This is a genomic window from Mesorhizobium sp. WSM3626 (genome assembly GCF_000513935.1).
GTDB classification, from domain to species: domain Bacteria; phylum Pseudomonadota; class Alphaproteobacteria; order Rhizobiales; family Rhizobiaceae; genus Mesorhizobium; species Mesorhizobium salmacidum.
The window spans coordinates 1-57671 of the sequence record NZ_AZUY01000028.1; the positions used below are offsets into that span (position 1 = coordinate 1).

The window sequence follows — 57671 nt, forward strand, 5'->3', positions numbered from 1 at the left end:
ATAGTAGCGCCGCTTCACGGATCGATAGTCGCCGAGCCGCTCGGGTAGATCACGCCAGCGCCCACCCGAGCGGGCCATCCACAGCAGGGCATCAAGGAACTTCCGGTTGTCGGTGCGCGGGCCGCGCTTGCCCTTCGTACCGCCAGGCACAAANCNCTTGATCCGTTCCCACTGATCCTCTCGAAGCGCATCGCAGTCCATCGCTAACCTCCAAAAATCAGCGTTGAATCTGATTTGCCCTTCCTTGGGAATCCCAACCCGTTAAATCGTCACTACGTCCTAGTGACATACTTCGCCACCGGCCTATGCTCCACCTTTTGCTGCTTCCTTCGTTCGTATTGATGTGTTCCGCATATATTAGCAGGAGTGTATATTTCTAAATCAGCCGGCGTGCCGCCCGCTCCTCAAAGCCTCGCCGGTTAGGCCCAGCGGCCTGACGCTGCCAGTCCCCCTAGCACCCACGCCGCTGGGCCGCCCGTTCACGCCCGCTGATCTGATGTCTGCGGATGGCTGGTTAAGCCATGCTGCGATCGGGGACCCGGCGTCGCGGCGCGGCTGGCGGCACCTAGACGACGTCCCAGCGCATCCAGCCGCTTCGCCGAGGCGGTCGACGCGCCGGCCCCAACAAGAACCCCAAGCCGGTCAGGCCCGACGGTCGGTCGAACACACCTCGACAGCCTGTCGGGCCGCTGCCGCTGTCAATGGCACGGCCGATATGGGTAGAACTCGCCGGGCGGAGACCCCGCCATCAGGCCCGGCGAGCCTACAACCTGATCAGATTATGCGACCAGGGCCGGGATCAACCGGCAATCTGTCCGATGCAAGAACGATACCAGCACCTTAGTGCTGAAATGGGACAGGAGAGGACCAGCGTTCAAATGGCGCTGCTCGAAAGCCGGCTTCCAGTCGCGATTGCGTTCCCCGCTGCTGTCCCTCGAGGTGCCAGGAATGTCCACGCATCGTTGAGGTTGTTACTTGCCCCGGCCGAGAATCCGGTCGGCAACGTGGTCTAACGAGAAGGCGCCCTTGCGGCGCTGCTCGAAACCACCCGTCACGCTGGCATTTCAGGTCTGTCCATACCAATCGGCAGCCGCCAGCTACGGTCCGATGGCATCTGCCGTTGGCGCGTTCAGCCGGAAGACAACGTGGCTTCCCCAAAGGCGGGCCTTCGGCAATCTCCAGTCGAAACGCATGCTCGGCATGACACGATTCATTAACCAAGATGCTGTTCTTCGACATGACGTGTTGTGGGATGGCTGCCTGTTCGCCTGGTCAAGCCATCGCCGGGGAGGGTGCTGAAAAGAAGGCTCCGCATCCGGCGAAGACCTCAAATCGCCCGAAACAGGAACGATGTGCAAGGCATGAGCGTGATTGAAAGCCAACAGAACGCGTCCGGCGGTTTCCGCTGGTGGACACGGTTGCCGGCCTTCATGGTCGCTTTCTTCTGCATGTGCATCACCGATGCGTTCGCCGAAACGCGCTCTCTGCGAATTCAGCATCTCCATACGAGCGAAAAGGCCGAGATCGTCTTCAAGCGCAACGGGCGTTACGATCAGGCGGGACTGAAGAAGATCAATTTCATGCTGCGCGACTGGCGCCGCAACGAACCGACCAGGATGGATCCGCGTCTGCTCGATCTGGTCTGGCAGGCTTACCGCGCCAGCGGCTCTACAGCCTACATCCATGTGGTCAGCGCTTATCGCTCGCCGGCGACCAACGCCATGCTGCGCGGCCGCTCGAAAGGGGTGGCCCGGGAAAGCCAGCATATGGTTGGCCGCGCCATGGACTTCTTCCTGCCGGATGTGCCGCTGAAAAAGCTGCGCGACATCGGCCTGAAGATGCAGGGCGGCGGCGTCGGCTATTACCCGACTTCCGGTTCGCCGTTCATACACATGGATGTCGGCAATGTGCGGCATTGGCCCGGTATCAGCCGCCAGGAACTGGCCAGGGTCTTCCCGAACGGCAATACGCTGCATGTGCCGACCGACGGCCGACCGCTGCCTGGCTACGACCAGGCGTTTGCCGCCTACAAATCCCGCAAGGCCGCCGGCACGCCCAGCATCGAGCTGGCAAGCGCCGACAACGGCCAGCGCAAGCCGGCGCGTGGTCTGCTGGCAACGCTTTTGGGTGGGCCCGGCGCGAACGAAGCGGACGATGCCGCGCAAGTGGCGCCTGCGCCACGCAACTCGGCCAAGTCCGTTGAACCCAAGATGGCCGGTGAACCCAAGACGGCTGGTGAACCCAAGACGGCCGGAGAACCCAAGACGGCCGGCCAGGGCATCGCTGTCGTGGCGCCGGAGGCGGCCCAGCGGGCGGACATCCGGATGGCTTCCGCCGATCCGGCTGAAGAAACGCCCGCGAAGACGCCGGAAGCGATCGTCATGGCGATGGCGCCCGGCACGGTGCCGGTACCCGCCTTCGCACCGCGCGCCGGGCTCGCTGCCAGCATTCCAACCCCGCAAACCGTGCCGTTCGGCGTAGCCAGCGCATCCACGGCGGCTGAACCGGCGGCGACCGGAGCCGAAACTCCCTTGGCCAAGATGAATGCCGCTCCCGCTGTTACTGGTGCCGACATGCTGGCGCTCGACATCCCTGTCCCGACATGGCGACCCGAAGGCCAGACTGGCCCCGCGCGTCAGCCGGCGGCGGCCAAACCTGTCGATGCAATCGGTGCCTTGCTGGCCATGCATCACGCCGACGACGGTCTCGATCCGCTGGCCGGCCAGCGGGTTGCACTCCCCGCATCGAAACCCGAAGATCGTATCAGGACCAGCCCCAAGGCCAACCGCATCCAGCCAGGTCTCGATCCCGAAGCCACCGCCGTCATTGTGCCGCTTGAGACAAGTCGGCGCATCACCGGCCGAACCGGCTCGACAACGGCGACCATCATCGCCGCCAATTTCATCCGCACGGCGCCGGAGCAGGTCTATCTCGATGGATTCCAGCCACGACGACGGACGTCCGACCACCGCCGCTTCACCGGTTCGGCGGTAAAATTCCTGCCTATCGCCAGCTTCAAATAACAAAGCTTGAGCGCATCCGTTCACTGGCAAGCGAGAAGCCGCCGTCCTGACCGGTGTCGTTGGCAAACGGGTACCAGTCCGGCTATGAACGGTAAAAGATGTGGAGGCTAGTCAGCTTTTCCGTTGGAGCGCATCATGATCACACGCCGCGCACTTCTCAAAACCGCCGCCATCGCTGGCGCGAGCGGTTTTGGGCTTGCCGCGATCGGCAGGATTGGCGGCTGGGCCGCGACCACGCCTGAACCGGTGGTGCTGCGGACCGCGAAAATCCAGGCCAATCTGATGGATGTCGGCCAGACCAGGGATGTGCTGACCTACGGCAACGCCGGCATGCCTCCGGTGATCAGGATGAAAAAGGGCGAGCCTTTTGCCGCGCGCCTGGTCAACGCCATCGATGATCCGACAACCATCCACTGGCACGGCATTCGCCTGCCGAACAAGATGGATGGCGTGCCCTTCCTGGTGCAGCCTTACGTCTACACCGGCGACCATTTCGACTATGCCTTCACGCCGCCCGACGCCGGCACCTTCTGGTATCATCCGCATTGCAACACTCTGGAGCAGATGGGGCACGGCCTGACCGGTGTGATCGTGGTCGAAAACCCGAACGATCCGAAATTCGACGCCGAATTTGTCCTCAACCTGCGCGACTGGCGCCTTGGCGACGACGCTCAGTTCATCGACCAGTTCCGACCGCGCGATGCGGCCAGGACCGGCACCTACGGCACGGTGCGCACGGCGAACTGGCTCGACCAGCCACAATATGAAGCGCCGGCCGGCGGGTTGGTGCGGCTGCGCGTTGCAATCACCGATGTCACCCGAATCTACGCCTTTCGCGTCGACGGCGCCCAAGCTGATGTCATCGCGCTGGACGGCAACCCGGTGCCGCGGCGTTTTGCACCAGACGCCCTATTGATCGGACCCGGTCAGCGTCTGGAACTCGCTGTCCGCATGCCCGACGACGAGGGCGCGCTTGTGACCTTGCGGGACGTCAGGGGCACCAAGCCGAAAGCCTTGGCGACGCTGCGCGCGGTTGGAGCTTCCCTCAAACTCGACAGCCGCGATCTCGCACCGCTGGAGGCCAATCCGGTGGCCGAGGTCGATCTCACTACCGCCCAGCATATTTCGCTGGCGCTTAGCGCCACGGCGGAGAACGTCCCGAGCGACGGCATCTGCGGCTCGCTCGGCTACAGTTTCTGGGCCATCAACAAGGTGCCGTGGCCGGGCGATACGCCCGATCCGACCGCGCCTTTGGCCGAACTGAAGCTCGGCAAAAGCTACATCATCGACATGGAGAACCTGACGCCGCAATCGCATCCGATGCATTTGCATGGCATGAGCTTCAAGGTGCTGTCATCCTCGACGCGTCCGGTGCAGCCGCTGATTTCGGACACTTATCTCATCCAACCCAATGAGAAGGTGAGCCTGGGCTTCGTCGCCGACAATCCCGGCGACTGGCTGCTGCACTGCCACATCATCGAGCATCAGAAATCAGGCATGACGAGCTACGTCAGGGTGGTTTGAAGCGGTCACGACAATGTCAATTCGCAACCCTGGGCCAATAATTCGCGGCGAATGCGGATTTTCCCGGCGATTCCCTTGGAAATCGCCGGTTGCGAGTGGTTTCGTTGGCACAGGGGACCAGTCCCTGCTAATTCGGCCCCAAATCAAGAAGCTGTGGACATTCCCTGCATGACCAATGTCGCTTTGACGGGACTTGCCCGCGATCTCGCCAGACGCGCCGCCGAGGGCCGCCCCGTGCGCATCGGCGTCATCGGCTCGGGCGAAATGGGCACCGACCTAGTCACGCAAGGCATGCTGATGCCGGGCATCGCGGTCTGCGCCGTCTCGACCCGGCGCCCGCACACCGCGCGTGACGCCATCCGCATCGCCTATGGCGATGAGGCGATGGCGGTCGAAGCCGACACTGCATCGAAAGTCACGGGCGCCATCGAAAGCGGCAGGATCGCCATCACCTCGAACCAGATGCTGGTCACCAATCCACTGATCGACGTGGTCATCGACGCCACGGGAAAACCCGGCGTTGCCGCCGATTTCGACCTGATGGCGATGGAGCACGGCAAGCATCTGGTGATGATGAATGTCGAGGCCGACGTCACCATCGGCTGCTATCTCAAGCAGCAGGCCGACCGGCTTGGCGTCGTCTATTCGGTCGGCGCCGGCGACGAGCCGTCAAGCTGTATGGAACTGATCGAGTTCGCGTCCGCACTCGGACTGACGATCGTCTCGGCCGGCAAGGGCAAGAACAACCCGCTCAACCATGATGCCGTGCCCGACGACTATCGCGACGAGGCGGCCCGCCGCAACATGAACCCGCGCATGCTGGTCGAGTTCGTCGACGGCTCCAAGACCATGGTCGAGATGTGCGCCATCGCCAATGCGACCGGACTGGTGCCCGATGTGCCTGGCATGCATGGCCCCAAGGCCGACCGCGACGATCTCGTCAAGGTGCTGATCCCGCGCGAGGACGGTGGCCTCCTGCTGAAAAAGGGCGTCGTCGATTACACGATCGGCAAGGGTGTGGCGCCCGGTGTCTTCGTCATCGTCGAGGCGACGCATCCGCGCATCATCGAGCGCATGGATGACCTGCATATCGGCCATGGCCCCTATTACAGCCTGTTTCGACCATATCACCTGACCTCGTTGGAAGTGCCGCTGACAGCGGCCCGCATCGTGCTGTTCGGCAAGCCCGACATGGTGCCGCTGCCGAGGCCGGTCGCCGAGGTCTGCGCCGTCGCCAAGCGCGATCTCGCCGTCGGCGAGACCTTCGATGCGATCGGCGAAACCTGCTATCGCTCCTGGACCATGACCGTCGGCGAAGCCCGCGCCCAGCACGCCGTCCCGGTCGGCCTGCTCGAGGGCGGCAAGGTGCTGAAACCGGTCAGGAAAGGCGAGTTGCTGACCGCCGACAATGCAGCGCCCGACCAGACGACAGGACTGTTCGCCTTGCGCCGGCTACAGGATGAGATGCTGTACGGAGCTTGACGTTAGAGGTTGGTCCCATGAACCTTCGGATCAGCAACCCACGTGCGCGTGAGTTAGCTTTTCAGCTTGCCGCAAGACGCAAGGTTTCTATGACCAGAGCGGTTATCGATGCGCTTGAAAATGAATTGGTGAGAGAACAAGAACAAACATCCCTTGCAGGACGCCTAGCTGCCATTGCCGATGATCTCGGGTCCAAAGCGGGCCTTGGCCGGGCTGTGAGCAAGGACGAAATCGACGAGATGTGGAGCAATCCATAACGTCGTCGCATCGGTACCCGCAGTCGCCCTGATGACGCCGGACCCACAGCCTACTTGCCCAGTTCGATCGACCTTAGTCGCGCCGCTTCCACCGCTTGCGTGAGCAGGTTTGTCAGCCGGTCCTCGCCCATCAGCACGGCAAGCGCGGCCGCCGTCGTGCCGTTGGGGCTGGTCACCTGCTGGCGCAGCACACCCGGATCCTCGCGGCTTTCGGCGGCGAGCGATGCGGCGCCGTAGACGGTCTGCATGGCAAGCAGCTTGGCGGTTGCCGTCGGGAGCCCGGCCTTCTCGGCGGCAACGGTCAGCGCCTCGATGAAATGGAAGATGTAGGCCGGACCCGATCCGGACACGGCGGTCACCGCATCCATCAGGCCCTCGTCCTCGATGGTGGTCACTTCGCCGCTGGCCGACAAGAGGTCGGCGACGAAACGCTTGGTGTCTCCGGAAACCAGGGGATTGGAAAACACCACCATCATGCCCTTGCCGATGGCAGCCGGCGTGTTGGGCATGCAGCGCGCGATCGGCGCACGGTTGCCCAGGACCTGCTCGAAGGTAGCGACGGGCGTGCCGGCGGCGATGCTTACAAAAGTGGAGCGGCCGTCGCCGAAGCGCTTGTAGGCGGCGGTGACGTCACGGATCACCTGCGGCTTCACGGCGATGACGACGAGTTCAGGCACGGCATCCGCCGGAATACCTCCGGCTTCCGCCGCCGTGCCGCAGCCCAGAGTCGCCGCGCGCTGGCGCAGGTCTCCATTGGGCTCGACCACGAGAACCGCCGAGGGTGCAAGCTTGCCGGACTTCAGCCAGCCCGAGAGCATGGCGTAACCCATATTGCCGCAGCCGGCGAGAACAAGCCTGATCGTCATCGAGAGCCCTCCTAGGAAAGGCCATGACATAGACGCTCGCGGATCGGTGGGGAAGCCCTCTCAGGACCGCTGGACGGGCATGCGCACCGCGATCGGCGTTAAGTGCGGTGAACAGCACAACCATGATGAAGCAATCGCCGAGATAGATGTTCTCCTTGCGCAGCGGAATGCGCATGTAGTCGCACAACTGTGCGATGAGATAAGTCGCCACGCAAAGGGCAGGGATGCCCATCAGCACGGTTCTGAAGCTTTCAGATGTGTTGAAAGTTGCCGCAACCATGGCGTGAATTCCTGCCATCATCCTCCGCAAATTAACCTTTTGTTTCCCATGCCTGTTTAGCGTGGCTTAATGAATGGCCGACCGCCGCCGCCAAGCGACTAAAGAGTAAAGCTCCACGACAATGGTCGACAGGAAAAACCGTGAGGACTGGAAGCGCGAGCGCTCCTTGCTGGCGCTTGGCGAGGCCTTGCGTGGCGAGGACGACGCGTCGCTGGCGTCGATAGGAGACCGCGCGGACCCCTCATGGCGCGAGGATGCCGCCACCCGACATCGTCTGGCCCGTTCCCGGCGCGAGACGAAGGCGAGCCCGCCGCAGTCTGTCGCCGGTGAGGCTTTGCGGTTCCCCCCTGACGAGGAGCAGCCGTTTGAAGCCGACGACGCCTGGCGTTCGCGGGGACAGATCGGCACCAGCGATCTGCCGCCCGATATGCCGCGCGCAAGGTTGGCGCCGGAAGAACCTCCAGCGGCGGGTCGCGCTCATGATGCAACCGGATCCCGCGCAACGGGCAGAGCCGGCCCGTCTTCCAATGGCGGTACGGACGAAAGCCCCGGAAGGATCGGCGCACTCATATCGAGATTGCGCAAGGCCATGTCCCGCAAGCCGTCGGCCGAAGCCGACGACCTGTCCAGCGAGTTCGGCCTACCCGCCTTCGCCGACCACGGACGGCCGGCCAACGTTCCGATATTCCCTACGTATCCGAAGCCTGGTTTCGGACCTCGGCAGGCGGCCGGCCTGGATTATTCGCAGTTACCTTTCCAGCCAGGCCCCGAGGCCGGGTATGGGCGGCAAATGGCGTCGCCCTCGCGCTCGCCCCTGATGCCGCAATGGGGACTGCATCCAGCTCCGCCCTTGCCATCCTCCCCCTATGCGCAGCCGATGGGCTATCCTCCGGCGCAGCCCTGGTCGCAGGCGGGTCATACGCAAGCCACGGCGGGACCCTATGCGGCGCAAATGCCGTACCCGCCGCCGCCCGCTCCGACGCAGCCACCAGCCGTCCCGCATGCGAGGCCGATCCCGGTCAAGGAGGGTGGCGAACAACCATCGGTCGAAGAGATTCGCGCCAGCCTGCGCGAATTCCACGAAGCGGTCCGCCAACTCACGGAAAGCCGCACCCGTCGCCGCTACTTCTGAGCCACCAGATAGGTTGCGGAGGCCGAACAAAACCGTGCCGGTTTCGCGTAAACGGCATGGGAAGGCGCTTTGACGGGATTGCGAGCTTGTATTTTCGTGACAATGCCGCGCTGCAGATTGCCTGCGCCGCCGCATTGTGTTCTCGAAAGCGGCGTTGGGCGGAACGACATTGAGGGTGGTCCCATGGCCGAAGTGATTGACGGAAAGAGCGTTGCCGAAGACGTGGTGCGATCGGTCAAGGCGCTGACCGCCGAGCTGGTTGCCAAGGGCAAGGCCAAGCCAGGTCTGGCCGTGGTCATCGTCGGCGAGGATCCGGCGAGCCAGGTCTATGTCGCCTCCAAATCCCGCACCGCCAAGGAATGCGGCTTTCACTCGCTTCAGCACACGCTGCCGGTCGAGACGTCGGAGGCGGCACTGCTCAAGCTCATCGCCGAGCTCAACGCCGACCCGGCCATCAACGGTATCCTGGTCCAGCTTCCGCTGCCCGCCCATGTCGATGCCGGCAAGATCATCCAGGCCATCGCGCCGCAGAAAGATGTCGACGGCTTCCATTTCATCAATGTAGGCAAGCTCGGCACCGGCGAACTCGACACGGCGTTCGTTCCCTGCACGCCCGCCGGCTCTATGCTCCTGATCGAGCGCGTGCGCGGCAAGGACCTGTCCGGCCTCAACGCGGTCGTCGTCGGCCGCTCCAACATCGTTGGCAAGCCGATGGCCAATCTGCTGCTTGCCGCCAACTGCACCGTCACCATCGCCCACAGCCGCACCAAGGACCTGCCGGCGCTTGCCCGCACGGCCGACATTCTTGTCGCCGCCGTTGGCCGGCCGGAAATGATCAGGGGTGATTGGGTCAAGCCTGGCGCCACCGTCATCGATGTCGGCATCAACCGCATTCCCGCGCCCGAGAAGGGCGAAGGCAAGTCGCGTCTCGTCGGCGATGTCGCCTATGCCGACGCGGCCAAGGCGGCGGGCGCGATTACCCCGGTGCCCGGCGGTGTCGGGCCGATGACCATTGCCATGCTGATGGCCAATACGTTAGCTTCGGCCTACCTTGCGGCCGGATTGAAGCGGCCTTCCTTCTGAGCCCGGGTTGACCCTGAAAGCCGCAGCTTTGCCGAATCCCACTATTTCCCCGGAACGGCCGGTCACGAATGATCCCGTTCAAGGAGGCCGGCAGTTCGCTTTCCTGCTGGTCGACAAGTTCTCCATGTTCTCGCTGGCCGCCGCGATCGACACGTTCCGGTCGGCAAACCGCCTGCTCGGTCGCGATTTCTACGGTTGGACTACGGTGTCCGCCGATGGCGATCCGGTGATGGCCTCCAACGGCCTGCCGCTCAAGATCGACTACGCCGTCGCCGATCTGCCGCCGGTCGACATACTCTTCGTCTCGGTCGGCCTGACGACGGAATTTCCGGGCAAGAGCAAGGTTCTGGCGGCCTTGCGCAGCTGGGGCCGGCGCGGCAACGCGCTGGGTGCCTTGTCGGTCGGATCCTACCTGCTGGCCGAGGCCGGCCAGCTCGAAGGCTATCGCTGCACCATCCATTGGGAAAACCGCGCCGGCTTCGTCGAGCGCTTTCCCGACATCAACTGCACGGGCAATGTCTTCGAGATCGACCGCAAGCGCTACACCTGCGCCGGCGGCACCACCTCTATCGACCTGATGCTGGAGATCGTGCGCGGCGATTTCGGCTCCAACCTCGCCAATGGCGTCGCCAACCAATTTCAGCACGAGCGCATCCGCTCCGCCGGAGACCGCCAGCGCGTCGGGCCGGAGCGTGACCTGACGGGCAAGTCGGAGAAGCTCAGGCGCATCGTCGAACTGATGGCCGACCATCTCGACGAGCCGCTGTCGGCGGTACAGCTCGCCAAGTCGGCGGGCCTTTCGGTGCGCCAGGTGGAGCGGCTGTTCCTGCGCCATCTCAACGTCACGCCCGGGCGCTACTATATGCGGCTTCGGCTGGAGCGGGCTCGCGAATTGCTGCGTCAGACCAACATGCCGATCCTCGACGTGGCGATCGCGACCGGCTTCACCTCGCATTCCTATTTTGCCCAGAGTTATCGGCTGCAATTTGGCCGCCCGCCCTCGGAAGAGCGCCGCACCACATACTGAATTAAGTACGCAGGGCCTATGCGAGCTTCGTTGACAGCAGTGGCTTGTGTCCCGGCACGCGCTCAAATAGCTTCAGCCGGCGGACGGGGTGGCTATTCAGGAGATTTCGATGGCGATACTTGCGCGGAGCTTCGCTGCGGCGATCCTCCTTTTGTCGACGACGACATTCGGCTTTGCCGCCAACAAGGTCATCATCATCCTCGACGCGTCGGGATCGATGTGGGCGCAGATCGATGGCAAGCCCAAGCTCGAAATCGCCCGCGAATCGCTGAGGACCGTGCTTCAATCGGTTCCCGCCGCCGACGAGATCGGCTTCATGGCCTATGGTCATCGCGAGAAAGGCAGCTGCGACGACATCCAGCTTATCGTGCCGCCTCAGGCGGGCTCGGCAAGCGCCATCTCGGCGGCCGCCGACAGTATGAAGTTCCTCGGCAAGACGCCGCTGACGGCAGCCGTCAAGCAGGCGGCCGAAGCGCTGAGATACACCGAGGACAAGGCGACCGTCGTCCTCATCACCGATGGGCTCGAAACCTGCGGCGGCGATCCTTGTGCGCTCGGCAAGGAACTCGAAGCCTCCGGCGTCGATTTCACCGCCGATGTCGTCGGCTTCGGCCTGACCGCCGACGAAGGCAAGCAGATCGCCTGCCTCGCCGACAACACCGGCGGCAAATACATCCAGGCATCCGACGAGAAGGCGCTGCAGGAAGCGCTGGTCGAGACTGTGGCGGCCCCGGCACCAGCGCCCGGGCCAGCACCGGCACCAGCGCCTGAGCCGGCGAAGTCCGAGTTCAATTTCATGCCGACCGTGGTGCTGGCCGAGGGCGGCGATCCCGTCACCGACGGCAATGCCTGGGAAATCTATAAGGCCAAATCGGACGGCACGCGCGGCGACAACATCACCACCGAATACGGCGACTACAAAGCCAATCTGGAACCGGGCGACTACATCATCGTCGCGCGCGACGGCGAGGCCAAGGTCGAACAGAAGATCAAGATCGAGGCAGGCCAGGTCTACAAGCCGCTGTTCACCTTGAATGCCGGCACGCTTATCCTGCATCCGCGTCCCAGCCAAGGTGCGGATGTCGTGAGCGGGGCGGCTGTCGTGATCGCCTATCCGGGCGTCGGCAACCCCCCGACCTATTATGGAGACGCGAAAGTCGTGTTGCCGGCCGGCGACGAGAAAGTGACCGTCACGATCGGACAGGGCGTGGTCACCGAAACGATTCCGCTCGCTGCCGGCAGGGTGATCGACAAGGACATTATCGTCGGCGTCGGCCATGTCCTTGCCAACGCATATTATGCGGCCGGAGGCGACAAGGCCGATGGTTCAGGCATCGGCTTCAAGGTGCTCAAGGCCAAGAAGAAGATCGATGGCACCCGCGACGAGGTCACGTATGCCTATGGCCCCGACAGCAAGTTCGACCTGCCGCCGGATGACTATGTGTTGATCGCGACGGTTGACCTCGCGGTCGTGGAACAGCCTTTCAGCGTCAAGGTCGGCGAGTTCCAGGACCTCAAGGTCGCCATGGATGCCGGCGTGCTGGCTGTCACGGCGCCCGGCACCTCCAAGATCGAGATTTTCGAGACGAAGAAGGACATCAATGGCAATCGCAAGTCGATCGGCTACGCCTATGACGAGAAGTATCAGGCCGCGATAGCGGCGGGCGACTACGCGGTAGTCTCGGAGAAGTCGGACAACAGCAAGAAGGAAGGCACCGTGACCGTGAAGGCTGGCGAGCGGGTTGAATTGACGGTGCCATAAGGATCGCGATTTCGACCAGCAAAAAGGGCGGCCACGAGCCGCCCTTTTTCATGCCGTACAGAATGCGTCAGGCGGTTCCGAACGCACCGGCGCCGTGGTCGGCACGCCCTACCAATTGGCGGAAACCGGCGAACAGCTCGCGGCCGAAGCCAAACTCGTTGCCGATCAGGTCGGCTTCGGCTGTGCGGCGCAGCGCGAGCTCGGTCCCTGGCACCAGCACCTCCAGCGTGCCGGCATCGGCGTCGAGGCGGATGACGTCGCCGTCATGGATCCGCGCGATCGGTCCTTCTTCGACCGCTTCCGGCGTCACATGGATCGCCGCCGGCACCTTGCCGGAGGCGCCCGACATGCGTCCGTCCGTGACCAGCGCGACACGCTGGCCGCGGTCCTGCAGGATGCCAAGCACGGTGGTCAGCTTGTGCAGTTCCGGCATGCCGTTCGCCTTCGGCCCCTGGAAGCGGATGACGGCGATGAAATCACCGGTGAGCGTGCCGGCCTTGAAGGCGTCGTTCAGCCCCCGCTGGCTATCGAACACCTTGGCCGGCGCCTCGATGACGCGCCGCTCCGGCTTGACGGCGGAGGTCTTGATGACAGCGTGGCCGAGATTGCCCACCAGCACTTTCAGCCCGCCCGTCGGCTGGAACGCCTTGTTGAACGGCGCCAGCACCTTTTCGTCGCCGCTTATGCGCGGCGAAGCCTCGCGCAGCACGCCGCCGTCGGCGCCGAGCTTTGCCTCGACCGCATAGGGCCGCAGGCCTTCGCCCCACACCGTCTGCACATCCTCGTGCAGGACACCTTCGTCGAGCAGTTCGCGGATCAGGAAGCCGAGCCCGCCCGCCGCGTGGAAATGGTTCACGTCGGCAAGGCCGTTCGGATAGACGCGCGCGAGCAGCGGCACCGCTTCCGAGAGATCGGAAATGTCCTGCCAGGTCAGCGCGATGCCGGCGGCCGCCGCCATGGCGATCAGGTGGATGGTGTGGTTGGTCGAGCCGCCGGTGGCGTGCAGGCCGACGACGCCGTTGACGAACGAGCGTTCGTCGATCATCCGGCCGACAGGCGTATAGGCGTTGCCGAGTGCGGTGATCGCCAGCGCCCGCTTCGTCGCTTCGCGGGTCAAGGCATCACGCAGCGGCGTGCCTGGATTGACGAAGGACGCGCCCGGCGTGTGCAGGCCCATGATCTCCATCAGCATCTGGTTGGAGTTCGCCGTGCCGTAGAAGGTGCAGGTGCCCGGCCCATGGTAAGACTTGGACTCGGCTTCCAAGAGTTCGGCGCGACCTGCCTTGCCTTCTGCATAGAGCTGGCGAACCTTGGCCTTCTCGTCGTTGGGCAGACCTGTCGTCATCGGCCCGGCCGGGATGAACACCGCCGGCAGATGGCCGAAGGTGAGTGCGGCGATCACCAGTCCCGGCACGATCTTGTCGCAGACGCCCAGATAGACGGCGGCGTCGAACATGTTGTGCGACAGGCCGATCGCAGCTGCCATGGCGATCACGTCGCGCGAAAACAGTGACAGCTCCATGCCGGGCTGGCCTTGTGTCACGCCATCGCACATCGCCGGCACGCCGCCTGCGACCTGGGCGATGCCTCCGGCCTCGTGCGCGGCCTGCTTGATCAGGGCGGGGAAGGTCTCGAAGGGCTGATGCGCCGACAGCATGTCGTTGTAGGAGGTGATGATGCCGAGATTGGGCACCTTGTCGGCGCCGAGCGCCAGCTTTTCCGAGGGGCTGCACACCGCGAAGCCATGGGCAAGATTGCCGCAGGACAGCACCGACCGGTTGGCGGTCTGGTTCGACGCTTCGGCGATACGGCTCAGGTAGCGCTCTCGGCCCGGTTTGGAGCGCTGGCGTATCCGCTCGGTGATGGCTTCGATATCGCGTCTTGCGGTCATGGCATCAGGTCCTTTCAGCCGAGGTCCCGGAAACATCCTCCCGCCGTTGCCGGGACCATTTGTAAACTTGAAATCAGGGCGCCCAGAAAACCTCCACGGGTTTGGGCGATGCGTCGAGCACGGCGCGGATCGGCTTGCGCGGTCCGGGCGCGACAGCGTTGTCGAAGGCGACGCGCTTGTCCTCGCCCTCTATGTGCAAGGCGAGGAAATCCGCATCGATGATGCGGGCGAGCGTCAGGGTCAGCCGCGGCTCGCCGGCGCTTTTGGCATGAACGGGCAGGATCATCTTGTCGGAGACCGGGTCGAGCAGCTTCGGCAGATCGTCGGCGTCAGGAAAGAACGAGGCGGTGTGGCCGTCTGGTCCCATGCCGAGCACCACGACATCGAGCGGCCAGGGCAGGGATCGCAGTGCCGCATCGTCGGATGTCGCGGCATCCTCGATGCCGGCCGCCTCGTGGTAGAGCGGAACGAAACGGGCGGCCTTGGCCGCGTTCTGCAGCAGGTTCGCGGCCACCAGCCCGGCATTCGATCGCGGCGAGGAGGCCGGCACGAAGCGTTCGTCGACCAGCGTCACGATCACCTTGTCCCAGGCGATCGGCGCCGCGGAGAGAGCGGCAAAGAACTTTGCCGGCGTCGTGCCGCCGGAGACAGCCAGAAACGCCTTGCCGCGCTGATCGATCGCCCTCGTTAGGCGATCGGCCACCTTTGCAGCCAGCGCCGAGGCCAGTTGCGGACGGTCGGCAAAGGCATTCCAACTATAGCTGGTGCTGTTCAATTGCTCTCGTGCCATGTCCGCCCGTCGCGTTCGATCAGCGCTATCGAGGCCGACGGCCCCCATGTGCCTGCCGTATAGCCCTGTGCTTCCTGCTTGGCGCCTTCCCAGGCATTCTGGATCGGGTCGATCCACTTCCAGGCGGCCTCCACCTCGTCGCGACGCATGAACAGGGTCTGGTTGCCACGGATCACATCCATGATCAGCCGTTCATAGGCGTCGGGCGCGCGGCCGTCGAAAGACTGCGCGAAACTCATGTCGAGCGAGATCTGGCGCAGCCGCATGCCGCCCGGACCTGGATCCTTGATCATGATGAACTGCTTGACGCCTTCGTCCGGCTGCAGCCGGATGACCAGCTGATTGGCGAAGATCGGCCCAGCGCCGCTGTCGCCGAATATCGAATGCGGGATCGGCTTGAACTCGATGACGATTTCCGAAACCCGGGTCGCCAGCCGCTTTCCGGTCCTGAGATAGAACGGAACACCTGCCCAGCGCCAGGTACCGATCTCGGCCTTGATGGCGACGAAGGTCTCGGTGTCGCTGTCCTTGCCGAGTTCCTCGACATAACCTTTCACCGGTCCGCCCGCCGACGCACCGGCACGATACTGGCCGCGCACGGTGTGCTTCGGCGCTTCATTGCCGTTGATGCGCTTCAGCGCCCGCAACACCTTCAGCTTCTCGTCGCGCACGGCGTCGGCGTCCATCGACGACGGCGCTTCCATGGCGACCAGGCAAAGCAGCTGCAGCATGTGGTTCTGCACCATGTCGCGCAGCGCGCCGGCCTTATCGTAATAGGTGACGCGATCTTCCAGGCCGACGGTCTCGGCGACGGTGATCTGCACGTGGTCGATATGGGCGGAATTCCACAGCGGCTCGTAGAGCGCATTGGCAAAGCGCAGCGCCATCAGGTTCTGCACCGTCTCCTTGCCGAGATAATGGTCGATGCGGAAGATCTGGCTTTCATGGAAGTCGTCGCCGACCAGGTCGTTGAGCGCCTGCGCCGAGGCGAGGTCGCGGCCGATCGGCTTCTCCAGCACGATACGCGAATTCGGCGTGATCAGATTGTGCTCTTTGAGCTTGTGCGAGATATCGCCGAACAGCGCCGGCGCCACGGCCAGGTAGAAGGCGCGGATGTGATCGCTTTCGCCAATCGCCTTTTTCAGCTTGTCGAAGCCGGCGCCGCTCGTCGCATCGGCCGGGACGTAGGAAAGCCGCGCCAGGAAGGTCTTCAACTCCTTGGCATCGATATCGGCCGGCTTGACGTGATCCGAAATCGCCTGCCTGGCGAAGGCCTGGAACTCCTCGTCGCTCATTTTCGAGCGCGACGTGCCGATGATGCGCGTCGGCTCGGAGAATTGATGGTCGCGCTGGCGATAGTAGAGCGACGGCAGCAGCTTGCGCTCCGACAGGTCGCCGGTGCCGCCGAAGATGATGAAGTCGAAAGGGTCGACGGGGATGATCTGGCTGGTCATGGTCTGTCCGCTGTGACGCCGGTCGCGAGTACGCGGCTGATATATTCTAATCGATTTAAATTTTCCAGTGCCATGCTGTCACATCGAGGACCAATCGCTGGATATTGATTGGGTCCACCTGTGCGCTTGACACTGGCGCCACCGGGAGGCTTGTCGGTGAACGAAGACTCCGGAAGCTTTCGCAGTTGCAGCATAGAACGTGAATGTGACGAAAGCTAATGCATGTCGCCCGGAACTGTCCTCGGTTCCGGGATAACGACATGCATAAAATCAGAAGCTTGCAGCAGGTCGGGCGAATCCTATTCGCCGCGACATGCTGTAAGGGAGAAATCGTACCTATCGTGGCACCGGCCGGACTGTCAGCCCTTTCGCGTAAGCTGCGCGATGAACCTAAGGAGCGGTAACGCATGCGTCTGGAAAACAAGGTCGCCATTATCACCGGTGCGGCATCAGGCTTCGGCGAAGGCATGGCCAAGCGCTTCGCGCAAGAGGGCGCCAGGGTTGTTGTCGCCGATCTCAACGCCAAGGGGGCGGAACGCGTCGCAGGCGAGATCGGCGACGCGGCGATCTGGACGCAGACCGATGTTTCGCTGCGCTCCGAGTTCGACGAGATGGTCTATGCGGCCAAAAGCGCCTTCGGCCGCATCGACATCATGGTCAACAACGCCGGGTTCACCCACCGCAATGGCGACATGCTCAAGGTCGACGAGGAAACTTTCGACCTGATCACATCAGTCAACATGAAGGCGATCTATCACGCCGCCCGTGCCGTCGTGCCGATTATGGAGCGGCAGGGCGGTGGCGTCATCCTGACCACGGCGTCCACCGCTGGCCTGCGGCCTCGGCCCGGCCTCACCTGGTACAATGCCTCGAAGGGCTGGGCGATCACCGCCACCAAGTCGATGGCGGTGGAACTCGCGCCCAGGAACATCCGCGTCAACTGCCTCTGCCCGGTCGCCGGCGAGACCGGCATGCTGGAGAAATTCATGGGCGCCGACACGCCCGAGATCCGCGAGACATTCCGCGCCTCGATCCCGCTCGGGCGGCTGTCGACCCCACTCGACATCGCCAATGCGGCGCTATGGCTGGCTTCGGACGAAGCCGCATTCGTCACCGGCGTGGCGTTGGAAGTCGACGGCGGGCGCTGCATCTGAATGCGGCGATGTTCGGATATTACGCGCCGGGCTTGACGTAGCTCTTGTACACCCAGCCGTGCTTGCCGTTGTAGACGATCTCGCACCACTTCTTGCAGCCTATCAGTTGCACTGAAGTCCGGGCAGGAACCGAGCCGATGGGGGTAGCGCCCTTCTTTGGGGCACTGCGCATGGTGACAGTCCTGAGAATACGGCCGCTGCCTGCTGCCGCCACCTTGCGCGGCTTCGCTTTGGCTGCGGTATCCTCGTCGTCTTGTGCATTCGCGGGTTTTTGGTCCGCCACTTGCGGCTGCGTCTCCGGAATGGCGGCGGTCTGCGCGCCATCGGGATTGCTGCTGTTCGCAGGTGGGCTCGGCACGGCAACCTTGGCAAGCTCGTCGGTGGCATCGGTATCGGTAGACGATTGGGCGAATGCGGCCGCCGTTTTGTCAGGCGTCGGCTCAGGCTGCTTGGCTACCTGGCTGGGGGCAGCCGTTTGATCGGGATCTGCTGCCGCGGCAGCAGCCTTCTGCCGTGCCCCGGTCCAGCGAGGATCGTTGGCCGCAAGCGCTTGTATGTTGCCCGCCGCCGCTACCATGGTCGGTGGGACCTGGCTGGACTTGCGCTCTACCCGCGGTGTCACGGCAGCCGCTGTCACCGTAGTTCCCGAAGGGGAAACTTTCGTCGTCTTCACCGGAATGCTCGGAATGCTCTGCTCGGGGCTGGCGACCGCTTGCCTCTCGCTGGTCGGCAATGCCAGCCAGAGTGCCACCGCGGCAACGCCAAGCAGAGCGGCGGTACCGACCGCGGCAATGACCAGATGCGAGTTCGAGCGGACTCCCTGCCAGAATGACGGGCGCATGTCATAGCCGAACTGCATGGCAAAGCGCCGACGTTCCGGAGCACCGAAACTGAAGGGCTCTCTCACTCTCTTGCCACCTCCATAAGCGGGCCGGTGTTCTTTCGATCAGATATCGCAAATCATGCGTTCGATCAGCATCGGTCCCAAAACGCGGACAGGCCCGCAACAATCCCCGAACAATCGCCCAGACGCGGACCTTTCGCCCGCGATTGTGGCATCAGTACGCCATTATCAAGGATTCTGCACCTTCGCCGGCAATTCCGCAATGTGTCGCCAGGGCAACAAATGTTACATGGATATTACAATATTACATGAGATCGTGATCGTATGGGATAACGGCCATCCAATCCCTGCCTAAAGCACGTCGCGTGGAAACGGACTTATACAACGCGCTTTTAGATCTTGTTTTGATGCGCGTCGTTCTTCCCAGGCACATCACTTTTGCACGACGCATTAGATCCTGTCCCGCAGCGCAAACCAGTTGAGCGCGAGGAAAAGCAGCGGCGCCCGGAACCGGCGGCCGCCAGGAAATGACGGAATTTTCAATTCCTCGATCAGCTTCAGCCGGTCGCGGTTGCCGGTGACGGTTTCGGCATAGAGTTTGCCGAAGAAGTTGGACAGCATGACGCCGTGACCCGAATAGCCGCCGGCCGAGATCACATTCGGCATCACTTCACGCACGAACGGCTTTCTTGGCACCGTGATCCCGACATAACCGCCCCAGCCGTGGGTGATCTCGACATCGCTCAGCGCCGGATAGAGTTCCGCGATCTGGCGGCGAATATGGATGTGAATATCCTTCGGATCGTTGACGCCATAGATCTCGCGTCCGCCGAACAACAGCCGGCCATCTCTGGATTTGCGGAAATAGCGCACGACGAAACGGGAATCATCGACCGATTCGCCCCCCGGCAACACTTTCGATTCCGACCCCAGCGGCTTGGTCGCGCCGATGAAGGATCCGATCGGCATGATGTGCGCGGCACTAACCGGCTCGAGCGTTCCGCCATAGGCATTGACCGCGATCAGGCATTTCTGCGCCGAGATCGTCCCTCTCGGCGTGGAAACCCTGACCTTGCCCCCCGCGGATATGATGCCGGTCGATGGCGTTCCTTCGAACAGGTGCGCGCCGGCTTGTGCCGCCACCCGCGCGGTGCCGATCACCAGCTTCATCGGATGGATATGGCCGGTGCCGGTGTCGCGCGTGCCGCCGAAATAGGCGCTCGAGCCCAGCCGCTCCGCCGTCTCCTTCGCATCCATGAAGGAGATATGCGGGTAGGAGAAACGGCCGGCCATGATCTCGGCATGGGCCTTGTAGTCGTCGACATAGCGCGGCTTGTGCGCAACCGAAAGCTGGCCCGGCATGTAGTCGATATCGATCTGGTTGATGGCCGCGAAATCAAGCAGGTGGGCTTTGGCCTCCTCGGCAAGATCGAACAGCGCCTTGGCGCGGGAAAGGCCGTATTCGGCCTCCAGATCCTCGGCCCAGGCGCGCTGGCCGGTGCCGAGCTGGCCGCCATTGCGCCCTGAGGCGCCATCGCCGAAGCGGTAGGACTCGATCAAAACGACATTGGTCCCTGCCTTTGCCAGATGCGTTGCCGCCGACAAACCGGTAAAGCCGCCGCCGATGATAACCACATCGCAGGTCCGGTCGCCATCGAGCGCCGGATATTCAGGCCGTGGGCCGGCCGTGTCCTCATACCAGGATCGGCCAGGGGAGATCGGGGATTGATAAGGCATGATGCTCTGTTAGGCGAGTAGGGGAGTAGGGGAGTAGGGGAGTAGGGGAGTAGGGGAGTAGGGGAGTAGGGGAAGCTAGTCGAGTGCAAGTTTACGGATTAGCAGCCGAAGGAGTTTTCCTACACTTTCGGTACTTGCCAACAACGAGGATGTCGTCGTTTGCGGCGCGATACCGATACGCTCGGCGATGAGAAGCTGAGTTTCCAGCTCCTTCAATGAGCCTTGAGCGATACGGAGAAATTGCTGGTAGGAACCTCGGACTTCTCTGCCATAGCCCTCGGCTATGTTCGCTGGCACCGAGGTTGCGGCTCGCCGCACTTGGCTGGTCAGTCCGTAAAGTTCCTCCTTGGGCCAGGATTTCGTCGCGCCGTAAACCGCCACCGCAAGATCCATTGCTTGTTGCCAGACTACCAGATCCTTGTAGGAGCCCGTTTTCTCCGTCATTTTCCCCTACTCCCCTACTCCCCTACTCCCCTACTCCCCTACTCCCCTACTCCCTTAAACGTTGAGCAGCAGATATTCCCGCTCCCACGGACTGATCACTTCCATGAACGTCTCGAATTCCGCACGCTTGATCGCCGCATAGGTGGCGGCGAAAGACTTGCCCAGCAACGCGCAGAGTTCCTCGTCGCCTTCGAACAAGTCCACGGCTTCGAGCAGGCTGCGCGGCAGGTCTATCTCGTCCGCATTGGCGGTTGTAAGCACGGGCGGTTCGGCCTTGATCTTCCTGGTGATGCCGATCAGCCCGCAGGCGAGCGAGGCTGCAAGTGCCAGGTAGGGATTGGCGTCGGAGGACGGAATGCGGTTCTCGACGCGCCGCGCCGCGGGGTCGGAACGCGGCACCCGGAACGCCGTGGTGCGGTTGTCGTAGCCCCATTTGTTGTTGACGGGAGCCGATGCCGCCTGCGTCAGCCGCCGGTAGGAGTTGACGTAGGGCGCGAACATCACCAACGCGTTCGGCACGTGCTTTTGCATGCCGCCGATGAAATGGAAGAAATCCTCGGTTTCGGAACCATCCTCGGCCGAAAAGATGTTCCTGCCCGTCTTCTTGTCGACGATCGACTGGTGGATATGCATGGCGGAGCCCGGTTGGCCCTGGATCGGCTTGGCCATGAAGGTCGCGTAGATCTCGTGCTTGAGTGCCGCCTCACGGATGGTGCGCTTGAACATGAACACCTGGTCGGCAAGTTCGATCGGGTCGCCATGGCGCAGATTGATCTCGAGCTGGCCGGCGCCCTCTTCGTGGATGAGCGTGTCGATCTCCAGCCCCTGGCTTTCGGAGAAATGGTAGATGTCGTCGATCAGTTCGTCGAACTCGTTGACGCCGGCGATCGAATAGCCGGCGCCGCCGCCGATCGCGCGCCCCGAGCGACCGACGGGCGGGGTCAACGGATAGTCCGGGTCCGGGTTCTTGCGCACGAGGTAGAACTCGATCTCAGGCGCCACGACCGGCTTCAGCCCAAGCCTGTCATAGGCTGCAAGGACGCGCTTCAGCACATTGCGCGGCGTGAACTCGACCGAGCGGCCGTCCTGGTGGACGAGGTCGCAGATCACGGCCGCCGTCGGGTCTTCTTCCCAAGGTACCACCGTCAGCGTCGACAGGTCCGGCATCAGCTTGAGGTCGCCGTCGTCTTCAGGGTAGTGGAAGCCGTTGCCGTCCTCTGGATAGCCGCCGGAAATCGTCGTCATAAAGACGGCCGAAGGCAGCGCCAGCGAAGTGTTGGAGGTGAATTTCTTCGACGGCATCATCTTGCCGCGCGCCACGCCGGCCTGATCGGGTGTGATGCATTCGATATCTTCGATGCCGCGCCATTCCAGCCAATCGCTGACTTCCTTCCAGTTCTTCACACCACGCAGGTTTTTCACAAAGGCAGGCGTGCGCGCCCGTCCTCCGCGGCTCGACGGACGGACTTCCTTTTTTGCAGGCGGCATCATTCACCAGATTGGGTTGCGGATTTCGGAGTATAGCCGTGCCGCGCGATGGAAGGGAAGGGAGCCACCGCCGGCATTTTCCGTTGCAGGTTGAAAACCGCCCGCCGCTCGGCTTAGGTTTGGTGTCTTCCCGCATTCGAGAAGCCGGTGATGCGAACCAGCAGCGAACTGACCACGATCGGCTTCGATGCCGACGACACGCTTTGGCAAAACGAACAATTCTTCCGCATGACGGAGAAGCGCTTTGCCGCCATGCTGGCCGATCATGGCGAGGAGAAGCAGATCTCGGCGCGACTGCTGGAGGCCGAGAGGCGCAACCTTGCGATCTATGGTTTCGGCATCAAGGGATTTACGCTCTCGATGATCGAAACGGCGATCGAGGTCACCGACGGGCGCGTGCCGGCCTCGGTCATATCGGAGATTCTCGACGCCGGTCGCGAGATGCTGGGCCATCCGATCGAGCCGTTGCCGTATGCGCGCGAGACGGTCGAGAAACTCGCCGGCACCTTCCGCCTGGTGCTGATCACCAAGGGCGATTTGTTCGATCAGGAGCGCAAGCTGGCCGGCTCCGGGCTGGGCGATCTGTTCGATGCCGTCGAGATCGTCAGCGACAAGACGGCCGCGACCTATGCGCGCCTCTTCAACCGCCATGGCGACGGCCCGGCAAGGAGCATGATGGTCGGCAATTCGCTGAAGTCGGACGTGGTGCCCGCCATCGAGGCCGGCGGCTGGGGTGTCCATGTGCCGCACGAACTGACCTGGGTGCTCGAACATGTCGAGGCGCCAGTCGCAGAGCCGCGTTTCCGCCAGATATCGGATCTCGGTCAATTGCCGGACCTGATAGAAAGCATCGCGAAGCCAAGCTGATCGCGACTGCGATTATTTGCTTTTTGAATAAATCCGGGCGGAAAACCGCGGCACCACTTTCCCGGAATTGCCTCAGCGGTTGATCAGGCGATCGATCACCGGTTGCAGCCGTTCGGGCGTGATCGGCTTTGCCACCACCACGTCGACGACTTTCGCCAGGCCAAGGCTCTCCGGCGTGCCATTCTTGGTTGAAAGCAGGATCACGGGAGGAAGCGATTTGCCCGAAGTCCGGCGCAACATTTCGATGCCGGGCATCAGATTGTCGCAGTCCTTGTTGTCGGGGCCACCATCGAGGACGATCGCTCCCGGCACCAGCGTTCGCAAGGTTTTCGCTGCGATATCAGGCGGTTCCGAGATTGGTCTGAGCCCGGACCGTTCGACGATCTTCGATACGACGACCCGGTTGATCGGCGATTTCCCGACAACAAGCACCCGCGAGAGATCGCGGATCCTGTTGGTGCTTGAATCCCGGGTCCCCAGATTCACATGTTTTGCGGTCTCGCTCTCGCGGTTCACTGGGCACCCAAGTCGGCCAAGAAGTTCGCCCCCATTTCAATGCAGAGTTGAAATCTGGGCGACAATTGGCGTGAGATCGCACCCTTGTCAAGTTGAAATAAAAGAACCTGGAGGCGTCCTCCACAACAGTGGATTCAAAGCAACAGTACTGTACTGCTCTGTCCATGGCTTGGTTGCATAAAAATAAAATTCACCTGCGCATTCATTGCGCAGGTGAAAGGCCGCCTGGACGATTTCGGATCAGCCATGGCTCTGTTGCGTGACGATGACCGGGATCAAAAGGTCACCCCAATTGCCGTCACCGCCATGATGCCTTGCGGAGCGCACGAGCTCCACCGAGACGCCCGCCTCCACCGCCTTCATCACCGACTGGTTGAGCCTGTGCAGATCGTTGGCCAGCATGCGGATCGTCGCCTGCTGGTCGACGCTCATCGTGGTCGATTGCTCTTCTGCCCGTTCCTTGACGCGGCTTATCGATGCCATTGGTCGTCTCCTATGTCCTTGCCCTCTCGGGCGTTTCCTCTGTTGGTCGTCTTTTTTGGCGAACTCACTCCGCCGCCGGCTTGAACTGCGCGTGCTCGGTCGACTCATGCATAGCGGTGGTCGATGACCGGCCCCCGGTGATCGCCATCGAGACGGCATCGAAATAGCCGGTGCCGACCTCACGCTGGTGCTTGGTCGCGGTATAGCCATTGGCCTCCGCCGCGAATTCCGCTTCCTGCAACTCGGAATAGGCCGACATCTGCCGCGCCTTGTAGCCGCGGGCGAGTTCGAACATGCCGTAGTTGAGCTGGTGGAAGCCCGCCAGCGTAATGAACTGGAACTTGTAACCCATGGCGCCCAATTCCCGCTGGAACTTGGCGATCGTCGCGTCATCGAGGTTCTTCTTCCAGTTGAACGACGGCGAGCAATTATAGGCGAGCAGCTTGCCTGGATGGTGCCTGCGCACCCCCTCCGCGAATTTCTTGGCCTGCGCCAGGTCGGGCTTCGAGGTCTCGCACCAGATCAGGTCGGCGTGGGGCGCATAGGCAACGGCCCGTGCGATACAAGGCTCGATGCCGTTCCTGACCTGGTAGAAGCCTTCCACCGTACGGCCGGCATCATAGTCGACAAAGGGCTGGTCGCGCTCATCGATATCGGAGGTGAGCAGCTTTGCCGCTTCCGCGTCGGTGCGGGCCACGACCAGGGTGGGCGTGGCCATCACGTCGGCCGCGAGTCGCGCGGCGTTGAGGTTGCGGATATGCGCCGCGGTCGGGATCAGCACCTTGCCGCCGAGATGGCCGCACTTCTTCTCCGACGCCAGCTGGTCCTCATAGTGGACGCCGGCGGCACCCGCCTCGATGAACGCCTTCATGATCTCGAAGGCGTTGAGCGGGCCGCCGAAACCGGCTTCCGCATCGGCGACGATCGGCGCGAACCAGGTCTCGACCGAAAGCCCGTTGCCTTCGGAGGTCTCGATCTGGTCGGCGCGCTGCAGCGTGCGGTTGATGCGCTTGACCAGTTCGGGCGCCGCATTGGCCGGATAGAGCGACTGGTCCGGATACATCGCCGAGGCGGTGTTCGCGTCGGCGGCAACCTGCCAGCCCGACAGATAGATCGCCTTCAGCCCGGCGCGCACCTGCTGCATCGCCTGGTTGCCGGACATGGCGCCCAATGCGTTGACGAAGTCCTCTTCGTGGATGAGCTTCCACAGCCGGTTGGCGCCCATTTCGGCAAGGCTCTGCCTGATCTGCACCGAACCGCGCAGCCGCTTCACATCCTCCGGCGAATAGGGACGTTCAATGCCGTCGAAGCGGCCTTCAGGCGCCGAGGGGACGAGGTTGTAAAAATCAGTCATTGGTCACTCCGAAGGTTTCTGCACGACGTCCACGCGCCAGTTGTCGGGAATATTCCTATGTGACTCAATTTACATTGCGATGCAAAATGAGCCAGAAAAATCAGTAAATCCCGTCGGACATAAGGGAAAATCTGTGTTGTGTTTGACAGGGAGGCGCTGTAAATTTGTCAATCCTGTAAAGACAAGCAGGCTGGGATCGCGCCTGATGTCGTGTAAAGTCCTGTCAAGGATGGTCGATGGCTGATCAGAAGATTTTCGCCGGGCCGCGCATTCGCCGCATCCGCAACGCCAAGGGCCTGACCCAGACGGCAATGGCCGAGGGGCTCGGCATCTCGCCGTCCTATCTCAACCTGATCGAGCGTAACCAGCGGCCGCTGACCGTGCAGCTGATCCTGAAGCTGGCCTCCGTCTACAAGGTCGATCCGCACGAGCTTCAGGGCGAGGCCAGGGGATCGGTCGCTGCCCTGAAGGAGGTGTTCACCGATCCGCTGCTGGTTGGCGAACTGCCGGGAGATCAGGAACTGATCGAGCTTGCCGAGGCGGCGCCCAATGCCTCCGCCGGGGTGATAAAACTGTTCCGCGCCTATCGCGAGCAGGCCGAGCGGCTGTCCGACATCAACGAGCTTCTGGCACGCGAGGGTCGGACGACAGCGCTCTCCGGCGCCCGCTTGCCGATCGACGAGGTGCGCGAGATTTTCGAGCGGCGGCCGAACCATTTTTCCTCGCTCGAGGAAGAGGCCGAGGCGTTCACGTCGGTGCTTGACCCCGGCGACGACTTGTTTGGGGCATTGAAGGCATGGCTGAAGCGCGAATACGGCATCGTGGTCAAGGTTCTGCCGGTCGCCACCATGCCGAACTGGCGCCGCCGCTACGACCGCCACTCGCAGCGCCTGTTCCTGTCCGAGCGCCTGTCACCATTCGACCAGTTGCGTGAAGTCGCGATGGAGGCCTGCCTGATCCGCATGACGGTCGCGATCGCCGGCGAGATCCAGGCCCTGAGGCTGGCCACGGACGAGGCGCGCCGCCTTGCCCGCTTCGAACTCGGCCGCTATGCCGCCCACGCGCTGATGATGCCTTATCAGCCTTTTCACGCGGCGGCCGTTCGCTCACGCTACGACATCGAAGTCCTGCGCTCGCGCTTTGGCGTCTCCTTCGAGCAGGCGGCAAACCGGCTGACCATGCTGCAGCGGCCAGGTGCTTCTGGCGTGCCTTTCTTCATGCTCGAGGTCGACAATGCCGGAAACCGCTTTCGCAAGGCCGGCAGCCAGGGCTTTCCACAAAGCCGCTTTGGCGGCGGCTGTCCCAAGCTTCCCGTGCATGTCGCCTTCACCCAGCCCGGTCAGGTCTTCGTCGAGGCGGTGGAAATGCCTGATGGCGCCGAGTTCCTGTGCATCGCCCGCACGCTGGAGGGGCCGCAAGGCGCATTCTCCGAACGCCCGCGCCGCACGGCACTGCTACTCGGCTGCGACATCGGCTTTCGCGACGACATCGTCTATGGCGCGGTGCTGCCTGGCGCGGCAGTCGGCGCGAAGGTGGGGGCAGGCACCATCGCGGCGACGCCTGTCGGCCCGGCCTGCCGGCTTTGCGAGCGCGTCGGCTGCCTGGCGCGCGCCGAGCCGCCGGTGACGCGACCCCTCGGCCTCGACGAGATGGTGACCGGCCTGAGCGCATTCGATTTTCAGTAGCGTTGCGGCAAAGGTGCCACAATCGTCGCCGGTCTCTGGATCACCCGCGGCTTAAGTCTTTGCGTTACGTGAACAGAGTAGTTTTTTGTCGTCCCCTGCGCATCGTCCCGTCCATAAAAGCTCGACAGTCGCGCCCATGACAGACACAGCATCATCTCCGACCCTTGTTGCATCGACGACCGGCCTTGCTACCTCGACAGTCTCGCCGCGCGAGGAACGCGTCGGCATGCTTCTGGTCTTCCTGTCGGCGCTGATGTGGAGTTTCGGCGGCACCATCGCTCGTTTCATCAGCGCCGGTGACAGCTGGACGGTTATTTTCTGGCGTTCCGTTTGGGCCGCCGCCTTCCTGCTCTGCTTCATGGTCTGGCGTGACGGCTGGCGCGGCATGGTGAAGTCATTCCAGGACATGGGCTTGCCAGGCATTGCCGTGGGATTCTGCTTTGCCATTGCCTCGACCTCGTTCGTCGTGGCGCTTGCCTATACCACCGTCGCCAACATCCTCTTGATGCAGGCCGGCGTGCCGCTCCTGGCGGCCTTGTTTGCCTGGGCACTGTTTCGCGAAAGAGTAACCGTCGCGACCTGGATGGCCATTGCCGCCGTCATCGCCGGCGTAGCCATCATGGTGTCGGAATCACTGGATGGTGCCGTCTCGCCCATAGGCGATGGACTTGCGTTGCTGATCGCGTTCATGTTCTCGATCGCCACCGTCATCACCCGGCGCTTCTCCAGCGTGCGCATGACGCCGGCGACCTGTCTCGGCACGATCCTGGCGGCGGGCTTGGCTGCCTCGCAAGCCTCGACCTTCATGGTGTCGGCCGGCGACATGGGCTTTCTCTTCGTCTTCGGCGTGGTCAATCTCGGCCTTGGCCTTGCTTTCTTCGCCACCGGCGCGCGCCTAATCCCGGCGGCGATCGCGGCACTGCTCGGCACGTTCGAGCCGATCCTGGGGCCGATATGGGTCTGGCTCATTCATTCCGAGGTGCCGTCCGGGCGCACCATGGTCGGCGGCGCGGTGGTGGTCACGGCGCTGCTTGTCCATATTGGGCTCGAATTCAAGCGCCAGGCGCGGCCGCAGCGGGCTGGGGTCACCGGAGTGCCTTCGCCTAATTGATGCCGGCGCCGAAGCTTTGCCCATTGACAATGTCGCTGCCGCCCGGGCAGGCTGGGACTACGGCAACAACAAGACAGGCTTATCTTGCCAAGTCTCCCCGGCGGCTCGATCGAGACCGGACCACATTCTTGTATCTCTCTCCGCGCGGCGGCGAAAGCTTCTGACGGCACCGCAATTCCTTCCCGCCCCGAACGACCGGGTTGCCGCAGGCGGCGTGCCGGATGGCGCTTGTCGGCCCCTGGAAAGCTCAACAGTCTGAAGCAAAATGCCCGGCAGCGCGAGCATGTCGCGACGCGCCGGCAATGGAACACTCACCAAAGGAGAATAGCATGATCCGCAAAGCGCTCTGGCTTTCGGCAACCTCGGTATTTCTGGCGCTTTTGACGCCCGCCGGTCACGCCGCCGACCGCGTCGTCAACGTCTTCAACTGGTCGGATTATATCGACAGTTCGATCATCGACGATTTCACCAAGAAGACCGGCATCAAAGTCGTCTACGACACCTTCGATTCCAACGAAATCCTCGAAACCAAACTGCTCGCCGGCGGCAGCGGCTACGACGTCGTCGTGCCGAGCGGCAATTTCCTGGCTCGCCAGATCCAGGCCGGTGTGTTCCAGAAGCTCGACAAGTCGAAGCTGCCGAACCTCTCCAACATGTGGGATACGGTTACGGAACGCACGGCCAAATACGACCCCGGCAACGAATACTCGGTCAATTACATGTGGGGCACGGTCGGCATCGGTTACAACACCAAGAAAGTGCAGGCAGCGCTCGGCACCGACAAGATCGACAGCTGGGATGCTTTCTTCAATCCGGACAGCCTGGCCAAATTGAAGGATTGCGGCGTCTATGTGCTGGATTCTCCCTCCGACATCCTGCCGGCGGCGCTGAAATATCTCGGTCTGGACCCCAACAGCACCTCGCCTGACGACATTGCCAAGGCCGAGGAAGCTCTTCTCAAGATCCGTCCCTATATCAGGAAATTCCACTCGTCCGAATACATCAACGCACTTGCCAATGGCGACATCTGCCTGGCGGTCGGCTGGTCGGGTGACGTGTTCCAGGCTCGCAACCGCGCGGTCGAAGCCAAGCAAGGCGTGGAAATCGGCTATTCCGTGCCGAAGGAAGGCGCCCAGATGTGGTTCGATCAGATGGCGATCCCCGCCGATGCGCCGCATGTCGCCGAGGCGCTTGAATTCATCAACTACATGATGACGCCGGAAGTGATCGCCAAATCGTCGAACTATGTCCTTTATGCCAACGGCAACAAGGCATCGCAGCAGTTCGTCGACAAGGCGCTGCTCGAGGATCCGGCGGTCTATCCGGACGCTGCGACCTTGCAGAAGCTCTATACCGTCCAGCCTTACGATCCCAAGACGCAGCGCATCATCACGCGCAGCTGGACCAAGATCGTCACCGGCCAGTAGGCAATCCGACGCGACCCCGGCAGCCAACTGCCGGGGTCGATTTCTTTTGGGGAATAAAAAGTACGGAGTGGGGATATGAAATCGCTTGGCAGCATCCGCAGGGACTTCGCGCCATGGAACGACCCGAAGGCCAAGCCATATATTCAATTCGACGGCGTCACCAAGAGGTTCGGCGACTTCACCGCCGTCAACAATCTGTCGCTGACCATTTTCGAGCGTGAATTCTTCGCGTTGCTCGGCGCCTCGGGTTGCGGAAAGTCGACGCTGCTCAGGATGCTTGCCGGCTTCGAGGAACCGACAGCCGGTCGCATCCTGCTCGATGGTCAGGATCTGCGCGGCATTCCGCCCTATCGCCGGCCGGTCAACATGATGTTCCAGTCCTATGCCCTGTTCCCGCATATGACGGTCGAGAACAACATCGCCTTCGGGCTCAAGCAGGAAGGCATGCCGAAGCCCGATATTGAAAAGCGCGTCGCCGACATGCTGAAGCTGGTCAAGCTCGAGCAGTTCGCCAAGCGCAAGCCGCACCAGCTCTCCGGCGGCCAACGCCAGCGCGTCGCGCTTGCCCGCTCGGTCGCCAAGCGACCGAAGGTGCTGCTGCTCGACGAGCCGCTCGGCGCGCTCGACAAGAAACTGCGCGAGGAAACCCAATTCGAACTGATGGATCTGCAGCAGGAGCTTGGTCTCACCTTCGTCGTCGTCACCCATGACCAGGAAGAGGCGATGACGATGGCCGATCGCATCGCCATCATGGACAAGGGCGAGGTGATGCAGGTTGCGACACCGGCGGAGGTTTACGAGGCTCCGACGTCGCGCTTCGTCGCTCATTTCGTCGGCAACGTGAATATGTTCGAGGGCAAGGTTGCCGAGCGCACCGACAAGGCAACACGCATCACCGGCGCGACCGGAGCCCAGATCGTCGTCGAGAATGGCGCCGCCGCAACAGGCGCCGACATCATCTTCGCCATCAGGCCGGAAAAGATCAGGGTTTCGTCGAAGAAGCCGGCCGATGCGGTCAACGCGCTGGAGGGCGAGGTTTACGACATCGCCTATCTCGGCGACATGACCGTCTATCACGTCAGGCTGGACGACGGGCAGATCGTGCGGGCAAGCGCCCTGAACGCGGCTCGTGTGACCGAGGATCCGCTGACCTGGAACGACCGTGCCTGGGTGTCCTTCCGGCCCGACGCCGGCGTCGTGCTGGCACGGTAGGGGGCGGGCATGTCCAATACCGCCGTCGCCGATGCCGCCGCGCCATCGACTGCCGCCAATCCGTTCCTGACGCGTTTGGGTGCCGGCTTCGTCAGCCGGCTCGTCATCATCGTTCCCTATCTCTGGCTGCTGTTCTTTTTCCTCGTCCCCTTCGTCATCGTCTTCAAGATCTCGCTGTCGCAGACGGCTATCGCCATGCCGCCCTATACGCCGGTGCTCGATTTCAGGGACGGCGTTTCCGGTTTCTTCGCCGGCTTTCGCGACCTCAACTTCGACAATTATGTCTGGCTGACGCAGGACGCACTATATTTCAAAGCCTACCTCACCAGCGTCGTCATCGCTGCCATCTCCACGGGGCTGACCTTGCTGGTTGGCTATCCCATCGCCTATGGCATGGCGCGCGCTCCGGCCACGATCCGCCCGACATTGCTGATGCTGGTCATCCTGCCGTTCTGGACGTCGTTCCTGATCCGCGTCTATGCCTGGATCGGTATCCTGAAGCCAGAGGGCCTGCTCAACCAGTTGCTCTTGTCGCTGCACATCATCAATCAGCCGCTGGTGATCCTCAACACCTACACGGCCATCTTCATCGGCATCGTCTATTCCTACCTGCCGTTCATGGTGCTACCGCTTTATTCGTCGTTGGAAAAGATGGACTACTCCCTGATCGAGGCGGCCAAGGATCTCGGCTGTCCGCCGACCGCTGCCTTCTGGAAGATCACCTTTCCGCTGTCGCTGCCCGGCGTCATTGCCGGCTGCCTGCTGGTGTTCATCCCGGCCGTCGGCGAATTCGTCATCCCCGACCTGCTCGGCGGCTCGCAGACGCTGATGATCGGCAAGACGCTGTGGAACGAGTTCTTCGCCAATCGTGACTGGCCGGTGTCGTCGGCCGTTGCCGTCATCCTGCTGTTGCTGCTGATCGTACCGATCGTCTTGTTCCAGCATGCCCAGGCCCGCGCGCAAGAGCAGGACAAATGAACGCCACCTGGAGCCGCTTCAACATCACGTCGATCACGCTCGGTTTTGCCTTTCTCTATCTGCCGATCGTGCTGCTCGTCGTCTTCTCCTTCAACGAGTCCAAGCTCGTCACCGTCTGGGGCGGCTTTTCCACCAAATGGTACGTATCGCTGTTCCACAATCAGGGCCTGATGGACGCCGCGTGGGTGACCATCCGCGTCGGTCTGATTTCGGCGACGGTGGCCACGGTTCTCGGCACCATGGGGGCCCTGGCGCTGACCCGCTACACACGCTTCCGGGGCAGGGTCCTGTTCTCTGGCATGATCTTCGCACCATTGGTCATGCCTGATGTCATTACCGGCCTGTCGCTGCTCCTGCTGTTTGTCGCCATCGGCATGGATCGCGGCATGACGACCGTGATCCTCGCGCATATCACCTTCACAATGTGCTTTGTCGCGGTCGTCGTGCAGTCGCGGCTTGTCAGCTTCGATCGCTCGCTGGAAGAAGCCGCCATGGATCTTGGCGCACCGCCTGTGAAGACCTTCTTCCAGATCACGCTGCCAGTCATTTTGCCGGCGATCGTGTCCGGCTGGATGCTGGCCTTTACGCTGTCACTGGACGACCTGGTCATCGCCAGCTTTGCTTCGGGCCCTGGCGCCACCACGCTGCCGATGAAGATCTACAGCCAGGTCCGCCTCGGCGTGACGCCGGAGATCAATGCCGCCTGCACCCTTCTGATCGCGATCGTCACGGTTGGCGTCATCATCGCTTCGGTCGCCAACAAGCGGCGCGAGGTGCAGCGGCAGCTTGATGAGCGGGCCGCGCAACGCGGTTAGGGGCGGCGCTTCGGGCGCAAGGCGTTATTCGCCCGAAACGCCACGGCTGATGGGCGAAATGAACGGCGTGCTCCACGTTCCGCCGACGAAAAACGACGACTGGTTGGGCCCCTGCTGGCCGTTCTTTTGCGTTGCTGGCTGATCCGGCTGGATGACGCCGCCCGACAGCGCCAGCCCGCGTCCTGCGTAGGATGCGATGCCGGAAAGCCAGATCTTGTATTTCGCCGAATTTGCCTCGGCCTTGTCGAGTCTCGCCACGCCTCTTGAAATGGTTGCCTTCACTTCGGCGCCATCGATGGGCAGCGTCCCGTCCGAGACATCGTCGAGCGCGAAGAAGCCGCCCTGTTCGGTATGCTTGAGAAAGGCCGGCAGGTTGAACTTGCTGAGCGCGCCGGGGCCGAAGGTCGCCGAGACCGAGCCGTCGGCGTTTTCAAAGATCGAATCCCAGGTCCTTCCCGGTCCCTTGAGGATGACCGAAACGGTGCCGGTGCCGACCGGCACCAGCCGGGTCATCCCGGCCGCGGTACCGAACGCGCCGCCATCGACGTCGGAGGCCAGCAGCCGGATTTCGACCTGGGTGCCCTCGGGTTTACGGTCGAAACGAAGGCTGGTCTGGATGTTGCCGCCAAAAGCCGAGGCATCGGAGATGTCGAAGACGGAAAGACCGTCCTTGACCTGGGCGGTGGCCGCGACATCGGCAAGCTGGATACTCCCCGCCGTGGCACGGGCCGCCGACAGCCTGAGATCGAGATTGACCCGATCGGCGAAACTCGTGTCGACCTGACCTGGCTCGCCGCTGCTCGCCGGTCCCAGCGACGTGAAGGCGGACAGAAACGACCTGAGGTCGAGCGTGTCGAAGGCAAGTGTGCCCGAGATCACCGGTTGCGTCTCGCCAAGCGACAGGTCCAGCGCGCCCATGCCCGGGTTGTTGTCCAGCGCCAGCGCCGTGTTTTCAAATTTGACCCGGCCGGCCGACGCCGTGACCTTGCTCGAAATGCTGACCGAGCCGATCGCCGCGCTCGGCGCGATGCCGGCCTGCGACCATTCCAGCACGCGGCGCAGCGAGGGCGCCGCGAATTTCACCTGGCCATCGAAATAGGCTTTTTCGGACATGTTGGCCGTGCCGTCGAAGGAGAAGGTGGCGGGCGCTGCCTTGAAGGACAGAGTGAGGGGTGCCATGCCCCCGGCGAACAGCACCAGAGGTCTCGGCGAGGCGGCATCCACGGTCACGCTTTCGCCGCGCCAGATCCCGGTCGCGGACAATGTCGCATTGCTGTTCATCGCCGCCCAAGTAGCCTGGCCGCTAAGACTGCTCAGGATCTCCACATCCTTGCCTTTGACGGACGCCACCATGCGGCCATCCCTGAACTCCACGGTTCCGAAAGTGTCGTCCGGCAGCTTGTCCAGGTCGGGCTTGGCGGGGTCCGCGTTGACCAGGCCACGGGCCGCGTCGATGGAGCGCGCGATGCGCCCGCCGGTCGGCGCCGTGGGCAGGAATAGCCCGCCCGCCGTGCGCTGCACCCGGATCGTCGGCCGCACCAGCCGTGCCGTGGAAAACACCACATCGCCCTGCAATGCCGCCATGGCCGAGAGGTCGATCTCGACCCGTTCGGCTTCGACGACCGGAGGCGCGTCGGCATCCGTCCACTTCGACAGCGTCACATCGGTCAGGATCGCGCGGAATTTTGGCCAGACCTCGATGCGCGGCGACCCCTCGATGGCAACCCGAAAGCCGCTCCAGGCGCTCAATTCCCAGGCGATGCGGTCACGCACGATCCGCGTCGAGGCAATCAGCGGCAGGGCCGCGACCACCAGAGCGATGACGATCGCGGCAGCGCCGATCGCCCATACTCCGCGGCGGATCAAGGATGATGGCATATAGCCCCGTATGCTTCCATTCCGACAACAACGATCGTCCGACGGGTGTAACCCTGTCGTCACTACGACTTAGGGCTGACGCATTTCAAGTCTTTATGGCCCGGCGATGGCATTTGCGCACACCTGACCGCGTCAGCCCAACAAAATCTTGCTCTGCTGCGCTGCGATATGCATAAGCGATGACGACCTTGGGAGGATCGATCATGGCTGGCGAAGTACCGCTCTGGACCCCGACGCAAGACCAGATTGATGCCTCGCCCTTGACCGCCTTCATGAAGGTTGCGGCAGCGAATACCGGCAGTCCATTTTCATCCTACGCCGATCTTCACCGCTGGTCGGTCGAGAACCGGGAATCTTTCTGGGATCTTGTCTGGGATTTCTGCGGTCTTGAAGGCGACAAAGGCGAACGACTGCTGCTCGATGGCGAGAGGATGCCCGGCGCTTCTTTCTTCCCCGACGCTTCGCTGAATTTCGCCGAGAACCTTCTGAAAAAAACCGGTGCCGGCGAGGCAATCGTCTTCCGCGGCGAGGACAAGGTCGAGAGGCGGCTGTCGTGGAACGAACTGCATGGCCTGGTCTCGCGCCTGCAGCAGCTCTTCCTGTCGCTCAAGGTGAAGAAGGGGGACCGTATCGCTGCGATGATACCCAACATGCCCGAAGCCGTCGCCGCCATGCTGGCCGCCGCCTCGATCGGTGCGGTGTGGTCATCCTGTTCTCCCGATTTCGGCGAGCAGGGCGTGCTCGACCGGTTCGGCCAGATCGAACCTGTCATCTTCATCGCGCCGGACGGCTATTGGTACAATGGCAAGGCGATCGAGGTCGCCGACAAGGTCAAGGCGGTCGCGGCCAGGCTCGGCAGCGTCCGCAAGGTCCTGCTCGTCGACTATCTCGGCACCTCCGCCGATGTTGCCGATACCATCGACAAGGCGGTGGCGATTGAGGAGGCGCTGTCGCCCTTCGCCGTCAAATCCGTCATCTTCGAGCGGCTGCCATTTTCGCATCCGCTCTACATCCTGTTTTCGTCCGGCACCACCGGCATTCCCAAATGCATCGTCCACTCGGCCGGCGGCACGCTGATCCAGCATGTCAAGGAACACCGGCTGCATGCCGGCCTCGGCGACGGCGACCGCTTCTTCTATTTCACCACCTGCGGCTGGATGATGTGGAACTGGCTGGCATCGGGTCTGGCCTCCGGCGCCACGCTGCTGCTTTATGACGGCTCTCCCTTCCACCCCGACGGCAACGTGCTGTTCGATTTCGCCGATGCCGAGAAGATGACCTTCTTCGGCACCTCGGCCAAGTTCATCGATTCCGTTCGCAAGGCCGGCCTCAAGCCGATCCGCAGCCATGATCTGTCGACGGTGCGCGCCATCTCCTCCACCGGGTCGCCGCTTTCGCCCGAGGATTTCCGCTTCGTCTATGACGGCATCAAGAAGGACGTGCATCTGGCCTCGGTTTCCGGAGGCACGGACATCGTCTCCTGCTTCGTCCTCGGCGTGCCGATAGAGCCGGTCTGGACCGGGGAGATCCAGGGGCCGGGCCTCGGCCTCGCCGTCGATGTCTGGGACGATGACGGCAAGCCGGTCAGGCAGGAGAAGGGAGAACTGGTTTGCACCAGGGCTTTCCCGTCCATGCCGATCGGCTTCTGGAACGATCCCGACGGCAAGAAATACCAGGCGGCCTATTTCGAGCGTTTCGACAATGTTTGGTGTCATGGCGATTTCGCCGAATGGACCGATCATGGTGGCATGGTCATCCACGGCCGCTCGGACGCGACGCTCAATCCAGGTGGCGTGCGCATCGGCACGGCGGAGATCTACAACCAGGTCGAGCAGATGCCGGAAATCCTGGAGGCGCTGTGCATCGGCCAGGATTTCGACAATGACGTGCGCGTCGTGCTGTTCGTGCGGCTGGCCGCGGGTGTCCAATTGGACGAGGACCTGAAAAAACGCATCCGCGCCAAGATACGCAGCGGCGCCAGCCCTCGCCACGTTCCGGCCAGGATCGTCGCCGTATCGGATATCCCCCGCACCAAGTCGGGCAAGATCACCGAACTCGCCGTGCGCGACGTCGTGCACGGCCGTGCCATCAAAAATAGGGAAGCGCTCGCCAACCCCGAAGCGCTGGAACTGTTCAGGAACCTGCCGCAGCTCGCCGAGTGACCGGCATGGTTAATGAAATATGTCGCGCGAATTTACCTAGATTTCACGAGTGGTACACATTCGTAAATTTTTTGGCGACCCGGTAAGGACTTGTTAAGGCCCGGCGTCGATAGTCGCATGTAACTTGAGGGAGAAATCCCGTTCCTCAGCCCCCGAGGATCTGAATTCAGCTCAAGCCCCCGTTGTGACAGCAATCTCATCTCTCAAGGCGTCCTTTGGACGCCTTTTTCTTTTGGACTTTCTACTCCGCCAGCACCCGGGTCGAGGGGAACACAACCTCCACCAGCGTGCCTTCGCCGGGCGTCGAATTGATGGTGAAGCGGGCGCGGTTGGCTTCCACCATCGCCTTGGTCAGCGGCAGGCCAAGGCCGGTGCCGTCGCCGCGTCCGCGCTTCAGGGCGTTGATTTGCTTGAATGGCTTCAGCGCCTGCTCGATCTCGGACTGGCTCATGCCGATGCCGGTGTCACGCACCCGCATGACGACATCGCCCGAGGTCTCGTAGGCGGTCGAGACGATCACCTGGCCGCCGGCCTGGGTATAGCGGACGGCGTTGGACAGGATGTTGAGCGCGATCTGGCGCACGCTGCGCAGGTCGGCCACCACTTCCGGCAGCCGCGAGGCGAAGCTGGAGCGGATGATGACCCGTTCGCGGTTGGCCTGCGGCTGCATCATCGCCACGGTTTCGGCCAGCGTATCGTTGAGCGACACCGCCTCATAAGCCATTTCCTGCTGGCCGGCCTCGATCTTCGAGATGTCCAGGAGGTCATTGACCAGATCGAGCACGTGGTTGCCCGAGCGGTTGATATCGCGCAGATAGTCGCGGTAGCGGTCATTGGCGACCGGCCCGAACTTCTCGTCGACCATCAGTTCGGAAAAACCGATGATGGCGTTGAGCGGCGTGCGAATCTCGTGGCTGATGCGGGCGAGGAAATCGGTCTTCTGCGAGGAAGCGCGTTCGGCCACCGCACGCGCCTGGGTGAGGTCCTCCTCGGCTCGCTTCCACTGCGTGATGTCGCGCACCACGGCGCAGAAGCCGCTGTCGTTGGGCAGCCGGCCGATGGTCATGAACAGCGGGATGAAGCGCCCCTGTGCTTCGCGGCCGATCACCTCGCGGCCATCATTCAAGACGCTCGCCACGCCAGGCTCCAACAGGCCGGTGAGATAGTCGCGCGCCGCGCGCTGGCTCTCGATCGCAAACAGCGAGGCGAACGGCTTGCCGGTCACCTCGTCGCTGTCGAAACCGAACAGCGCTTCGGCCGGGCGGCTGATCGAACGGATGGTGCCGTCGCTGCCGATCAGCACGACCCCGTCTGTGGCGGTGTCGATGATGGTGCGCATCTCGGCGATGCGTGCCTTGAGCTCGGAAATATCGGGCTGCGTTGGCTCCTCGCCGATCACGTGCAGGGCCACAGGCGCATCATCCTCGCCGGAGCGGCGCACGACCAGCATCAGGGCCTTGCCGTCGCGCCAGGGCACGGAGCGCAGGATGGCATCGATAGGGAATTCCTGTCCGTCGCGCATCTTCAGCCGCAGCGCCCGGTCGCTGCCGTCGGAGGCGTCGTCATCGGCATAAGGGTCGGCAAACAGAGCGCCGAGGCCGCCCGCATCCTCCAGGTCCTCCAGTGTCGCGTACCCGGTCAGGTCGAGGAATTCCTCGTTTGCATAGTGCAATTGGTCGCCCGAATGGATGATGAGCGGCACCGGCAGCTTGCCGAGCAGTGATGTATCCGGCGTCTTGTTTTCGGCACCGACGGAAAATGCTGACGGCATGAACCCTTCGGTTTTGAGCGGCGGCACTTGCAGGCGCGGCCGCTCGGCAAATGTCTCGGTCGCCTCATGCCTGCCGCCGGTTCCGCCGGTGGTCGCAATCGTTTCCTCGCCGGATGCAGTCGCTTGCTCGCCGGCCCAGTCCTCATCGTCCTCGGCGTCGCGAAAATCGTCTGACGTCATGCTGTCGTCATCGGCCGGCGGTGCCTTGGCAGGTCCTGCCTGCGCTGCCGCCTCGCCGATTATCTCCTGTGCCTCGGGCGCTGACGCCTCGTCGCTGCCGTCGGCGGCATGGGCAGGCTCGTCCTCCTTATCGGCATAGTCGAGCAGGGAGCCCGAAGCCCTCGGCGGCGGGGATTCGGAGCTCGGCGCCTGTTGTTCGACCTGGTCCGGCTGCGCACCGTCGAGCCGCGCCAGATCCCTCTGATCCTCGGCATCGCCCGGGGAAGGTTCGCCCGCGCCCGGCTCGTTTTCAGCATCGGGCGCTGCCATCTCATGCGCCGGGCCGGTCGCTGGTTCCTGGGTCGAATTTGTTGGCTCGGCATCCGGGGCGGCGATGTCCACCGGCGGTTTCGTATCGGTCGCGGGTTTGGTCGCGTCGTGCGGCTCCGGCAAAGAGCCTGTTCCGGCACCTGGTTCCGCTTGCCTTGCCGGCTCGGCTGGTTCGGCCGCCGGCGGCTCTGCCGTGGAACTTTCTTTCTTCAGACGCTCGCCGATCTCGCGGAACGCGCTGCGTTCCAGCGTCGACAGCCCCTTGTCGTTGGCCGGCTGCCGGTGTTCGGCCAGCCGGATAACCTTATCGGCGAAGCGCCGCTCCGGTTTGGATACTATCGTCAGCGCCGGCACTTCGCCCTTGAACGGATCCGATGCCTTTGGCTCTTCAGCCTTCGGCTCCTCAGGCAGCGTCTTCACGGCCTCCGGTTTCTGTGCCGCCGGCATCTCGCCATTGGGTACCAATGCCATGCCGATCGCTTCCGGATCGACGACCGCATCCCCGGTTCGCGCGACGCCGAAGCCGCGGAAGCCTTCGAAGGCGCGGCTGCGGCCATAGACGGGCAATGCCGCCAGGTCGACCGGGACCTTCAGGTCGGTGCCGACGACGGGCCACAGCACCGAGCGGCCGGACCAGGTGTCGCGCCGCTCCAGCAGACCGGCGATCTCGCCGGACGCATCAAGGCCGAAAGCCGCCGCGACATCCCTGAAGCGTCGGCCGATCACGTCGGCGGCCGGATGACCGACGACATCGGCGAATTCCGGTGACAGCGCGCTGAACTTGCCCTCGGCGTCGGTACGCCAGACAAAACGTATCGGTGCCGCCGAGCGGCCTATCGTCCGGGTGGCCGAAGCTGTAGTCGGAGCTGCCAGGGAGGCGACCTCGTCCTGCTTCGCGCTGTCCGCCGAAGCCTCGGTGCCGGCCGCCTCGGCCACGCTTTTCGGTTCCGGCGCGTTGTCTTCTCCGGCATTGAAATACCAATGATCGTGCTGTGCCGGCGTGCCCGCCGCCGGTTGGTCATTGTCGGCGGCGACCAGTGCCGGCGCGGCCGGCTCCTCGATTTCTCGCGTTGCTCGTTTCGGCATATCGCCAGCGACGGGCTCGAAAGGGACGGGCTCCTGTTCCATTTTGGCCGCCGTCGGCTGTTCGACCGCCTCTGTCCGCGAAACATCGGCTGTCGGCTGCTTGTCCCGCCGAGACCCGGATTCTACAGCGGCGGTTTCCGCCGCCTCCATTGTGCCGCCAATCTCCTTGGCAGGGTTTTCCGTTGCCGCGGGCGAGCCGTCCGCCGAAGCCGCCGCGCCGGATGCGCTGTCCTCCAGTTGATCCTCGTCGATCACCACCAATAGATGCCGCTCCGGCGTCAGCCGGGCGAGGCCCGCCGGGTAGGAGGTCCTGCCGCCCGGAACGAGGCGCTTGACGATGCGCTCGCCCTCGGCCGCGACGTCGGCCACCAGGGCCGCCAGTGTCGCGGGCTGGATGCCGAGCGCCGAAAATCCCTCCGAGGCGGACTCGATATTGCCCTTGGCATCGATGAAGGCAATGAAATGGCCGTCTTCGGTCAAGCCACTGATCGCCCGGCTGGCGATCTCGGCCGCACTGCGCGAGCCGGTCTGCGCCGCTGGCACGGCCAGCATGATGGCATTCTCGCCATCGGGCAGCGTCACGGCACTGGCAAGAAAGCCGACGGCGCGGCTGGTCATGCCGGTCGCCAGGCGCACCGTGATCGAGCGATCGCTGCCGATCCGCGGGAAACCGCTGGTCGCCATGATCTGACGGCGCGCGATCAGCGGCAGCCGCGCCGAGGCGCCGATGATCGCTTCGATATCGGGATAACCGAACATGGCGGCGCCCGGCCCATTGGCCCAGATCACCTGCTCGAGGTCCACCGACAGGATCGCGATCGCGTCGCCGGCGGCAAACCGCTGGCGGACCGCGTCGAGTACGGCGACGTCAAGGAAGGAATATTCGGACGGCATGCGCTTGGCGAACCCTCACGGAGCGGCGAATTTGCAGTTAACGCTTTGTTAATAAAAGCCGCAGCCACGAAGGTCCACAAGCCAGAACGTGCAAAGGCTGAATTTTGGCTGTTTGGTTAACGCCCGAAAACATTTTTTTGTGCACTGCAACAATGATATTGCAATGCACAAAAATTGCCTTTATATTGCCATCATACATGAACGAGACGGCTTTCTGTCAAAGCCGCTGCCGCTGAAAAGGATGGAAAATGTCCAGGACCAAGACTGCCGAGACCATCGAAAACGTTGAATTCCCGAGCTTCGACGCCTCCAAGGCCACCGACCAGATGCGCGCTTTCGCCGAAAAGGGCGTTGAGCAGTCGAAAGAGGCCTACGCCAAGCTCAAGACCGGCGCCGAGGAGACCCAGAAGGCTTTGGAATCGACCTACGAAACCGCCAAGACTGTTTCCAGCGATCTGTCGCTCAAGACCATCGCGGCGCTGCGCGCCAACGCCGAGGCCGGCTTCTCGCATCTCGAAGCCCTGATCGGCGCCAAGTCGCTGTCGGAAGTCGTCGAGCTGCAGACCGCCTTCCTGCGCAAGCGCGTCGAGCTGACCGTCGAGCAGGCCAAGGACTTCCAGGCTGTTGCCTCCAAGGCGGCCGAGGATGTCTCGAAGCCGATCAAGACCGCCTTCGAGAAGGCGATCAAGGAAATCAAGGCCGCCTAATAATTGCGCATCGTCCGCGGATGCAACAAAAGGTCGCATTTTGTCGGACAAATAGATGTGAGATAGTGACGGTCAAGCGAATACCCGGCGGGTGGAACCTCCTCCCTTCACCTCCGGGGTGACCAGCCAGCACCTCCTCCCGCTGGCTCGTAACAGGAAAAGGCCGGCACCTCCTCCCGCCGGCCTTTTTCTTTGCCCGGCGAAAGGTGCACCGCTGTGGGGAAGTGGCCTTTGCTTTGCAAAAGCCTTGAATTAGAATTCATAAGCCCGTAAGGACGCATCGCCGAACGACAGAGCGGATCGCGGAGAATGAACCTTCCACCTCGATCCCGCTACCAACGTTAAGACGTGCCGTTGTAGCTCAGATGGTTAGAGCGCCGGATTGTGGATCCGGAGGTCGCTGGTTCGATCCCAGCCAACGGTACCATTGGCTTTCCATTAACTACTTGAATTTTTGGTCTAATCTGACCGCGCCTGTCGAAATCCTGCGCAATCGCGGATTTTTGTGCTTTCTATGGTGCTACAAATGGCGCCTGGGAAGACATCGCGAAGCGCGAGACCCTGGCCGCTTCCTGGGGCTGCGGGGCAGGCATCGTGCCGGCCTTACCGGATCGGCGTCTCGCCGCGAAACAGCGGCTGGTGCGCCCGCATCAAGGCGGCAATCCGGTCGGCGACTTTTCGTACCGGCGGGGAGTGACGTTCCTCGTGATGGGTAACGATCCATTGGTCGGTTTCGAGTTCGGCGATAGGCTGAGCGACGCGAACCAGCCGCGGATCGCTGTCACCCACGAAGCATGGGAAAATCGAAAGGCCGGCGCCGGCGGCCACCAGTTCGCGTACCGAATGGGTGTTGTTGCCGCGCACGGCGATGCGGTCGCCATGATGGGCTTGCAGCCAGCGCGCCGAGGCAACGTTTGCTCCTTCGCCGGTGACGCCGACGAACAAGCCGGCGGCGATGCCGTTGATCAGCTGGCGTCCGGAATAAATGGCGTGGGCAACCTTGCCGCTCTGGCGACCGGCCAGCCACTGTTCGTTCGGGCGCTCGCTGCGGATGCCGATGTCGGCGGCACGGCGCCCGATGTCGACCCTGTCGGTGGTGGTGACGAACTCCACCCTTATGCCGTCATCGACCGTCCAGATCTCGCCGATATGGGCGCAAACGAAGGCCGAGGTCCATGGCCCGGCCGAGACGCGGACAATGCGGTCGGGCAGGCTTCCCTCGCGCCAGCGGGTCAGCGACTGCATGGCTGCCTCGACATCTTCGGCGCGCCGCAGCAGTTCTTCACCGACCGGGGTCAGCCGGTAGCCGGTCTGCTGACGCACGAACAGCGGTTCGCCGATCTGCTTTTCGAGCGCGGTGACGCGTCGTCCAAGGGTGGCCGCGCTGAGGCGCGTGGTTGCCGTCGCCGCGCTCAAGCCACCCAGCCGCGCAACGTCTAGAAACAACCTCAGATCGTCCCAGCCGATATCCATTTTGCAGAAATGAAAAACTCCTTGCGACCGTGGCTGTAGCGCGAAGCGGGCATCGCACGCAAGTATGCGGGCATTGGAGGTGTTGGACAATCCTGCCTGGCGGAACAGTGAGAAGCGCCTCGGCTGGCCAAGAAGCCAGCGCAACCCTTTCGATCGCGCAGGCGCTTGGCGCGGATGCTTTGCGCTTTCGATCAACCACGCGCGAGGGGTATTCCGCGCGCCAAAGGAGACGGTCATGTTGCATGAATTTCGACGCCGCTTCGCCCGCTGGCTTGCCTATCGCCAGACGCTTGCGAGCTTGCGGCATGTCCCGGACAGCACGCTGGCGGATGCCGGCATTTCTCGCGAAGAAATCCGCGAGCGTGCCCGCCACGCCGCCCTGCGTCGTTGAGCCAATGGAGGCGGGCATGCAGATGATGAAGCTTTGGGATGGCCGTTCGGTACCGCGCATCGGGATCGGCACCTGGGCGGCGGGTGGCGCGGCGCGCTGGCATGACGGCGACCATCTATGGCGAGGTCGACGACGTCAGGTCGCAAGCCGGATTGCGATGGCCTATGATATCGGCGCGCGGGTGTTCGACACGGCTGCCGCCTATGGCGCCGGCAATGCCGAGCTGATCCTTGGGCGGGCGTTGAAGGGCAAGGACGAAGCGGTCATCGTCACCAAGGTCGGCTATTTCGGCGATCCCGAAACGCGCAAGATCGCTCCCGAGGATGCCTCTGCCGCGGCGATCCGGACTTCGATCGACAATTCGCGGCAGCGCCTGCAGCGCGATTGTATCGACGTCGCGCTGCTGCATATCAACGAGTACCCGATCGAGCGCGCCGGCGAGGTGTTCGATACGCTCGGCCTGCTGCACCAGGAGGGCAAGATCGGCGGCTTCGGCTGGAGCACCGATCACCGCGAGCGGCTTGCCGCCTACGCGCCGCGCGAGGGTTTCGTGGCCGTGGAGAATGACTTCAATGTGTTTACCCCGGCAAACGAGCTGATGGCCGTTGCGGCGCGCGAGGACCTCGTCTCGTTCAGCCGGCTGCCCCTGGCAATGGGGCTGCTCACCGGCAAATACACGCCGGCCATGAAGCTGCCCGCCGATGACGTGCGCGGCGGGAATGCCGAATGGATGGTGTTTTTCAGGGATGGCGCCGCCAACCCGCACTATCTGTCAAGGCTCGCGACAATCCGCGACCTGCTCACCTCGGGCGGGCGCACGCTTGCCCAGGGCGCGCTCGGCTGGATCCTCGCCAAGTCGGCAATCGCCTTGCCGGTTCCCGGCTACACGCGGCCCGAGCAGGTCGAGGACAATCTCGGTGCGCTGGAAAAGGGCCGCTGCCGGCAGCGGTGATGGCCGAGATCGACGCCGTGCTGAATATTGCCGAGACCGCCTGACATGCAGTCCGAAATTCGCATCACCTCGGAGCAGAACTGCACACCGAGCTGATACCGATTGAAAATCGGCTGATGTCATTTGCAAAGAGCTTCTGGGCGAAAACAACCGGGCACGGTTTAGCCGCCCGAACGGGCTTGGTTCGAATTGATTCGCCAAGTTCAGTGCGAAGGCGTACAAAAAGGGGTCGTCAGCAGCACGATACGGGCGTTGACGCTTGGGAGCGACCATCGCACTCCTGCCCAGCGTGAGGCTAGGATGTCATGGCGAAAGACCCTGAGCGCCCCGGTCTAGCGGCCGAAACCGTGCGTGCACTTGCCCGCGAATCGGGTGCTACGGAACAGCAGATACGCGACATAGTGTTCCTGATAGGCTTCGACCGCTCCTCTATCCTCAGGGAAGCTCGCCTTCTGGCGAAGGATCGATAGCCGACGAAACCTGCGATTTGTCCACAGCAGCTACTGTCGGTTTCATACCGACACGGCCGCCCGCCTAGTGCTGGCCGGGTGGGACAGTCTATGTTTTGCCACCGTCGTTCGAGGGGCGCGGCCGGCCGAGAGATCCTAGTGCTCTTGCCCAAGTGGAGAGCGTTTCGTGGATCACAAGGTTCTGCAGGCCAGGAGCGAGTTGTTGCGCCGGATGAGCGCGGGCGATTTCGAGCGGCTGCGGCCACATCTCAAGAGCGTTTTTCTGGAATTGCGATCACCGTTGGAGAACGAAGGCCAAAAGATCGAGGCCGTCTATTTCTTGGAGAGTGGCATCGCATCGGTTGTGGCCAAGGCTTCGGCGACGGCGGAAGCAGAGGTGGGAATAATTGGCTTTGAGGGCATGACCGGTTCGGCGCTGATCATGGGCGACGAGCTGGCAAGCTTCGATTGTTACGTCCAGTCGACGAGCGAAGCGCTGCGGATGAGTGCCGCGCCGTTCCTCGAAGCCTTGGAAGACAGCCCTACCTTGCGGCCGTTCCTGTTGCGCTACGTCCAGTATCTCCACATCCAGACGAGCTACACGGCATCGATCAACGCGCGGCACAGCCTTGAGGTCCGACTGGCGAGATGGCTTCTGATGTGCAGCGACCGGACCATCGGCGACAGGCTTACGATAACCCACGAATTCCTTTCCGTTATGCTGGGCGTCAGGCGCCCTGGGGTCACCGTGGGGCTTCAGACAATCGAGAGCCATGGCTACATCCGAGCCCGCCGCGGCGAAATCACGATCCGGGATCGGAGAGGTCTCATGACGCTGGCACGGGACTCTTACGGCGCTCCCGAACTGCAATACCGTCGGCTGGTCGGAGATCTCGGTTCAAAGAACCCTTCCAGGCAGGATCGTCCGCCCACCTGACCGCCACCATTGCCGGGGTTGGTAGGCCGGATTGTGGGCCGGAAGTGCGGGAATGGCCGACGCGATAATGCCGGTTTGACGGCACATTGCCTAAGCTCGCGTCGGCCATTGCGGCATGGTTTGGATGCCCCCTAGCCAATCTAGTGATCTAGCGATGGCCGACAATAAAGGTCAATTGATTGGTAAGAACCGTACGAAGCTGAACTTTGTCTTGCACCGATGGGGTGCCACGCAAGCCTGGCGCATCGCACTCTCGGAATAGAACATAACTTCCCGCCGCTGGCCGAGCGCCGTTACCCCGTCACGTTGCCGACGTTAGCCGTAGATCCCTTCATGCCGGCACTTCGCCGGCGCTGCTCATAGCCGGCACCGGTCAGGCAATCACAAGTCCTTGAACGCAAACTGTTCCCGGAACATCTCAACTCCAGGTTTGTTTGGAGCCCAGATGCTATCTGGAGCAGGGCGGAGAAATCCATGGTCAATTCCCGATCGATGCCGGTGGTCACCAGGCGTCCGATCTATCGGGCGCCAATGGCGATCGCCAATGCCTGTTTCATCGGCACGCTGCTGACCGACCTCGCCTATTGGCGGACCGCCGAGATGATGTGGACCGATTTTTCCGCATGGCTGTTGTTAGCCGGTCTGGTGATGGGAGCGCTTGCGGTAATTGCGGCCCTTGTTGATCTCTTCACCGGTCGAATGTTCCCAGTGCGCTGGGTCTATCTGCTCGGCAGCCTGGTGGTTCTTGTCCTTTCGTTCTTCAACGCGCTGGTGCACAGCCGTGATGCCTGGACCTCGGTTGTGCCGACGGGGCTCATCCTCTCCGCAGCAGCCGTGATCGTCTTGCTTCTCGTGTGGCTGCTGCGATGGAGCACGGGCCGCGCTCCCGGGGAGGTGGTCGAATGAGCGCCATGCAGGTTTCCGACAGACACATCCGGCGTGCCGTGGGGTTAGGCCTGCTGTGCGGATCGCTTCTGGCATTGCCTGCCTGCAGCGACGACGACCCAGACCCAAGCGGCCAGGTCGGGCCGAACCCGACACTGCCTGAACCGACGCAATATCTTGTTCCGCCCATGCATGTCGCTTCGATCATCGGCTGGAAACAGGACGAGAAACCGACGGTTGCGAAGGGTTTGCAGATCCAGGCATTCGCCAAGGGATTGAAGCATCCGCGCTCGCTCTACACCTTGCCGAACGGTGACGTTCTCGTGGTTGAATCCGTGGCGCCGCCCGGCGCCGCGATCAAACGTCCGAAGGACCTGATCATGGGCTGGATCGAGTCCATGGCGACGTCGGGCGGCGGCACCGAGGGAAGCAGCAACCGCATAACCTTGCTGCGCGATACGAACGGCGATGGTGTGCCCGATCTCCAGAACGTCTTCCTCGACCATCTCAATTCGCCCTTCGGTGTGGCTCTGGTCGGCAACGACCTCTATGTGGCCAACACGGATGCCATCGTGCGCTATCCCTACACGCCAGGCGATACCAAGATCACCGCGCCTGGCACCGTGCTGACGCCGCTGCCCGGCGGCCCGATCGATCACCACTGGACCAAGTCTCTCGTTGCCAGCCCGGACGGATCGCTGCTTTATGTCGGGGTCGGCTCCAACAGCAACATCACGGAGAACGGCATCCAGGCGGAGAAGGACCGCGCCGCCATCTGGGAGGTCGACAGGGCGACAGGCCGTTCGCGCATTTTCGCAAGCGGGCTGCGCAATCCCAACGGTTTGAGCTGGGAGCCGCAGAGCGGAGCGCTTTGGGCCGTTATCAACGAGCGCGACGAACTCGGCCCCAATCTGGTTCCCGACTACATGACTTCGGTCAAGGACGGCGCGTTTTATGGCTGGCCATACAGCTACTATGGCCAGCATGTCGATCCGCGGGTGATGCCGCAGCGGCCGGACCTGGTCGCCAAGGCGATCCCCCCGGACTATGCACTGAGTTCTCATGTCGCGCCCCTGGGCCTGGCATTTTACACCGGCACCAATCTGCCCGAATCCTATCGCAACGGCGCGTTTGTCGGCGAACATGGCAGCTGGAACCGCAAGCGCTTCAACGGCTACAAGGTCGTTTTCATACCGTTCAATGGCGGTCATCCCGACGGCAAGCCTCAGGACGTCGTCACCGGTTTCCTTGACAATGACAACAAGGCACATGGGCGGCCCGTGGGCGTTGCTGTCGACAAGGCCGGTGCTTTGTTGATTGCGGACGATGTTGGAAACACCGTCTGGCGCGTGACTGCCGCACCTCGGTAGCCGTTTCGGATTGTATGCGCAGGCAAGGCGCGTGATGATCTTGGCACGACATGGTAAAAATCGTACAGTGAAACGTCATCAAATCAAGCGCTTTTAAATACCTGCCACGCCGATATGGGCGGCGAGTCGGACGGACGAACGGCCATGTCGACAAATCCCGAACCGACCAATGTCGCCACGTCGGTGGACGCCATTCTCGATGAGTTGCAGGACAGCCCTTTCCCATCGATGCAAGCCGCCATAGCAATGCTGCNGGAGCGGACCGGCACGGAGCGATCGGATGCGGATCTGAAAGGCTTGATCACCAAGAAAGCTGCTGTGCGGGGCATTCAGATTTTTGACGAGGGCAGCACCGCAAATTGAGCCCAAGGCTGCTCATCTAGGTTCGTTATTGATGGATGTCGCTCGCGACGAAATGCGGGATCGCGATCTGGTCAAAATCACCGAAGGTGCGCAATGACGCGGGCGCCCAGGTGTTCGGGGCATCGCTTATCCTGACTGCCGAATGAAGCGCGTGATCTTGATCGGTCAGCGTAGGAGCCGCAGTGGAATTTCCACCACATTCTCCAATCCGGGCAGCTCAAAGGCCATGGCCAACCGACGCAAGGAGGCCATTTCCACGATCAGCTCTTCGATCGAACGATCCGGCAAACCCGTCTTCACTTTCTGCCTTACCCTTGCTGTGAGTTCATGAACCCGGACAGGCACGAAAAGCGCGCTGTCGTCCAGCAATCTGCTGATTTCGATCACCACATCGGCGTCAATGTCTTTCGGCAATTCCCGCATGGGCGTCACCTTGGTCTCGAAGCGCCCCGAAGGCGATCAGGCATTGCGCCAGAAGGCAGGCCGGACGCGGATCGATCGCCAGATTCATAAAACCACCCGCCCGGCATGTCACGATAAAACGTTTGTACGAAAATAACCGAACCGGCTGGCTCGCGTAATCCATACGTCTTGCCCGAAATCGCGGGCTACGGCATCGGCGCATGCCGCACACCATGGCTCAATTGCCGTCAGCATCCGGGCGCCTGTCACCTGGTGAACTCGTCATCAAGAATGCGCAACGCCTCTTCGTATTTGGCCGTGGGTGCTCCGATCTGCCGCGATTGCCAGATGTTGTCGGTCAGATCCGCCCGCTTTACCGGCAGCGCCAATGGGTTCGATGCAGCCCGCCGCACGAATGCAAAATAGTCCTCGCCGTCTCTGCGCGTCATGGCGTCGACCGCGGCGGCGATCGTCGGTCCAAAGCCCGCCTCTTCAAGCCTGGTCCGGCTCCAGCCTTCGCCTTTTTCCAGAACGTCGTGCAGATAGGCGACGACTTTCTGGTCCATCGTCTCGACAGCGTCGACCACCCGACGGCAATGATCGATATAGGGGCCTCCTGTCTTGTCGTGCTGCGATGCATGGGCCTGCTCCGCAATCTTGGCCGCCCGATAGAAAATACTCATCGCATCCATCTCCGCCTTGCCCCCGCGAGCCGCGGCCTTCAGGCACTAACACCGTTCCCTGGTTTCGCGGTGCGGCAAGTCCATGCGGCAGCAAAACGCCGGCCGCCGGCGTCGGTTCCTGTCCTTTTGCAGGAGCGAGTTCCCGCACGGGACGCTCGTCGGTTCCGAGCGCCATGGCATCGAGGCCGCTTCCGTTGACGGAGCCGGCGGAAATGGACCGGCAAGAGGGGCCAGAACCAGGCAGCCGATTGGGTATCGACCGCGCTTCGGTTTCGACGAAGCAATGGGCAGAAAAAGACTTCTTTTTGCGATCCGGCCCGAATGCTCTCTTGCGGACCTTAGAACACGCAAGGCTCGCTTGGGAGGCGACGCCCAAACAAGAGCGGCTGCCAAAACAAGAGCCGGCATACGCCGCTAGAATCAGGCCGATGCCGGCAACAGCCATAGGGGAACCACGACAATGAAGACATTTCGAAACTGCCTGATGAGCGCGGTCGGCGCAGGCTTGCTGGGCCTGGGACTCGCCGCTCCTGCCAACGCCGGCGCCATCCGTCTTGGCATGACGACCTGGGTGGGCTACGGGCCGCTTTTTCTTGCCCGCGACCTTGGTTACTTCAAGGAGGCCGGCGTCGATGTCGACCTGAAGGTTATAGAAGAATCAGCGCTTTACATGGCGGCGGTCGCCGGTGGCGATCTCGATGGCGCCGCCTCCACGGTCGACGAACTGATGAAGTACCGCTCGGACGATCTCTGTTTCAAATACGTCCTGGCGCTCGACGACAGCCACGGCGGTGATGGCGTCGTCACGCAGCCCGACGTCAAGTCGCTCAAGGATCTGAAGGGTCAGCAGGTGGCCTTGAACGAGGGCTCCGTTTCCGAATTCTGGTTCAATGTGCTCCTGAAAAAGGAAGGCATGACCGAGGACGACGTCACCATCACCAACATGACCGCCGATGACGCGGCGACCGCCTTCATCGCCGGCCAGGTTCCCGCCGCCGTGACTTGGGAGCCGCATCTCACCGAAGTCCGCAAGGGCGGCAAGGGAAAGGTGCTGATCGATTCGACGACCACCCCTGGCCTGATCGTGGATGTGATCGCCCTCAAATGCGATCTGATCGAAAAGCATCCCGAGGACGTAAAGGCCCTCGTCAAGGGCTATTACAAGGCGGTCGAGTACATCAAGACCAATCCGGAAAAAGCCTATGAGATCATGGCCAAGGGCATTGGCGGCTATCTCGAAAAGCCAGAGGATTTCGCGGCCGGCGCCAAGGGCGTGCGCTATTACGACCGCGATCGTAACCTGGAATTCTTCGGCACGCCGCAGAAGAGCGAGGCGTCCGAGCTGGTGAACTTCGCGCAGGACATCTGGGGCAAGGCCGGCAAGCTCAAGATGACGATCGACGCAAAAACCATCCTCGACACCGATTTCATCAGGGAACAGTGAGCCTTCGAGAAACCGGGGTCGGTCCGCCTGGCCGCCCCCGATTTCCCGGCAGGCCCGAGCTTCGCGCTTCAGAACATCAACGGAGGCCATCCCATGGCGCAAAGGCGGACAGCGTGGACACGCCTGACGACCCCATTCGCCAACATTCCAGCCAGCACGGCAACAACACTCGCGCTGGCGATGTGGGTGGTCGTGATCGGCGGCTGGGCCCTGCTGTCCTATGGCCGCGTCGTGCCGAACATGTTCCTGCCGACGCCTGGAACCGTGCTGCAGACGACCTATCGCATGTCTCTGGACGGCAGCCTTTTTTACCACACTTTGACCAGCGCCAAGGTGGTGATCCTGGGCTTCATCGTCTCCTCGCTGATCTCGGTGCCGCTGGGATTGTGGATGGGGACCTACCGGGTGGTGCAGGCGCCGCTGGAGCCGTTGGTCAATTTCATCCGCTACCTGCCCGTGACCTCCTTCGTGCCCCTGTTCATCCTTTGGATCGGCATCGGGATCGAACAGCGCATAGCGGTCATCTTTTTCGGCACCTTTTTCCAGCAGCTGGTGATGATTTCCGACTGTGCGCGCAGTGTGTCCAGGGACTTGGTCAACGCCTCCTACACTCTGGGCACCAAGCGCAGCGAAGCCGTGTGGCACGTCATTTTCCCGGCCGCGCTTCCAGCCATCCTCGACACGCTTCGCGTCACCATGGGCTGGGCCTGGACCTATCTGGTCGTGGCCGAGCTCGTCGCCGCTTCCAGCGGCCTCGGCTATATCAGCCTGAAGGCGATGCGAGGCTTTCAGGTCGATGTGATTTTCATGGCGATCGCCGCGATTGGGCTTCTGGGCCTTATCACCGACACGGCGTTCCGCATTATCCGGGCGAGGGTCGCGCCATGGGCATCCTGATGTTCAACGCAACCTCGCAAACCGCGGTCGGATCAAGGGTAGCAATGAGCGAGACCATCAAGGCGAATGATCTGGCCGGCTCGGCCGCGACGACTGGCGATCAGCGCTCGACCGGCACGACGATGGCCGTAGAGGACGTGACATTGCGTTACGGCGACGCCAATGGCGTGCTGGCACTGGACGATGTGTCGCTGAAGGTGGCCAAGAACGAATTCTGTGTGATCGTCGGCCCTTCGGGATGCGGCAAATCCAGCCTGCTCTACCTTGCGGCCGGCCTCAATGACGCGACTTCGGGCAGCATCAAGGTCGATGGCCGCGAAGTGATCGAACCCGGTCCCGACAGAGGCATGGTGTTCCAGAGCTACACCTTGTTTCCCTGGCTCACGGTGCGCGCCAACATCGAGTATGGGCCCAAGCGCAAGGGCCTGCCGGCGGGGCGGCGCAAGCAGATCGTCGACCAGTATCTAGACGAAGTCGGCCTCGCTCCCTTTGCCGACCACTACCCCGCCCAGCTTTCCGGCGGCATGAAGCAACGCGTCGCGATCGCACGCGCCCTTGCCAACGATCCGGCCGTTCTGTTGATGGACGAGCCCTTCGGTGCTCTCGACAGCCAGACGCGCGGAACCATGCAGAAACTGCTTTTGCGCGTCTGGGAGCGGCAGCAAAAGACGGTGCTGTTCGTTACCCACGATATTGACGAGGCGCTCGTCCTGGGCGATCGCGTCCTGGTGATGACGGCCAGGCCCGGCAAGATCAAGGCCGAGATCAAGGTCGACATCCCCAAGCCGCGCTCAATGGACGTGATCCTCGAACCCGAGTTCATCGCGCTCAAGCGCCGCATCCTCGGCCTTTTGCACGACGAGATCGACGAGGATCATTGATGCATCCCGCCCAAACGCATGCCCGGGCTCGACCCGAGGGGTCTGCGGCGGTTTTTGGGAAAACAGCGTGCTACCAAACGTCGAGCGGACCCATTCGAAAGGCGGGGCGGATCCCTACCTTTCGCCGTGATGCGCCGAGCCCAGGATCATCTCCGAAGCCTTCTGTCCGATCATCATGCTTGGCGCGTTCGTGTTGCCGCCGATCAGCTTCGGCATGACTGACGCATCCGCGACCCGGAGCCCATCCACGCCTCGCACTTTCAGCGTCGCCGGATCGACGACCGCCATCGCGTCCGTCCCGATCTTGCAGGTCCCGACAGGGTGGTAGACGGTCAGCGCTTCGGCGCGCAGATAAGCGAGGATCTCGTCGTCGCTGCGGATATTCTTGCCCGGAAGCATTTCCTTGCCACGCACCGGATCGAACTCGGATGCGGCGAGGATCTTGCGCGCGATCTTGATGCCTTCGACAAGCACCATGGCGTCGTCTTCATCGGCGAAGAAGCGGTGGTCGATGAGAACATCGCGGCGAGAACTGTCCCGTGACAATCTGATCTCGCCCACGCTTTTCGGTCTGAGCACGCAGGTGTGAATGGCATAGCCGTGGCCATATTCGATGAGCCTGCCGCGATGGCTGCGATAGCCCGGCACGAAGTGGAACTGAATGTCGGGCAGGCCGTTCGCATGCCTGGTTCTCGCAAAGCCACCGGCCTCGACATAATTGGTGGTGAGCATCCCCTTTCGCCGCGCGAAATACTGGAAGGGCGCTGCCGTGATGCGGGGCAGGTTGGCAAGCGACAGGCCGAGCGTCCTGGTGCTCCTGGAGCGCACGGTGATCATGCCGTCGACATGGTCCTGCAGGTTCTTGCCGACACCCGGCAGGTTGAGAACCGGCGTGATGCCGATTTGCCGCAGCTCGTCCGCGGGGCCGATGCCGGACGCCATCAGGATCTTGGGCGAGTTGATGGCCCCGGCGCAGAGTACGATCTCGCGGCTGGTCGCGAATATTTTCTGCTGGCCATCGTGGCGCACGCGCAGTCCAGTCGCGCGCCCTTCGGCGATGACAAGGTCGATCACCTCGCATGCGCTGAGCAGCGTCAGGTTCCTGCGATCGAGGACCGGACGCATGAAAGCGGTGAAGCTGCTGAAGCGCTCGCCCCGATTCTGCGTGACGTTGTAGATCCCGACGCCGAACTGGCTCTCTGCATTGAAGTCTTCGTTGGCGGGCAGGCCGGCACGTTCGCCAGCCCTGACGAACATCCTGGAGAGCACGTTCGGATCACGCGGATTGTCGACCATAAGCTCGCCGTCCGTGCCGTGATAGCGCGGGTCCTGGGCGATCAGGTTGCGCTCCAGCTTCCTGAACACAGGCAGCACGTCGCTGTAGGCCCAGCCGGCGCAGCCGAGCGCTGCCCATTCGTCATAGTCGTCCGCGGAGCCGCGAATATAGACCATCGAGTTGATCGAACTCGATCCGCCCAGCGTCTTGCCCCGGTTGACCGGAATGCTGCGGTTGTTGAGATGGGGCTGTGGCACGCCGACGAAACAATAGTCGTAATTCGGGTTGCCATAGAGCGACAGGATGCCTGCCGGCACCCTTACCCGCGGGCTGTTATCACTGCCGCCGGCCTCTATCAGGCACACCCTGACCGACGGATCGGCGCTCAGCCGATTGGCCACCACGCAGCCCGCCGACCCCGCGCCGACGACGATGTAATCATAGCTCTCGGTCTTCATGCCAGCCCCTCGAGAATGCCGGCGCTCGAGGCATTGCGGAACGGGCCGCTGCGGTAGCGCATCCTGTTCCGCAACCAGTTCCGTGCCGACACATGCCCGGCTTCGCCCGCCACATCGTGCGGCGCTGCGGGTCCGACCGCTGAAACTGTAGATGCGTCTATCGGCGTGAGAAATTCGGAAATGGTTACGCGTGACTTCGGAGATTCGTTATGGGCGCCCACCGGCACGTGCTGCTACTTGTGAGCGCCAATAACGAGACGACCGAATGACGCGCGGCCTGTCTGGAATACGGTGAAATGGATCACCCGGGGCTGCATCCGCCAGCCGCCGGAAATCGGTTTCATCCGTGCGGCGGGAGCTGTCGAATGGTCAGAAGAGGACTGGGCATGTCGGTTGAGACGATAGACACGCTTGTCGTTGGCGGCGGCCAGGCGGGGGTGGCCATGAGCGAGCACCTGAGCAAGTGCGGAGTGCCTCATCTCGTCCTCGAACGTGGCCGCATCGCCGAGCGCTGGCGCACGCAGCGATGGGACTCCCTGGTTGCCAACGGCCCGGCCTGGCACGATCGCTTCCCGGGCATGGAGTTTCCGCGGACGGCCCCCGACGGCTTTCCCTCCAAGGACGAGGTCGCCGACTATTTTGTCGCTTACGCCAAGCAGATCGATGCGCCGATCCGCAGCGGCGTGGAAGTCAAACTCGTGCAAAGAAATGTCGGTCGGCCCGGCTTCCGCATCGAGACGTCCGAGGGCGTGATCGAGGCCAACAGCGTCGTTGCCGCCACCGGACCATTCCAGATCCCGGTCATTCCGCCCGTTGTCCCCGAGGAGGCGGGTATCCTGCAAATCCATTCCAGCGCGTACCGCAATCCCGCGAAATTGCCAAAGGGCGGTGTGCTGGTGGTCGGAGCGGGATCATCGGGCGTGCAGATCGCGGACGAGCTCCAGCGCGCGGGAAGGCGCGTCTATCTTTCGGTCGGCCCGCATGACCGCCCGCCGCGGGCCTATCGCGGGCGCGACTTCTGTTGGTGGCTGGGCGTTCTCGGCAAATGGGACCTCGAAACCCCAGGACCCGGCACGGAACATGTCACGATCGCGGTGAGCGGCGCGCGCGGCGGTGAAACGATCGATTTCCGCCGGCTGGCGGCGCAGGGGCTTACCCTGGTCGGCATGACAAGGACATACCAGGATGGGCTGATGAGCTTCGCGCCTGATCTTGCGAAAAACATTGCTCGCGGCGACGCCAGCCTGATGTCGCTGCTGGATGAAGCCGACGCCTATGTCGCACGCAACGGTCTCGACCTTCCGGAAGAGCCCGCTGCCCGCCGGATCGAACCGGATCCGGAATGCATGACCAATCCGATCGGCGAACTGCACCTGGCCAAGGCCGGGATAGCGGCGATCATCTGGGCGACGGGCTTTGCCGCCGACTACAGCTGGCTGAAGGTCGACGCCTTTGACGAGAAGGGCCGGCCCAGGCACCACCGCGGCGTCTCGATCGAGCCAGGAATCTATTTCCTGGGGCTGCCCTGGCAGTCGCGAAGAGGTTCCAGCTTCATCTGGGGCGTATGGCACGACGCCAAGCACGTGGCCGACCGCATTTCGACGCAGCGCAAATATCTGGCCTACCATGCCGCCGCGAAGCGCGAGGCCGTGGACGCCTGACCAAAGCCGACGACAGCTGCGAGCCCGACCTGATGGAGACCAACATGGCGCATACGCGAATTCGCACCTTCAATACCAAGGATACCTATCCCGAGCAGAAGCTCGACAACGATCTGTGCCAGGCGGTCGTCACGCGGGGCGGCCGCACGATCTATCTGCGCGGCCAGTGCCCGCAGGATCTCGACACCGCCAACACCATCGAGAGCCATGATCCGGTCGAGCAGACCCACAAGGTCATGCAGAACATCAAGCAGCTCATCGAGGAATGCGGCGGGACGATGGAGCATCTGGTGAAGGTGGTGATCTACCTGACTGATGTGCGCCATCGCGAAGCCGTCTACCGGACGATGGGCGAATACATCAAAGGCGTGCATCCGGTTTCGACCGGCCTCGTCGTGTCGGCCCTGGCGCGGCCGGAATGGCTGGTCGAGATCGACGGCACCGCAGTTATTCCGGATGATGACACAGCCATCATCCGGAATGATGGCGCAACCATCATCCCGGACTGAGCGCCATGACCTTCTCCATCGTCGCACGGTGCCGGCGCACCGGCATGTTCGGAGTGGCGGTATCCTCGTCATCTCCGGCGGTGGCGGCCCGCTGCGCCTATGCGCAGGCGGGCGTCGGGGCGGTTGCCAGCCAGAACGTCACGGACCCGACGCTCGGGCCACGAGCGCTGGAGCTGATGGCGCGGGGCGCCTCCGCCACTGAGGCCGTCGCGATCCTGAAGCGTACGGCCGCTTTCAGCGAATACCGGCAGGTTCTGACGGTCGACGCGGCCGGCGGCAGCGCGATCCATTCGGGGCCGAAAGCGCTCGGCATCTGGGCCGAGGCGCGCGGCGAGGACGTCGCCTGCGGCGGCAACCTGCTTGCCAGCGATAAGGTTCCGCAAGCCATGGTGGACGCCTTTCTCGCCTCCGAAGGCGATCTAGGCGACCGGCTGATCGCCACCATGCGGGCCGCGCTCAGGGCCGGCGGCGAGGCGGGATCTGTCCGCTCCGCCGGCATGAAACTGGTGCGCGATGTCTCATGGCCCGTCGCCGACCTGCGTTGCGACTGGAGCGAGGAGTGTCCGATCGAGCAGCTGGCGACGCTGTGGGATATCTACAAGCCCCAGCTTGATGTCTATGTCACGCGCGCCCTCAATCCGTCTGGCGCGCCGAGCTACGGCGTTCCCGGTGACGAGTAGTCCCGACAATCTGGAGCCAGCATGAGCGAACTCAGTCATAAGGATTGGATCGCCAAGGCGTCGGCGATCCGTTTTCGCGACGGGGCTTTCATCGACGGCAAAACGATGCCCGCGCGCTCAGGCCGAACATTCACCAGCATCAATCCGGCTACGGGAGCAACGCTCGCCGAGGTGGCCTCCTGCGGCGAAGAGGACATCGACCTTGCCGTCGCTGCCGCGCGCCGCAGCTTCGAAGCCGGCGTCTGGTCGCGAGCGAGCCCCCAGCATCGCAAGAAGGTGCTGCTGCG

Annotated in this window: 49 protein-coding genes, 1 tRNA gene and 2 pseudogenes (1 of these 52 running past the window's edge); 32 read left to right on the forward strand and 20 right to left on the reverse strand. The window is 62.7% G+C overall.

Going from position 1 to position 57671, the window contains the following annotated elements; all coding sequences use genetic code 11:
* On the reverse strand, positions 1–201 hold a 201-nt coding region (locus M653_RS0119185; RefSeq protein ID WP_027144787.1), incomplete at its 3' end, for an IS5/IS1182 family transposase.
* 1160 nt (positions 202–1361) lie between these two features.
* Here M653_RS0119185 and M653_RS0119190 point away from each other — a divergent pair.
* From M653_RS0119190 to M653_RS01000000133035, 4 genes are all read left to right on the forward strand, one after another.
* Positions 1362–3023, forward strand: a complete 1662-nt coding sequence (locus M653_RS0119190) for a DUF882 domain-containing protein (RefSeq protein ID WP_027144788.1) — start codon at positions 1362–1364, stop codon at positions 3021–3023.
* Between the two features lie 135 nt (positions 3024–3158).
* Positions 3159–4547, forward strand: coding sequence for a multicopper oxidase family protein (locus tag M653_RS0119195; protein WP_032935623.1), 1389 nt, complete (start codon positions 3159–3161; stop codon positions 4545–4547).
* A gap of 168 nt (positions 4548–4715) precedes the next feature.
* A complete protein-coding gene (locus M653_RS0119200) occupies positions 4716–6029 on the forward strand; it encodes an NAD(P)H-dependent oxidoreductase (RefSeq protein ID WP_027144790.1) in 1314 nt (437 codons plus the stop codon).
* A gap of 17 nt (positions 6030–6046) precedes the next feature.
* Positions 6047–6286, forward strand: a complete 240-nt coding sequence (locus M653_RS01000000133035) for a type II toxin-antitoxin system VapB family antitoxin (RefSeq protein WP_032935608.1) — start codon at positions 6047–6049, stop codon at positions 6284–6286.
* 50 nt (positions 6287–6336) lie between these two features.
* Here M653_RS01000000133035 and proC read toward each other — a convergent pair whose 3' ends face one another.
* A complete protein-coding gene (proC, locus tag M653_RS0119205) occupies positions 6337–7152 on the reverse strand; it encodes a pyrroline-5-carboxylate reductase (RefSeq protein ID WP_027144791.1) in 816 nt (271 codons plus the stop codon).
* Between the two features lie 94 nt (positions 7153–7246).
* A pseudogene (locus tag M653_RS1000000137775) lies at positions 7247–7390 on the reverse strand (O-antigen ligase family protein); the annotation flags it as partial.
* A 163-nt stretch (positions 7391–7553) separates the two neighbouring features.
* Between M653_RS1000000137775 and M653_RS0119210 the strand changes: the two are divergent.
* From M653_RS0119210 to M653_RS0119225, 4 genes are all read left to right on the forward strand, one after another.
* Complete coding sequence (locus tag M653_RS0119210) at positions 7554–8564, forward strand: hypothetical protein (protein WP_027144792.1); 1011 nt, start codon at positions 7554–7556, stop codon at positions 8562–8564.
* Between the two features lie 183 nt (positions 8565–8747).
* A complete protein-coding gene (gene folD / locus M653_RS0119215; RefSeq protein ID WP_027144793.1) occupies positions 8748–9647 on the forward strand; it encodes a bifunctional methylenetetrahydrofolate dehydrogenase/methenyltetrahydrofolate cyclohydrolase FolD in 900 nt (299 codons plus the stop codon).
* A 28-nt stretch (positions 9648–9675) separates the two neighbouring features.
* The gene (locus M653_RS0119220; protein ID WP_032922464.1) at positions 9676–10674 is read left to right on the forward strand and encodes a GlxA family transcriptional regulator; all 999 of its coding nucleotides are present in this window, start codon (positions 9676–9678) and stop codon (positions 10672–10674) included.
* Positions 10675–10783: 109 nt separating this feature from the next.
* On the forward strand, positions 10784–12436 hold the full coding sequence (locus tag M653_RS0119225) for a VWA domain-containing protein (RefSeq protein WP_027144794.1): 1653 nt from the start codon (positions 10784–10786) through the stop codon (positions 12434–12436).
* 67 nt (positions 12437–12503) lie between these two features.
* On the opposite strand, the gene edd is transcribed toward M653_RS0119225, so the two are convergent.
* The 3 genes from edd to zwf all read right to left on the reverse strand — a co-directional run bounded on the left by edd (position 12504) and on the right by zwf (position 16571).
* Positions 12504–14327, reverse strand: a complete 1824-nt coding sequence (gene edd, locus M653_RS0119230; protein WP_027144795.1) for a phosphogluconate dehydratase — start codon at positions 14325–14327, stop codon at positions 12504–12506.
* A 73-nt stretch (positions 14328–14400) separates the two neighbouring features.
* The gene (gene pgl, locus M653_RS0119235; RefSeq protein ID WP_084636765.1) at positions 14401–15117 is read right to left on the reverse strand and encodes a 6-phosphogluconolactonase; all 717 of its coding nucleotides are present in this window, start codon (positions 15115–15117) and stop codon (positions 14401–14403) included.
* Positions 15099–16571 carry a glucose-6-phosphate dehydrogenase gene (gene zwf / locus M653_RS0119240; RefSeq protein ID WP_027144797.1) on the reverse strand — a complete coding sequence of 491 codons (1473 nt, stop codon included), beginning with the start codon at positions 16569–16571 and terminating at the stop codon, positions 15099–15101. The genes pgl and zwf overlap by 19 nt, the downstream gene beginning before the upstream one ends.
* Positions 16572–16978: 407 nt before the next feature.
* Here zwf and M653_RS0119245 point away from each other — a divergent pair, with 407 nt between their 5' ends.
* Positions 16979–17725 (forward strand): SDR family oxidoreductase, encoded by a 747-nt coding sequence (locus M653_RS0119245; protein ID WP_027144798.1) that lies wholly within the window; start codon positions 16979–16981, stop codon positions 17723–17725.
* Positions 17726–17744: 19 nt separating this feature from the next.
* Here M653_RS0119245 and M653_RS0119250 read toward each other — a convergent pair whose 3' ends face one another.
* The 4 genes from M653_RS0119250 to M653_RS0119265 all read right to left on the reverse strand — a co-directional run bounded on the left by M653_RS0119250 (position 17745) and on the right by M653_RS0119265 (position 22241).
* Positions 17745–18584: an SH3 domain-containing protein gene (locus M653_RS0119250; protein WP_245262227.1), complete on the reverse strand. Its 840-nt coding sequence runs from the start codon at positions 18582–18584 to the stop codon at positions 17745–17747.
* Positions 18585–19019: 435 nt separating this feature from the next.
* Positions 19020–20306 (reverse strand): FAD-binding oxidoreductase, encoded by a 1287-nt coding sequence (locus tag M653_RS0119255; protein ID WP_027144800.1) that lies wholly within the window; start codon positions 20304–20306, stop codon positions 19020–19022.
* A gap of 75 nt (positions 20307–20381) precedes the next feature.
* Positions 20382–20750, reverse strand: a complete 369-nt coding sequence (locus M653_RS0119260; RefSeq protein ID WP_032935612.1) for a four helix bundle protein — start codon at positions 20748–20750, stop codon at positions 20382–20384.
* 54 nt (positions 20751–20804) lie between these two features.
* Positions 20805–22241, reverse strand: coding sequence for a glutamine synthetase family protein (locus tag M653_RS0119265; RefSeq protein ID WP_027144802.1), 1437 nt, complete (start codon positions 22239–22241; stop codon positions 20805–20807).
* 147 nt (positions 22242–22388) lie between these two features.
* On the opposite strand from M653_RS0119265, the gene M653_RS0119270 reads away from it, so the two are divergent.
* The gene (locus M653_RS0119270) at positions 22389–23105 is read left to right on the forward strand and encodes an HAD family hydrolase (RefSeq protein WP_027144803.1); all 717 of its coding nucleotides are present in this window, start codon (positions 22389–22391) and stop codon (positions 23103–23105) included.
* 72 nt (positions 23106–23177) lie between these two features.
* Here the strand turns inward: M653_RS0119270 and M653_RS0119275 are convergent, their stop codons facing one another.
* The 3 genes from M653_RS0119275 to aceA all read right to left on the reverse strand — a co-directional run bounded on the left by M653_RS0119275 (position 23178) and on the right by aceA (position 25458).
* The gene (locus M653_RS0119275) at positions 23178–23591 is read right to left on the reverse strand and encodes a response regulator (RefSeq protein WP_051442744.1); all 414 of its coding nucleotides are present in this window, start codon (positions 23589–23591) and stop codon (positions 23178–23180) included.
* 270 nt (positions 23592–23861) lie between these two features.
* The gene (locus M653_RS0119280; protein WP_006202762.1) at positions 23862–24104 is read right to left on the reverse strand and encodes a hypothetical protein; all 243 of its coding nucleotides are present in this window, start codon (positions 24102–24104) and stop codon (positions 23862–23864) included.
* A gap of 64 nt (positions 24105–24168) precedes the next feature.
* On the reverse strand, positions 24169–25458 hold the full coding sequence (aceA, locus tag M653_RS0119285; RefSeq protein ID WP_027144805.1) for an isocitrate lyase: 1290 nt from the start codon (positions 25456–25458) through the stop codon (positions 24169–24171).
* 236 nt (positions 25459–25694) lie between these two features.
* Here aceA and M653_RS0119290 point away from each other — a divergent pair, with 236 nt between their 5' ends.
* The 6 genes from M653_RS0119290 to M653_RS0119315 all read left to right on the forward strand — a co-directional run bounded on the left by M653_RS0119290 (position 25695) and on the right by M653_RS0119315 (position 32686).
* Positions 25695–27143 carry an XRE family transcriptional regulator gene (locus M653_RS0119290; RefSeq protein ID WP_027144806.1) on the forward strand — a complete coding sequence of 483 codons (1449 nt, stop codon included), beginning with the start codon at positions 25695–25697 and terminating at the stop codon, positions 27141–27143.
* A 136-nt stretch (positions 27144–27279) separates the two neighbouring features.
* Positions 27280–28254, forward strand: a complete 975-nt coding sequence (locus M653_RS0119295) for a DMT family transporter (protein WP_027144807.1) — start codon at positions 27280–27282, stop codon at positions 28252–28254.
* A 329-nt stretch (positions 28255–28583) separates the two neighbouring features.
* Positions 28584–29681: a polyamine ABC transporter substrate-binding protein gene (locus M653_RS0119300; protein WP_027144808.1), complete on the forward strand. Its 1098-nt coding sequence runs from the start codon at positions 28584–28586 to the stop codon at positions 29679–29681.
* A 75-nt stretch (positions 29682–29756) separates the two neighbouring features.
* Positions 29757–30893 (forward strand): ABC transporter ATP-binding protein, encoded by a 1137-nt coding sequence (locus M653_RS0119305; protein WP_027144809.1) that lies wholly within the window; start codon positions 29757–29759, stop codon positions 30891–30893.
* Between the two features lie 9 nt (positions 30894–30902).
* Positions 30903–31871, forward strand: a complete 969-nt coding sequence (locus M653_RS0119310) for an ABC transporter permease subunit (protein WP_027144810.1) — start codon at positions 30903–30905, stop codon at positions 31869–31871.
* Positions 31868–32686 carry an ABC transporter permease subunit gene (locus M653_RS0119315; RefSeq protein WP_027144811.1) on the forward strand — a complete coding sequence of 273 codons (819 nt, stop codon included), beginning with the start codon at positions 31868–31870 and terminating at the stop codon, positions 32684–32686. Before M653_RS0119310 ends, M653_RS0119315 begins: the two co-directional genes overlap by 4 nt.
* Before the next feature lie 24 nt (positions 32687–32710).
* Here M653_RS0119315 and M653_RS0119320 read toward each other — a convergent pair whose 3' ends face one another.
* Positions 32711–34564 (reverse strand): AsmA family protein, encoded by a 1854-nt coding sequence (locus M653_RS0119320; protein WP_027144812.1) that lies wholly within the window; start codon positions 34562–34564, stop codon positions 32711–32713.
* A 203-nt stretch (positions 34565–34767) separates the two neighbouring features.
* Between M653_RS0119320 and M653_RS0119325 the strand changes: the two genes are divergently transcribed.
* Positions 34768–36726: an acetoacetate--CoA ligase gene (locus tag M653_RS0119325; RefSeq protein ID WP_027144813.1), complete on the forward strand. Its 1959-nt coding sequence runs from the start codon at positions 34768–34770 to the stop codon at positions 36724–36726.
* Positions 36727–36967: 241 nt separating this feature from the next.
* Here the strand turns inward: M653_RS0119325 and M653_RS0119330 are convergent, their stop codons facing one another.
* Positions 36968–40966 carry a PAS domain S-box protein gene (locus M653_RS0119330; protein ID WP_027144814.1) on the reverse strand — a complete coding sequence of 1333 codons (3999 nt, stop codon included), beginning with the start codon at positions 40964–40966 and terminating at the stop codon, positions 36968–36970.
* A 248-nt stretch (positions 40967–41214) separates the two neighbouring features.
* Here M653_RS0119330 and M653_RS0119335 point away from each other — a divergent pair, with 248 nt between their 5' ends.
* Together M653_RS0119335 and M653_RS0119340 are read left to right on the forward strand one after the other, a co-directional pair.
* The gene (locus tag M653_RS0119335; RefSeq protein WP_027144815.1) at positions 41215–41673 is read left to right on the forward strand and encodes a phasin; all 459 of its coding nucleotides are present in this window, start codon (positions 41215–41217) and stop codon (positions 41671–41673) included.
* A 350-nt stretch (positions 41674–42023) separates the two neighbouring features.
* Positions 42024–42100: transfer RNA gene (locus M653_RS0119340), tRNA-His, on the forward strand.
* Between the two features lie 176 nt (positions 42101–42276).
* On the opposite strand, the gene M653_RS0119345 is transcribed toward M653_RS0119340, so the two are convergent.
* Positions 42277–43383: a LysR family transcriptional regulator gene (locus tag M653_RS0119345; RefSeq protein ID WP_084636766.1), complete on the reverse strand. Its 1107-nt coding sequence runs from the start codon at positions 43381–43383 to the stop codon at positions 42277–42279.
* On the opposite strand from M653_RS0119345, the gene M653_RS1000000136820 reads away from it, so the two are divergent.
* From M653_RS1000000136820 to M653_RS0119380, 6 genes are all read left to right on the forward strand, one after another.
* Positions 43382–43537, forward strand: coding sequence for a DUF1127 domain-containing protein (locus M653_RS1000000136820; RefSeq protein ID WP_156938228.1), 156 nt, complete (start codon positions 43382–43384; stop codon positions 43535–43537). The genes M653_RS0119345 and M653_RS1000000136820 overlap by 2 nt on opposite strands.
* A gap of 16 nt (positions 43538–43553) precedes the next feature.
* Positions 43554–44489 carry an aldo/keto reductase gene (locus M653_RS1000000134560; RefSeq protein WP_198028808.1) on the forward strand — a complete coding sequence of 312 codons (936 nt, stop codon included), beginning with the start codon at positions 43554–43556 and terminating at the stop codon, positions 44487–44489.
* 681 nt (positions 44490–45170) lie between these two features.
* Positions 45171–45875 carry a Crp/Fnr family transcriptional regulator gene (locus tag M653_RS0119365; RefSeq protein ID WP_051442745.1) on the forward strand — a complete coding sequence of 235 codons (705 nt, stop codon included), beginning with the start codon at positions 45171–45173 and terminating at the stop codon, positions 45873–45875.
* 474 nt (positions 45876–46349) lie between these two features.
* The gene (locus M653_RS0119370; RefSeq protein WP_051442742.1) at positions 46350–46781 is read left to right on the forward strand and encodes a DUF2231 domain-containing protein; all 432 of its coding nucleotides are present in this window, start codon (positions 46350–46352) and stop codon (positions 46779–46781) included.
* Positions 46778–48130 carry a sorbosone dehydrogenase family protein gene (locus M653_RS0119375; RefSeq protein WP_198028809.1) on the forward strand — a complete coding sequence of 451 codons (1353 nt, stop codon included), beginning with the start codon at positions 46778–46780 and terminating at the stop codon, positions 48128–48130. Before M653_RS0119370 ends, M653_RS0119375 begins: the two co-directional genes overlap by 4 nt.
* A gap of 144 nt (positions 48131–48274) precedes the next feature.
* Positions 48275–48493, forward strand: coding sequence for a hypothetical protein (locus M653_RS0119380; RefSeq protein WP_027144820.1), 219 nt, complete (start codon positions 48275–48277; stop codon positions 48491–48493).
* A gap of 165 nt (positions 48494–48658) precedes the next feature.
* On the opposite strand, the gene M653_RS0119390 is transcribed toward M653_RS0119380, so the two are convergent.
* The 3 genes from M653_RS0119390 to M653_RS0119395 form a co-directional block, all read right to left on the reverse strand.
* Positions 48659–48916, reverse strand: coding sequence for a hypothetical protein (locus M653_RS0119390; protein ID WP_027144821.1), 258 nt, complete (start codon positions 48914–48916; stop codon positions 48659–48661).
* A complete protein-coding gene (locus tag M653_RS1000000137360; protein ID WP_198028810.1) occupies positions 48891–49079 on the reverse strand; it encodes a hypothetical protein in 189 nt (62 codons plus the stop codon). Before M653_RS1000000137360 ends, M653_RS0119390 begins: the two co-directional genes overlap by 26 nt.
* 82 nt (positions 49080–49161) lie before the next feature.
* A complete protein-coding gene (locus M653_RS0119395) occupies positions 49162–49578 on the reverse strand; it encodes an HD domain-containing protein (protein WP_027144822.1) in 417 nt (138 codons plus the stop codon).
* Positions 49579–50038: 460 nt separating this feature from the next.
* Between M653_RS0119395 and M653_RS0119400 the strand changes: the two genes are divergently transcribed.
* From M653_RS0119400 to M653_RS0119410, 3 genes are all read left to right on the forward strand, one after another.
* Positions 50039–51022 (forward strand): ABC transporter substrate-binding protein, encoded by a 984-nt coding sequence (locus M653_RS0119400; RefSeq protein WP_027144823.1) that lies wholly within the window; start codon positions 50039–50041, stop codon positions 51020–51022.
* 93 nt (positions 51023–51115) lie between these two features.
* Positions 51116–51919 (forward strand): ABC transporter permease, encoded by an 804-nt coding sequence (locus M653_RS0119405; RefSeq protein ID WP_027144824.1) that lies wholly within the window; start codon positions 51116–51118, stop codon positions 51917–51919.
* 122 nt (positions 51920–52041) lie between these two features.
* Positions 52042–52800: an ABC transporter ATP-binding protein gene (locus tag M653_RS0119410; protein WP_245262228.1), complete on the forward strand. Its 759-nt coding sequence runs from the start codon at positions 52042–52044 to the stop codon at positions 52798–52800.
* A 114-nt stretch (positions 52801–52914) separates the two neighbouring features.
* On the opposite strand, the gene M653_RS0119415 is transcribed toward M653_RS0119410, so the two are convergent.
* Entirely contained in the window at positions 52915–54534 is a 1620-nt protein-coding gene (locus M653_RS0119415) for a GMC family oxidoreductase N-terminal domain-containing protein (protein WP_027144826.1), read from the reverse strand.
* Positions 54535–54920: 386 nt separating this feature from the next.
* On the opposite strand from M653_RS0119415, the gene M653_RS0119420 reads away from it, so the two are divergent.
* The 4 genes and pseudogenes from M653_RS0119420 to M653_RS1000000134565 form a co-directional block, all read left to right on the forward strand.
* Complete coding sequence (locus tag M653_RS0119420; protein WP_027144827.1) at positions 54921–56195, forward strand: NAD(P)/FAD-dependent oxidoreductase; 1275 nt, start codon at positions 54921–54923, stop codon at positions 56193–56195.
* 44 nt (positions 56196–56239) lie between these two features.
* Entirely contained in the window at positions 56240–56704 is a 465-nt protein-coding gene (locus tag M653_RS0119425) for a RidA family protein (protein ID WP_027144828.1), read from the forward strand.
* Between the two features lie 5 nt (positions 56705–56709).
* Positions 56710–57384 carry a DUF1028 domain-containing protein gene (locus M653_RS0119430; protein ID WP_027144829.1) on the forward strand — a complete coding sequence of 225 codons (675 nt, stop codon included), beginning with the start codon at positions 56710–56712 and terminating at the stop codon, positions 57382–57384.
* A 21-nt stretch (positions 57385–57405) separates the two neighbouring features.
* A pseudogene (locus M653_RS1000000134565) lies at positions 57406–57671 on the forward strand (aldehyde dehydrogenase); it runs 1223 nt beyond the window's last position.

Bases quoted from the DNA above. Each gene is read 5' to 3' on its own strand.
- M653_RS0119190 (WP_027144788.1), top strand. From the start codon at position 1,362: ATGAGCGTGATTGAAAGCCAACAGAACGCGTCCGGCGGTTTCCGCTGG.
- M653_RS0119195 (WP_032935623.1), top strand. From the start codon at position 3,159: ATGATCACACGCCGCGCACTTCTCAAAACCGCCGCCATCGCTGGCGCG.
- M653_RS0119200 (WP_027144790.1), top strand. From the start codon at position 4,716: ATGACCAATGTCGCTTTGACGGGACTTGCCCGCGATCTCGCCAGACGC.
- M653_RS01000000133035 (WP_032935608.1), top strand. From the start codon at position 6,047: ATGAACCTTCGGATCAGCAACCCACGTGCGCGTGAGTTAGCTTTTCAG.
- proC (WP_027144791.1), bottom strand. From the start codon at position 7,152: ATGACGATCAGGCTTGTTCTCGCCGGCTGCGGCAATATGGGTTACGCC.
- M653_RS0119210 (WP_027144792.1), top strand. From the start codon at position 7,554: ATGGTCGACAGGAAAAACCGTGAGGACTGGAAGCGCGAGCGCTCCTTG.
- folD (WP_027144793.1), top strand. From the start codon at position 8,748: ATGGCCGAAGTGATTGACGGAAAGAGCGTTGCCGAAGACGTGGTGCGA.
- M653_RS0119225 (WP_027144794.1), top strand. From the start codon at position 10,784: ATGGCGATACTTGCGCGGAGCTTCGCTGCGGCGATCCTCCTTTTGTCG.
- edd (WP_027144795.1), bottom strand. From the start codon at position 14,327: ATGACCGCAAGACGCGATATCGAAGCCATCACCGAGCGGATACGCCAG.
- pgl (WP_084636765.1), bottom strand. From the start codon at position 15,117: ATGGCACGAGAGCAATTGAACAGCACCAGCTATAGTTGGAATGCCTTT.
- zwf (WP_027144797.1), bottom strand. From the start codon at position 16,571: ATGACCAGCCAGATCATCCCCGTCGACCCTTTCGACTTCATCATCTTC.
- M653_RS0119245 (WP_027144798.1), top strand. From the start codon at position 16,979: ATGCGTCTGGAAAACAAGGTCGCCATTATCACCGGTGCGGCATCAGGC.
- M653_RS0119250 (WP_245262227.1), bottom strand. From the start codon at position 18,584: ATGCAGTTCGGCTATGACATGCGCCCGTCATTCTGGCAGGGAGTCCGC.
- M653_RS0119255 (WP_027144800.1), bottom strand. From the start codon at position 20,306: ATGCCTTATCAATCCCCGATCTCCCCTGGCCGATCCTGGTATGAGGAC.
- M653_RS0119260 (WP_032935612.1), bottom strand. From the start codon at position 20,750: ATGACGGAGAAAACGGGCTCCTACAAGGATCTGGTAGTCTGGCAACAA.
- M653_RS0119265 (WP_027144802.1), bottom strand. From the start codon at position 22,241: ATGATGCCGCCTGCAAAAAAGGAAGTCCGTCCGTCGAGCCGCGGAGGA.
- M653_RS0119270 (WP_027144803.1), top strand. From the start codon at position 22,389: ATGCGAACCAGCAGCGAACTGACCACGATCGGCTTCGATGCCGACGAC.
- M653_RS0119280 (WP_006202762.1), bottom strand. From the start codon at position 24,104: ATGGCATCGATAAGCCGCGTCAAGGAACGGGCAGAAGAGCAATCGACC.
- aceA (WP_027144805.1), bottom strand. From the start codon at position 25,458: ATGACTGATTTTTACAACCTCGTCCCCTCGGCGCCTGAAGGCCGCTTC.
- M653_RS0119290 (WP_027144806.1), top strand. From the start codon at position 25,695: ATGGCTGATCAGAAGATTTTCGCCGGGCCGCGCATTCGCCGCATCCGC.
- M653_RS0119295 (WP_027144807.1), top strand. From the start codon at position 27,280: ATGACAGACACAGCATCATCTCCGACCCTTGTTGCATCGACGACCGGC.
- M653_RS0119300 (WP_027144808.1), top strand. From the start codon at position 28,584: ATGATCCGCAAAGCGCTCTGGCTTTCGGCAACCTCGGTATTTCTGGCG.
- M653_RS0119305 (WP_027144809.1), top strand. From the start codon at position 29,757: ATGAAATCGCTTGGCAGCATCCGCAGGGACTTCGCGCCATGGAACGAC.
- M653_RS0119310 (WP_027144810.1), top strand. From the start codon at position 30,903: ATGTCCAATACCGCCGTCGCCGATGCCGCCGCGCCATCGACTGCCGCC.
- M653_RS0119315 (WP_027144811.1), top strand. From the start codon at position 31,868: ATGAACGCCACCTGGAGCCGCTTCAACATCACGTCGATCACGCTCGGT.
- M653_RS0119320 (WP_027144812.1), bottom strand. From the start codon at position 34,564: ATGCCATCATCCTTGATCCGCCGCGGAGTATGGGCGATCGGCGCTGCC.
- M653_RS0119325 (WP_027144813.1), top strand. From the start codon at position 34,768: ATGGCTGGCGAAGTACCGCTCTGGACCCCGACGCAAGACCAGATTGAT.
- M653_RS0119330 (WP_027144814.1), bottom strand. From the start codon at position 40,966: ATGCCGTCCGAATATTCCTTCCTTGACGTCGCCGTACTCGACGCGGTC.
- M653_RS0119335 (WP_027144815.1), top strand. From the start codon at position 41,215: ATGTCCAGGACCAAGACTGCCGAGACCATCGAAAACGTTGAATTCCCG.
- M653_RS1000000136820 (WP_156938228.1), top strand. From the start codon at position 43,382: ATGTTGCATGAATTTCGACGCCGCTTCGCCCGCTGGCTTGCCTATCGC.
- M653_RS0119345 (WP_084636766.1), bottom strand. From the start codon at position 43,383: ATGACCGTCTCCTTTGGCGCGCGGAATACCCCTCGCGCGTGGTTGATC.
- M653_RS1000000134560 (WP_198028808.1), top strand. From the start codon at position 43,554: ATGCAGATGATGAAGCTTTGGGATGGCCGTTCGGTACCGCGCATCGGG.
- M653_RS0119365 (WP_051442745.1), top strand. From the start codon at position 45,171: ATGAGCGCGGGCGATTTCGAGCGGCTGCGGCCACATCTCAAGAGCGTT.
- M653_RS0119370 (WP_051442742.1), top strand. From the start codon at position 46,350: ATGGTCAATTCCCGATCGATGCCGGTGGTCACCAGGCGTCCGATCTAT.
- M653_RS0119375 (WP_198028809.1), top strand. From the start codon at position 46,778: ATGAGCGCCATGCAGGTTTCCGACAGACACATCCGGCGTGCCGTGGGG.
- M653_RS0119390 (WP_027144821.1), bottom strand. From the start codon at position 48,916: ATGCGGGAATTGCCGAAAGACATTGACGCCGATGTGGTGATCGAAATC.
- M653_RS1000000137360 (WP_198028810.1), bottom strand. From the start codon at position 49,079: ATGGATTACGCGAGCCAGCCGGTTCGGTTATTTTCGTACAAACGTTTT.
- M653_RS0119395 (WP_027144822.1), bottom strand. From the start codon at position 49,578: ATGAGTATTTTCTATCGGGCGGCCAAGATTGCGGAGCAGGCCCATGCA.
- M653_RS0119400 (WP_027144823.1), top strand. From the start codon at position 50,039: ATGAAGACATTTCGAAACTGCCTGATGAGCGCGGTCGGCGCAGGCTTG.
- M653_RS0119405 (WP_027144824.1), top strand. From the start codon at position 51,116: ATGGCGCAAAGGCGGACAGCGTGGACACGCCTGACGACCCCATTCGCC.
- M653_RS0119410 (WP_245262228.1), top strand. From the start codon at position 52,042: ATGGCCGTAGAGGACGTGACATTGCGTTACGGCGACGCCAATGGCGTG.
- M653_RS0119415 (WP_027144826.1), bottom strand. From the start codon at position 54,534: ATGAAGACCGAGAGCTATGATTACATCGTCGTCGGCGCGGGGTCGGCG.
- M653_RS0119420 (WP_027144827.1), top strand. From the start codon at position 54,921: ATGTCGGTTGAGACGATAGACACGCTTGTCGTTGGCGGCGGCCAGGCG.
- M653_RS0119425 (WP_027144828.1), top strand. From the start codon at position 56,240: ATGGCGCATACGCGAATTCGCACCTTCAATACCAAGGATACCTATCCC.
- M653_RS0119430 (WP_027144829.1), top strand. From the start codon at position 56,710: ATGACCTTCTCCATCGTCGCACGGTGCCGGCGCACCGGCATGTTCGGA.